Source organism: Bordetella pseudohinzii (genome assembly GCF_000657795.2).
Taxonomy (GTDB): Bacteria; Pseudomonadota; Gammaproteobacteria; order Burkholderiales; family Burkholderiaceae_B; genus Bordetella; species Bordetella pseudohinzii.
Genome location: NZ_JHEP02000021.1, coordinates 1 through 47,240, shown reverse-complemented (window position 1 = coordinate 47,240; position 47,240 = coordinate 1). Strand labels below are relative to the sequence as shown.

Annotated in this window: 42 protein-coding genes; 30 read left to right on the top strand and 12 right to left on the bottom strand. The window is 67.3% G+C overall.

The genetic code is table 11. From position 1 onward, the window contains the following. Nucleotides 1-133 precede the first annotated feature (133 nt). Entirely contained in the window at nucleotides 134-982 is an 849-nt protein-coding gene (locus L540_RS20040; protein ID WP_043209520.1) for a sulfurtransferase, read from the bottom strand. Nucleotides 983-1,013: 31 nt separating this feature from the next. Beyond that, complete coding sequence (locus tag L540_RS20035; protein WP_043209522.1) at nucleotides 1,014-1,868, bottom strand: DMT family transporter; 855 nt, start codon at nucleotides 1,866-1,868, stop codon at nucleotides 1,014-1,016. A 164-nt stretch (nucleotides 1,869-2,032) separates the two neighbouring features. Here L540_RS20035 and htpX point away from each other — a divergent pair, with 164 nt between their 5' ends. Next, the gene (gene htpX, locus L540_RS20030; RefSeq protein ID WP_043209524.1) at nucleotides 2,033-2,914 is read left to right on the top strand and encodes a protease HtpX; all 882 of its coding nucleotides are present in this window, start codon (nucleotides 2,033-2,035) and stop codon (nucleotides 2,912-2,914) included. A gap of 99 nt (nucleotides 2,915-3,013) precedes the next feature. Here the strand turns inward: htpX and L540_RS20025 are convergent, their stop codons facing one another. Further along, nucleotides 3,014-4,003 (bottom strand): quinone oxidoreductase family protein, encoded by a 990-nt coding sequence (locus tag L540_RS20025; RefSeq protein WP_043209526.1) that lies wholly within the window; start codon nucleotides 4,001-4,003, stop codon nucleotides 3,014-3,016. 52 nt (nucleotides 4,004-4,055) lie between these two features. After that, complete coding sequence (locus L540_RS20020) at nucleotides 4,056-5,006, bottom strand: DMT family transporter (protein ID WP_043209528.1); 951 nt, start codon at nucleotides 5,004-5,006, stop codon at nucleotides 4,056-4,058. A 112-nt stretch (nucleotides 5,007-5,118) separates the two neighbouring features. Here L540_RS20020 and L540_RS20015 point away from each other — a divergent pair, with 112 nt between their 5' ends. The 5 genes from L540_RS20015 (at nucleotide 5,119) to L540_RS19995 (ending at nucleotide 10,845) form a co-directional block, all read left to right on the top strand. Then, complete coding sequence (locus tag L540_RS20015) at nucleotides 5,119-5,976, top strand: DMT family transporter (RefSeq protein WP_043209530.1); 858 nt, start codon at nucleotides 5,119-5,121, stop codon at nucleotides 5,974-5,976. 52 nt (nucleotides 5,977-6,028) lie between these two features. Continuing rightward, a complete protein-coding gene (locus L540_RS20010; RefSeq protein WP_043209532.1) occupies nucleotides 6,029-6,526 on the top strand; it encodes a MarR family winged helix-turn-helix transcriptional regulator in 498 nt (165 codons plus the stop codon). A 120-nt stretch (nucleotides 6,527-6,646) separates the two neighbouring features. Then, a complete protein-coding gene (locus L540_RS20005) occupies nucleotides 6,647-8,062 on the top strand; it encodes an efflux transporter outer membrane subunit (protein ID WP_043209533.1) in 1,416 nt (471 codons plus the stop codon). 9 nt (nucleotides 8,063-8,071) lie between these two features. Beyond that, complete coding sequence (locus L540_RS20000) at nucleotides 8,072-9,256, top strand: HlyD family secretion protein (RefSeq protein WP_043209535.1); 1,185 nt, start codon at nucleotides 8,072-8,074, stop codon at nucleotides 9,254-9,256. Continuing rightward, complete coding sequence (locus tag L540_RS19995; protein WP_043209537.1) at nucleotides 9,253-10,845, top strand: DHA2 family efflux MFS transporter permease subunit; 1,593 nt, start codon at nucleotides 9,253-9,255, stop codon at nucleotides 10,843-10,845. Before L540_RS20000 ends, L540_RS19995 begins: the two co-directional genes overlap by 4 nt. A gap of 37 nt (nucleotides 10,846-10,882) precedes the next feature. Here L540_RS19995 and L540_RS19990 read toward each other — a convergent pair whose 3' ends face one another. Together L540_RS19990 and pdxR are read right to left on the bottom strand one after the other, a co-directional pair. Then, complete coding sequence (locus L540_RS19990; RefSeq protein ID WP_043209539.1) at nucleotides 10,883-11,953, bottom strand: tartrate dehydrogenase; 1,071 nt, start codon at nucleotides 11,951-11,953, stop codon at nucleotides 10,883-10,885. 79 nt (nucleotides 11,954-12,032) lie between these two features. Beyond that, entirely contained in the window at nucleotides 12,033-13,577 is a 1,545-nt protein-coding gene (gene pdxR / locus L540_RS19985) for a MocR-like pyridoxine biosynthesis transcription factor PdxR (protein WP_043209540.1), read from the bottom strand. A 383-nt stretch (nucleotides 13,578-13,960) separates the two neighbouring features. Between pdxR and L540_RS19980 the strand changes: the two genes are divergently transcribed. The 10 genes from L540_RS19980 to L540_RS19935 all read left to right on the top strand — a co-directional run bounded on the left by L540_RS19980 (nucleotide 13,961) and on the right by L540_RS19935 (nucleotide 25,471). Next, on the top strand, nucleotides 13,961-15,538 hold the full coding sequence (locus L540_RS19980) for an ABC transporter substrate-binding protein (protein ID WP_043209543.1): 1,578 nt from the start codon (nucleotides 13,961-13,963) through the stop codon (nucleotides 15,536-15,538). Between the two features lie 96 nt (nucleotides 15,539-15,634). After that, nucleotides 15,635-16,651 carry an ABC transporter permease gene (locus L540_RS19975; protein WP_109842579.1) on the top strand — a complete coding sequence of 339 codons (1,017 nt, stop codon included), beginning with the start codon at nucleotides 15,635-15,637 and terminating at the stop codon, nucleotides 16,649-16,651. Continuing rightward, a complete protein-coding gene (locus L540_RS19970; RefSeq protein WP_043209549.1) occupies nucleotides 16,648-17,487 on the top strand; it encodes an ABC transporter permease in 840 nt (279 codons plus the stop codon). The genes L540_RS19975 and L540_RS19970 overlap by 4 nt, the downstream gene beginning before the upstream one ends. Before the next feature lie 10 nt (nucleotides 17,488-17,497). Beyond that, nucleotides 17,498-19,138, top strand: a complete 1,641-nt coding sequence (locus L540_RS19965) for an ABC transporter ATP-binding protein (RefSeq protein WP_043209552.1) — start codon at nucleotides 17,498-17,500, stop codon at nucleotides 19,136-19,138. A gap of 9 nt (nucleotides 19,139-19,147) precedes the next feature. Further along, a complete protein-coding gene (gabT, locus tag L540_RS19960) occupies nucleotides 19,148-20,440 on the top strand; it encodes a 4-aminobutyrate--2-oxoglutarate transaminase (RefSeq protein WP_043209554.1) in 1,293 nt (430 codons plus the stop codon). 19 nt (nucleotides 20,441-20,459) lie between these two features. After that, nucleotides 20,460-20,750 carry a cupin domain-containing protein gene (locus L540_RS19955; RefSeq protein WP_043209556.1) on the top strand — a complete coding sequence of 97 codons (291 nt, stop codon included), beginning with the start codon at nucleotides 20,460-20,462 and terminating at the stop codon, nucleotides 20,748-20,750. Nucleotides 20,751-20,760: 10 nt separating this feature from the next. Next, a complete protein-coding gene (locus L540_RS19950) occupies nucleotides 20,761-21,825 on the top strand; it encodes a histone deacetylase family protein (RefSeq protein ID WP_043209559.1) in 1,065 nt (354 codons plus the stop codon). A 15-nt stretch (nucleotides 21,826-21,840) separates the two neighbouring features. Continuing rightward, nucleotides 21,841-23,103: a Zn-dependent hydrolase gene (locus L540_RS19945; RefSeq protein WP_043209561.1), complete on the top strand. Its 1,263-nt coding sequence runs from the start codon at nucleotides 21,841-21,843 to the stop codon at nucleotides 23,101-23,103. Then, complete coding sequence (locus L540_RS19940) at nucleotides 23,100-23,990, top strand: DMT family transporter (RefSeq protein WP_043209563.1); 891 nt, start codon at nucleotides 23,100-23,102, stop codon at nucleotides 23,988-23,990. Before L540_RS19945 ends, L540_RS19940 begins: the two co-directional genes overlap by 4 nt. Continuing rightward, nucleotides 23,987-25,471 carry an aldehyde dehydrogenase gene (locus L540_RS19935; protein WP_043209567.1) on the top strand — a complete coding sequence of 495 codons (1,485 nt, stop codon included), beginning with the start codon at nucleotides 23,987-23,989 and terminating at the stop codon, nucleotides 25,469-25,471. Before L540_RS19940 ends, L540_RS19935 begins: the two co-directional genes overlap by 4 nt. A 42-nt stretch (nucleotides 25,472-25,513) precedes the next feature. Here the strand turns inward: L540_RS19935 and L540_RS19930 are convergent, their stop codons facing one another. Next, complete coding sequence (locus tag L540_RS19930; protein WP_043209592.1) at nucleotides 25,514-26,446, bottom strand: 2-hydroxyacid dehydrogenase; 933 nt, start codon at nucleotides 26,444-26,446, stop codon at nucleotides 25,514-25,516. 112 nt (nucleotides 26,447-26,558) lie between these two features. On the opposite strand from L540_RS19930, the gene L540_RS19925 reads away from it, so the two are divergent. Continuing rightward, complete coding sequence (locus tag L540_RS19925) at nucleotides 26,559-27,932, top strand: aspartate aminotransferase family protein (protein ID WP_043209568.1); 1,374 nt, start codon at nucleotides 26,559-26,561, stop codon at nucleotides 27,930-27,932. On the opposite strand, the gene L540_RS21860 is transcribed toward L540_RS19925, so the two are convergent. Beyond that, nucleotides 27,923-28,075 carry a hypothetical protein gene (locus tag L540_RS21860; protein ID WP_156185336.1) on the bottom strand — a complete coding sequence of 51 codons (153 nt, stop codon included), beginning with the start codon at nucleotides 28,073-28,075 and terminating at the stop codon, nucleotides 27,923-27,925. The two genes, L540_RS19925 and L540_RS21860, sit on opposite strands and share 10 nt — an antisense overlap. A gap of 155 nt (nucleotides 28,076-28,230) precedes the next feature. Then, the gene (locus L540_RS19920; RefSeq protein ID WP_043209569.1) at nucleotides 28,231-29,754 is read right to left on the bottom strand and encodes a helicase HerA-like domain-containing protein; all 1,524 of its coding nucleotides are present in this window, start codon (nucleotides 29,752-29,754) and stop codon (nucleotides 28,231-28,233) included. 152 nt (nucleotides 29,755-29,906) lie between these two features. Here L540_RS19920 and L540_RS19915 point away from each other — a divergent pair, with 152 nt between their 5' ends. From L540_RS19915 to L540_RS19885, 7 genes are all read left to right on the top strand, one after another. Beyond that, nucleotides 29,907-30,638 carry a YebC/PmpR family DNA-binding transcriptional regulator gene (locus L540_RS19915; RefSeq protein ID WP_043209594.1) on the top strand — a complete coding sequence of 244 codons (732 nt, stop codon included), beginning with the start codon at nucleotides 29,907-29,909 and terminating at the stop codon, nucleotides 30,636-30,638. Between the two features lie 108 nt (nucleotides 30,639-30,746). After that, nucleotides 30,747-32,048: a phosphoribosylamine--glycine ligase gene (gene purD / locus L540_RS19910; protein ID WP_043209570.1), complete on the top strand. Its 1,302-nt coding sequence runs from the start codon at nucleotides 30,747-30,749 to the stop codon at nucleotides 32,046-32,048. A gap of 7 nt (nucleotides 32,049-32,055) precedes the next feature. Next, on the top strand, nucleotides 32,056-32,964 hold the full coding sequence (gene hemF / locus L540_RS19905) for an oxygen-dependent coproporphyrinogen oxidase (RefSeq protein WP_043209572.1): 909 nt from the start codon (nucleotides 32,056-32,058) through the stop codon (nucleotides 32,962-32,964). Continuing rightward, nucleotides 32,961-33,554 carry a nicotinate-nucleotide adenylyltransferase gene (nadD, locus tag L540_RS19900; protein ID WP_043209574.1) on the top strand — a complete coding sequence of 198 codons (594 nt, stop codon included), beginning with the start codon at nucleotides 32,961-32,963 and terminating at the stop codon, nucleotides 33,552-33,554. Before hemF ends, nadD begins: the two co-directional genes overlap by 4 nt. A 42-nt stretch (nucleotides 33,555-33,596) precedes the next feature. Beyond that, nucleotides 33,597-34,004, top strand: a complete 408-nt coding sequence (gene rsfS / locus L540_RS19895) for a ribosome silencing factor (protein ID WP_043209576.1) — start codon at nucleotides 33,597-33,599, stop codon at nucleotides 34,002-34,004. Further along, nucleotides 34,001-34,471, top strand: coding sequence for a 23S rRNA (pseudouridine(1915)-N(3))-methyltransferase RlmH (rlmH, locus tag L540_RS19890; RefSeq protein ID WP_043209579.1), 471 nt, complete (start codon nucleotides 34,001-34,003; stop codon nucleotides 34,469-34,471). Before rsfS ends, rlmH begins: the two co-directional genes overlap by 4 nt. Before the next feature lie 6 nt (nucleotides 34,472-34,477). Then, nucleotides 34,478-35,083 (top strand): Maf family protein, encoded by a 606-nt coding sequence (locus tag L540_RS19885; RefSeq protein WP_043209581.1) that lies wholly within the window; start codon nucleotides 34,478-34,480, stop codon nucleotides 35,081-35,083. 56 nt (nucleotides 35,084-35,139) lie between these two features. Here L540_RS19885 and L540_RS19880 read toward each other — a convergent pair whose 3' ends face one another. Further along, the gene (locus L540_RS19880; RefSeq protein ID WP_043209583.1) at nucleotides 35,140-36,486 is read right to left on the bottom strand and encodes a dicarboxylate/amino acid:cation symporter; all 1,347 of its coding nucleotides are present in this window, start codon (nucleotides 36,484-36,486) and stop codon (nucleotides 35,140-35,142) included. A 364-nt stretch (nucleotides 36,487-36,850) separates the two neighbouring features. Here L540_RS19880 and L540_RS19875 point away from each other — a divergent pair, with 364 nt between their 5' ends. Beyond that, a complete protein-coding gene (locus L540_RS19875) occupies nucleotides 36,851-38,662 on the top strand; it encodes an ATP-binding protein (protein WP_231584906.1) in 1,812 nt (603 codons plus the stop codon). Continuing rightward, nucleotides 38,659-40,047, top strand: a complete 1,389-nt coding sequence (locus L540_RS19870; protein WP_048026702.1) for a sigma-54-dependent transcriptional regulator — start codon at nucleotides 38,659-38,661, stop codon at nucleotides 40,045-40,047. The genes L540_RS19875 and L540_RS19870 overlap by 4 nt, the downstream gene beginning before the upstream one ends. Here L540_RS19870 and L540_RS19865 read toward each other — a convergent pair. Beyond that, a complete protein-coding gene (locus tag L540_RS19865; protein ID WP_043209599.1) occupies nucleotides 40,033-40,995 on the bottom strand; it encodes a threo-3-hydroxy-L-aspartate ammonia-lyase in 963 nt (320 codons plus the stop codon). The two genes, L540_RS19870 and L540_RS19865, sit on opposite strands and share 15 nt — an antisense overlap. A 70-nt stretch (nucleotides 40,996-41,065) precedes the next feature. Beyond that, a complete protein-coding gene (locus L540_RS19860) occupies nucleotides 41,066-41,701 on the bottom strand; it encodes a helix-turn-helix transcriptional regulator (RefSeq protein ID WP_043209586.1) in 636 nt (211 codons plus the stop codon). Between the two features lie 191 nt (nucleotides 41,702-41,892). Between L540_RS19860 and L540_RS19855 the strand changes: the two genes are divergently transcribed. The 4 genes from L540_RS19855 to L540_RS19840 all read left to right on the top strand — a co-directional run bounded on the left by L540_RS19855 (nucleotide 41,893) and on the right by L540_RS19840 (nucleotide 47,079). Next, the gene (locus tag L540_RS19855; RefSeq protein ID WP_048026700.1) at nucleotides 41,893-43,425 is read left to right on the top strand and encodes a class I SAM-dependent methyltransferase; all 1,533 of its coding nucleotides are present in this window, start codon (nucleotides 41,893-41,895) and stop codon (nucleotides 43,423-43,425) included. A 271-nt stretch (nucleotides 43,426-43,696) separates the two neighbouring features. After that, on the top strand, nucleotides 43,697-45,013 hold the full coding sequence (locus L540_RS19850; protein ID WP_043209589.1) for an MFS transporter: 1,317 nt from the start codon (nucleotides 43,697-43,699) through the stop codon (nucleotides 45,011-45,013). 18 nt (nucleotides 45,014-45,031) lie between these two features. Continuing rightward, nucleotides 45,032-46,051 (top strand): histone deacetylase family protein, encoded by a 1,020-nt coding sequence (locus tag L540_RS19845; RefSeq protein ID WP_043209591.1) that lies wholly within the window; start codon nucleotides 45,032-45,034, stop codon nucleotides 46,049-46,051. Between the two features lie 62 nt (nucleotides 46,052-46,113). Next, nucleotides 46,114-47,079: a LysR family transcriptional regulator gene (locus L540_RS19840; RefSeq protein WP_082149713.1), complete on the top strand. Its 966-nt coding sequence runs from the start codon at nucleotides 46,114-46,116 to the stop codon at nucleotides 47,077-47,079. Nucleotides 47,080-47,240 lie beyond the last annotated feature (161 nt).

The following is a 47,240-nucleotide window of genomic DNA, read 5'->3' as shown; positions in this document are numbered from 1 at the left end:
TTCGCCTCCCGATCGCAGCAACACACCGTCACCTTGAACGCCCGCTGGGCCTTCTGACGGCGGGGCAAAAGAAAAACCCCTGGCAAACGCCAGGGGTTTGTCGGCCCGGCCCCTCCGGGCCATGGCGCGGGCGTCAGCCCTTGGCGACGGGCCGCGCGGGATCGGCGCACCACTCGCTCCAGGAGCCCGGATACAGGCGCGAACCGCCCAGGCCGGCAATCTCCATGGACAGCAGATTGTGGCAAGCGGTGATGCCCGAACCACATTGATGCACGATGGCTTGCGGGTCCCGGCCCTCCAGAAGGGCGCTGAATTCGGCGCGCAGCTGCGCGGCATCCTTGAAGCGCCCCTCGGGGCCCAGGTTTTCGACATTGGGCCGGTTCAGGGCGCCGGGAATATGCCCGGCGACCGGGTCCATGGGCTCGACCTCGCCGCGATAGCGGTTGGCCGCGCGCGCGTCGATCACGGTAAAAACCTGCTTGGGGATGTTCTGCAGCACGGCCTGGGCATCCACGACGCCGGCCAGGGGCTCGGCCGCCTTCACGCCGGGCAGGGGCGCCAGGGACGCCGCGGCGCCGCTTTCGGTGGGCTGGCCGGCGGCCGTCCAGGCCTGCCAGCCGCCATCGAGCACGACCACGCGCTCATGGCCTATCCAGCGCAGCATCCACCACAGGTGGGCGGCGTACATGCCGCCGCTGGCGTCATAGGCCACCACCAGCGTGGCGGGCTTGATGCCATGCGCGGCCATCAGGCCGGCGACAAGATCGCGGTCCGGCAGGGGATGGCGGCCATTCTTGCCGGTGCGCGCGGCGGACAGCTCGGTTTCGTGGTTCAGGTAGCGCGCGCCCGGGATATGCGCCTGCTCGTAGGCGCGCGGGCCGACGGCGTGGTCCGTCAGGTCGTGGCGCACATCGAAAATCCGCAAATCGGGCTCGCCCAGCCGGGCGGCCAGGTCGGCGACGGAAATCAAGGTCTTGGTCATGGAGGCTTCCTCTACAACAGGCCGCAGAACATCAGCCCTGCGCCGGATCCCGCATGGTACGCCAAACCGACAGCAGGCCCGCGGCGATGATCAGGCCCATGCCGGCCCAGGCCAGGCTGTCGAGCATGTCGCCCCAGACGCCCACGCCGATGAAGGCGGCGAAAATAATCGTGGTGTATTGCAGCGCCGCGGTCAGCAGGGCCGAACCGTGCCCGAAGGCGCGCGTCATGGCGAGCTGGCCGAACAGGCCGGCGGTGCCCACGCCCACCAGGGCGAAGTATCCCATCAGATCGGCGCTGCCCCAACCTTGCAGGGCCAGTCCGACCACGCTGCTCAGGCATACGGCCAGCGAGAAGAACAGCACCGTGCGCCACTCCGGCTCGCCCACGCGCCCCAGCTGGCGGATCTGCATCATGGCGATGGCCGACAAGGCGCCGGCCAACAGTCCCAGCAGCGCGGCCAGCCATTGGTCGTCATTGATGCTGGGCCGCAGCACGGCGATCACGCCCAGAAAACCCAGCACCACGGCCACAACGCGCACCAGGTCGCGCTGCGCCCCGCCCCAGCCCAGCATCCAGCAGGCGATGAACAGCGGCGCGGTGTAATTCAGGCTGGTGGCCGTGGCCAGCGGCAGGTGGGAGATGGCATAAAAGCCCAGCCACATCGACGTCACGCCCGACAGATTGCGCCAGACATGCAGGCGCCAGGAATTGGGCACGATGGATTGGCGCGCGGCGCGGGCCCAGATCAGCAGCAGGATGATGGACGGCAGCCCGCGAAACAGGACGACCTGGGCCAGGGAGGCGCCGTGTTCGGTCGATAGCTTCACGAACGACCCCATGATGGCGAACATGGCAGATGCCAACAACATCCAGAGTGCCTGCATGGGAGCCTGACGTAAGGAAAAACCAGAAGGAATATTGGGGAAAGCGATACTATACTCCCCATCCCGCGCCGCCGCCGGGCGCCCCTCGGGGAACCGACCAGCACGGGGCTGGTCAAATCGGGGCCTAAAAATCGTTTTCCCGCTCGCAGAGGAAACCCAATCGAATGAAACGTGTCATCCTGTTCCTGATCACCAACCTGGCCGTGATGCTGGTGCTGTCCGCCACTTTGCGCATCCTCGGCCTGGATCGCTACATCACGGCTCAGGGCCTGAATGTCAACGCCCTGCTCGTGTTCTCCGTCGTCGTGGGCTTCACGGGCTCCATTATTTCGCTGCTGATCAGCAAGCCCATGGCCAAGTTCAGCACCGGGGCGCAGGTCATCGACCCGAACGCCCCGCGCAACCAGCGCGAAGCCTGGCTGCTGGACACCGTCTACCAGCTGGCCGACCGCGCCGGCATCGGCCGCCCCGAGGTCGCCATCTATGACGGCGCGCCCAATGCCTTCGCCACGGGCGCCTTCAAGAACGACGCCCTGGTGGCCGTGTCCACCGGCCTGCTCGAAAGCATGAGCGAAGAAGAAGTCGCCGCCGTGCTGGGCCACGAAGTCGCCCACGTCGCCAACGGCGACATGGTCACCCTCACCCTGATCCAGGGCGTGGTCAACACCTTCGTGGTCTTCCTGGCGCGCGTGGTCGGTTATTTCGTCGACCGCACCATCTTCCGCACCGAGCGCGGCACCGGGCCGGGCTTCTACATCACCGTGATCGTCTGTGAGATCGTGTTCGGCGTGCTGGCCTCCATCATCGTGGCCTGGTTCTCGCGCCAGCGCGAATACCGCGCCGACGCCGGCTCGGCCCAGCTGCTGGGCGCGCGCGAGCCCATGATCCATGCCCTGGCCCGCCTGGGCGGCGTGGAGCCCGGCGAGCTGCCCAAGTCCTTCCAGGCCTCGGGCATTGCCGGCGGCGGCGCGATTTCGGCGCTGTTCTCCTCGCACCCGCCCATCCCCGCCCGGATCGCGGCCCTGCAGCAGATGCGCGTGTCCTGAAAACGCGCCTGCCCCAAGCAAAAGAACCCGGCCGCAGGCCGGGTTCTTCTTTTGGCGGCCGGGGCGGCTAGCCCCTGCCCATGGCTCGGGACGAGCCGCTCAATCCAGCGTGAGAATCGTGGCGCCGGTGGTCTTGCGGCCGGCCAGGGCGGCCTGGGCCTCGCCAGCCCGCTCCAGGCTGTAGCGCTGGTCGATACGAACCTTGATTTTCTTCTTCTGCACCAGGCCGAAGAGCTCGTCGGCGGCGGCCTTGAGCTTTTCGGGCGTGTTGACGTGCACGGCCAGCGAGGGGCGGGTCACATACAGGCAGCCCTTCTGGTTCAGGATGCCGAGGTTCACGCCCGTGACGGGACCGGAGGCATTGCCGAAGCTCACCATCAGGCCGCGCGGCTCGATGCAGTCCAGCGAGGTCTCCCAGGTGTCCTTGCCCACGCCGTCATAGACCACGGGCACCTTCTTGCCGCCGGTCAGTTCGAGCAGGCGTTCGGCCACGTTCTCGCGCGAGTAGTCGATGGTTTCCCAGGCGCCGTTGGCGCGGGCCAGTTCGGCCTTCTCGGGGCTGGAGACCGTGCCGATCAGCTTGACGCCCAGGGCCTTGGCCCATTGGCAGGCGATCAGGCCCACGCCGCCGGCGGCCGCGTGGAACAGAATGGTCTCGCCGCCCTGCAGGCGGTAGGTCTGGCGGAACAGGTACTGGACCGTCAGGCCCTTGAGCATCAGGGCGGCGGCTTCTTCGAAGCTCACGCCCTTGGGCAGCTTGACGACTTGCGCAGCCGGCACATTGCGCGCCTGCGCATAAGCGCCCAGCGGGCTTTGGCCATAGGCCACGCGATCGCCCACCTTCAGGTGCCCGACCCCGGCGCCGACCGCCTCGACCACCCCGGCGCCCTCGAACCCCAGGCCGTGCGGCAGGGGATGGGGATACAGGCCGGTGCGGTAATAGATGTCGATGAAGTTCAAGCCGGCGGCATGCTGGCGGATGGTGACTTCATTGGCGGCGGGCGGCGGGACCTCCACCTCCACGACCTTCAGGACCTCGGGGCCGCCGTGCTGTTCAATACGGACCGCCTTGACGAGCTTGCTGGCCATTCTGGCCTCCTTTCTGAATTTGACGATAAAGCAAAACCACTTGCCGGCCGCGCTAGCCCGCCCTGGCGGGGCGCCTGCCGGTCAGCACAAAAACCCCTGCCAGCACCAGCGCCGTGCCGGCCAGCTGCCAGACCGTGATGGGTTCGGACAGCAGCCAGGCTGCCAGGAACAGCACCGAGACCGGTCCCAGCATGCCCAGCAGCGAGGCCGTGGGCGCCCCCACCAGCGCGACCGCCCACATCATCATGAAGACGGGCAGCACCGTGTTGAGGGTGGCGTGGATCAGGGAATAACCGTAGACGCCGGCGGGTTGCAGCAACACCGACGGCGGATGCACCACGAAGAACTGGATCACGCAGGCCACGCAGGACACCAGCATGGCATAGGCCACCAACCGCGTCGCGCCCACCCGCTTGACCAGCTCCCCGGAGCAAATCAGGTAAACAGAATAGCTCAGGGCCGAGGCGAAGACGAACAAAGACCCTTTGACGACATCGGAACCGCCGCCGGTCTCCGAAAGATCATGGGCGAAGACCAGCACGACGCCCGCGTAGGAGAGGATCATGGCCCACAGCTGGCGCCGCGTGATCGGCCGCTTGAGCCACCAGGCCGACAGCAGCACCACCAGCGAGGGCGACAGGAATAGAATCAGGCGCTCCAGGCTGGCGCTCACATAGCGCAGCCCGAGAAAATCGAGAAAACTCGACAGGTAATAACCGATAAGCCCGAGCACGCAGATCTGGATTCTTTCCTTGGCTGTCAGCGTCACGATCTGGCCGCGCGCCGCGCGGCGCGACTCCCACCAGGCGACGGCGGCGAAAAACGGCATGGCGAACAGCATGCGGAAAGCGATCAGCGTCACCGCGTCGATGCCGTATCGATAGGTGAACTTGACCACGACCGCCTTGGCGGAAAACAGGATGGCGCCCAGCCCGGCCAAAAAATAGCCCGCCAGGATCTGCGTCTGGCGGGAGGCGGCAAAATGCTCGGAAATGCGATTCATGCGATGATTTTAGTTTGCCCCCGCGCCTAACGCGCGCCCGCCCCGCGAATTTTGGCGCGCGCCATCGATCCCGGCCAGAAAACCGGCTCAATCGACTCTTCGCCGACACACCATGACCCGCCAGCGAGCCCTTGTCTATATCCATTTTGCCGCCGTGCTCTTCGGCCTGACCGGCGTCTTTGGCGAACTCATCCAGGCCAGCGCGGCCGTCATCACGCTGGGCCGCGCCCTGTTCGCGGTGGCCTCCCTGGCCGTCTTTGCCCGTATCCAGCGCCGTCCGCTGCTGGGCATGCTCACCCCGGCCCAGTTGTTCGTCCTGGTGATCGCGGGCGCCTTGCTGGCCGTGCATTGGGTGACCTTCTTTATTTCGGTCAAGGTCGGCGGCATCGCCATCGCCACGCTGGGTTTCGCCAGTTTCCCGGCCTTCATCACGCTGTTTGAAGGCCTGCTGTTCCGCGAAAAAGTGCGCATGGCCGAATGGCTGGTGCTGGCGCTGGTCACCGCCGGCCTGGTGCTGGTCACGCCGTCCTTCGATTTCGCCGACCAGGGCACGGTGGGTCTGGCCTGGGGACTGCTGTCGGGCCTGTCCTTCGCCCTGCTGGCCCTGACCAACCGCCGCGCCGCTTCCGGCATGGACCCCATGCAGGTGGCTTGCTGGCAAAACGCCATCGTTTCCCTCATCGTGCTGCCCTTCGCGGTCGGCCAGCTGCCGACCCTGGCCGCCCTGGACTGGCTGTGGCTGGGGCTGCTGGGCATTTTCTGCACCGGCCTGTCGCACTACCTCTTCGTCTCCTCGCTGACCCGGCTCAACGCGCGCAGCGCCGGCCTGGTGATCGCGCTGGAACCGGTCTACGCCATCGGCTTCGCCTGGGCGCTGTTCGCCCAGCAGCCCAGCCTGCGCATGCTGGCCGGCGCCGCCCTCATCGTGGCGGCCATCGTCTGGTCGGGCCTGCGCAAGGCCGCCCACTGAGGCCGGATACCCAGTCTTGACAATGATTGCCTAGGCAGTAAAATCCTGCCTCATGAGTTCATCCAAGCCTGACCCCGCCGCCCCCAGCAACGTCCATTACCGCGCCGACAAGATCGCGATGAGCGAGGACAATTGCGGCTTTCTGATCAAGCTGGTGCACCAGTCGCTCAACCGCATGCTGGACCAGGAGATGGCTCCGCTGGACCTGACGGCCATGCAGTGGCGCCCGCTGGCGCTCCTGGAGCGCGGCCGCGCCGATACCTCGGCCGAGCTGGCGCGCATCATCGGCGTGGACGCCGGCGCCATGACCCGCACCCTGGACAGGCTGGAGAGCAAAGGCCTGCTGCGCCGCGCCCGCAGCTGCGAGGACCGCCGCGTGGTCAAGCTGGAGCTGACCGAGACGGGCCTGGCCAAGGCGCGCGAGATCCCCACCTATATCGCCAAGGCGCTCAACACCCATTTGCGCGGTTTCAGTCCCGAAGAGGTGCGCCAGTTGCGCCATCTGCTCATCCGCATGCTGGCCAACGGCTCGCCCCAGGGCAGCGCCTGAGGCCCGCGCGCCGTTAACCCCGCTCGTAATCGGGTTGTTCGCGCAAAACAGGCCTTGCTGCGATTTAATTACTGCCTAGTCAATAACAGACCAATCAATAACTTTCAGCAAATTGTCAGGATGAAACGCCTACTTTCCACCGCATTGGTCCTGGCCCTGGCGGGCTGCGCGCTGATGGAACCGGCCCCCCAGCCAGTGGCCGAGCTGGAGCCGGCCCGCCTGGGCCTGGCCGACGCAAAGACCGCCTGGCCCGCCACCCAGTGGTGGCAGCGCTATGGCGACCCGCAACTGGACCGCCTGGTCGACGCCGCCCTGGCGAACAATCCCTCGCTGACGGCGGCGCAGGCCCGCCTGGCGCAGGCCAATGCGGCCGTGGCCGGCGCGCGCGCGCCGCTCATGCCGCGCGTGGACGCCAATTACACGCTGACCCGCGAGCATATGTCGGGCAATTACGTCTACCCGGCCCCCTTGGGCGGATCGGTGGCCTCCGACAACCGGCTGGCGCTGGACTTCAGCTATGAGCTGGACTTCTGGGGCAAGAACCGTTCGCGCCTGAAGGCCGCGGTCTCCCAGCGCGACGCCGCCGACGCCGATGCCCAGGCCGCGCGCAACCTGCTGGCCCGCTCGGTGGTGCGCAGCTATCTCAATCTGCAGAACGCCTTCGCCCAGCACGAGGTGATCGGGCGCGTCATCGCGCAGCGCGATGATGTGCGCAAGCTGACCCAGGGGCGCCGGCAGGCGGGCCTGGACACCGAGGTCGAGGTCAAGCAGGCCGAATCGGCCGCCGCCGCCGCGCGGGTGGAACTGACCCAGGTCGAGACCACCATCGCCCAGTTGCGCAACCAGCTGGCCGCCCTGACCGCGTCCAGCCCCGCGCAAATGCAGTCGCTGGCGCCGGTGACCCTGAAAGCGCCCGATGGCGTGCTGCCGCAGGCCCTGCCGCTGGAACTGCTGGGCCACCGCCCCGACGTGGTGGCCGCCCGCTGGCGCGCCGAAGCCGCGCGCCACCAGATCGACAGCGCCAAGGCCGAGTTCTACCCCAATGTGAACATCGTGGCCTTCGCCGGCCTGCAGGCCCTGGGCACCAATATGCTGTTCGACAGTTTCAGCCGCACGGCCGGGGTCGGGCCCGCCATCACCTTGCCCATCTTCCATGGCGGCGAGCTGAACGCCAACCTGGCCGGCCGCCGCGCCGATGCCGACCTGGCGGTGTCCGACTACAACCAGACGGTGCTGACCGCCATCCAGCAGGTGGGCGATGCGCTGGAAGCCCTGCGCCTGATCGACCGCGAGAAGACCGAGCGCGCGCAGGCGCACGACGCCATCGAAGCGGCCTACGACCTGGCCGTCAAGCGCTACCGCAACGGCCTGGGCAATTATCTGTCGGTGCTGCTGGCGCAGGACGGCGTGCTGGCCCAGTCCCGGCTGCAGACGGATCTCCAGTACCGCGCCTATCAGCTCGATGCCGACCTGGCCTATGCGCTGGGCGGCGGCTATGTCCCCGCCGCGGACGCCCAACCTTCCCATACTCACTGATCGCTTGCCATGACCTCCCCCACTACCCATCCCGCACGCAAGCGCCTGCTGTTGATCGCAACCGGCGCCTTCATCGTCCTGGCCCTGGGCTACGGCGCCTGGTGGGCGCTTTTCGGCTCGCATTTCGAGAGCACGGATGACGCCTATGTGCACGGCAACCTGGTGCAGATCACGCCCCAGGTGCCCGGCACCGTGGTGGCCATCGAAGCCGACGACACCGAGATGGTCAAGGCCGGCCAGCCCCTGGTGCGCCTGGATCCGGCCGACACCGATGTCGCCCTGCAGCAGGCCGAGGCGCGGCTGGCGCAGACCGTGCGCCAGGTCCGCACGCTCTATGTGCAGAACGACAGCCTGGCCGCCGACGTCGAAGTCCGGCAGGCCGACATCGGCCGCGCCCAGGCCGACCTGAACCGCGCCCAGAGCGATCTCAAGCGCCGCCAGGCGCTGGCCGCCTCCGGCGGCGTGAGCGGCGAAGAAATCCTGCACGCCGAAACCACGCTGAAGACCGCCCAGGCCGGCCTGGCCCAGGCCCGCGCCGCGCTGGCCTCGGCCCAGGCCAAGCGGGCCACCAATCTGGCCCTGACCCAGGGCACGACGGTGGAGAACCACCCCGACGTGCGCCGGGCCGCCGCGGACCTGCGCAACGCCTGGCTGGCCAGCTCGCGCACCGTGCTGCCCGCGCCGGTCGGCGGCATGGTTGCCCGGCGCAGCGTGCAGGTCGGCCAGCGCGTGGCGCCCGGCTCGGTGCTGATGAACGTGGTGCCGCTGGACCAGATCTGGGTGGAGGCCAACTTCAAGGAAGGCCAGCTGCGCCATATGCGCGAGGGCCAGCCGGTGACGATGACGGCCGATATGTATGGCGGCTCGGTCAAGTACCACGGCAAGGTGGTCGGCCTGGACGCCGGCACCGGCAGCGCCTTTGCCCTGCTGCCGGCGCAGAACGCCACCGGCAACTGGATCAAGGTGGTGCAGCGCGTGCCGGTGCGCATCACGCTGGACCCCGAGGACCTCAAGAAGCATCCGCTGCGCATCGGCCTGTCCATGGACGTCGAAGTCGATGTCGGCAAGGACGAGGGCCAGGCGCTGACGGCGGCGCGCGCCGAGCCGGCCTGGTCCACCCGCGCCTTCGAGCCGGCGCATGACGAGGTCGACGCCCTCATCGCCAAGATCATCAAAGACAATCTGCAATCATGAGCGAGCAAGCCCGCAAGGCGCCGACGGGCGGGCCCTACCCGCCCCTGGAAGGCGCGACCCGCATCATCGGCTCGATCGCGCTGTCGACCGCGGTGTTCATGAACGTGCTGGACACCTCCATCGCCAACGTGTCCATCCCGACCATCTCGGGAGACCTCGGCGTGAGCAGCAGCCAGGGCACCTGGGTGATCACTTCGTTCGCGGTCGCCAACGCCATCACGGTGCCCTTGACGGGCTGGTTGACCCAGCGCTTCGGGCAGGTCCGCCTCTTCGTGACCTCCACCCTGCTCTTCGTGCTGGCCTCCTGGCTGTGCGGCTTCTCGCCCACGCTGGAGGCCCTGATCGCTTTCCGCGTGCTGCAGGGCCTGGTGGCCGGCCCCATGATCCCGCTGTCGCAGGCCTTGATGCTGGGCGCCTTTCCGCGCGAAAAAGCCGGGATGGCGCTGGCGGTCTGGTCCATGACCACACTGGTGGCGCCGGTGGCCGGCCCCTTGCTGGGGGGATGGATTTCGGATAACTACACCTGGCCCTGGATTTTCTATATCAATGTGCCGGTGGGCCTGCTGGCGGCCTGGATCAGCTGGCGCATCTTCCGCGACCGCGAATCGCTCACGCGCAAGCTGCCCATCGACAAGATCGGCCTGCTCCTGCTGGTGGTCTGGGTGGGCTCGCTGCAGATCATGCTGGACAAGGGCAAGGAGCTGGACTGGTTCGCCAGCCCGACCATCATCGGCCTGGCCGCCGTGGCTTTCGTCGCCTTTGTCTTCTTCCTGATCTGGGAACTCACCGACGCGCATCCGGTGGTCGATCTCAGGCTGTTCAAGGAACGCAACTTCACGGTCGGCGCGCTGACCCTGGCCACGGCCTACGGCGTCTTCTTCGGCAATGTGGTGCTGCTGCCGCTATGGCTACAGAGCAATATGGGCTATACCGCCACCTACGCCGGCATGGTGACCGCGCCGGTGGGCATACTCGCCATCCTGCTCACGCCGGTGGTCGGCAAGCTGCTGGCCACCCGCGATCCGCGCCAGCTCGTGACCGTGGCCTTCATGATCTTCGCCCTGGTGTGCTTCATGCGGTCGGGCTTCAACACCCAGACCGATGTGCGCACGCTGATGATACCGACCATCATCCAGGGCGCGGCCATGGCCATGTTCTTCGTGCCGCTCACCTCGATCACGCTGTCCGGCCTGGAGCCTGGCCGCATTCCGGCCGCCTCGGGGCTGTCGAACTTCGCGCGCCTGACGGCGGGCGCCTTCGGGACCTCGATCGCCACCACGCTGTGGGACAACCGCGCGACGCTGCACCACGCGCAGCTGACGGAAGTGGCCAAGCCGGGCCAGCAGGCCTTCGACCAGGTGCAAGGCACCCTGCAGGGCAGCCTGGGCCTGAACCCGCAGCAATCGCTTACCGTGATCGACGGGCTGGTCAACACTCAGGCCTACACCATGGCCGCGGTCGATGTCTTCTATGCCTCGGCCATCATCTTCGTGCTGCTCATCGGCACGGTGTGGTTCGCCCGCCCCAAGTCCTCCAGCGGCAAGGGCAAGGACGACGGCGCGGCCGAGGCCGCGGCCGGCGCGCACTGAAGCCGGGCCCGCCCTTTGCGGGGCGGGCCTTGTCGCCTCAGGCCCGGGCGACGATCTCCGCGATCGCGCGGCCCACGTCGGCCGTCTTGGCCTGGCCCTTCATGTCCGGCGTGCGCGGCCCTTCGGCCAACACCGTCTCGATGGCCGAGACCACGGCCTGGGCGGCCTGCGAATACCCCAGGAAATCCAGCATCAGCGCCCCGCTCCAGATCTGCCCGATGGGGTTGGCGATGCCCTTGCCATAGATGTCCGGCGCCGAGCCATGGACGGGCTCGAACAGCGAGGGGAATTTGCGCTCGGGATTGAGGTTGGCCGAAGGCGCGATGCCGATGGTGCCGGTGCAGGCCGGCCCGAGATCGGAAAGAATGTCGCCGAACAGATTCGAGGCCACCACCACATCGAACCAGTCCGGATGCTGCACAAAGTGCGCGCACAGGATGTCGATGTGGTACTTGTCCCAGCGCACGTCCGGATACTGCGTGGCGATATCGGCCACGCGCTCATCCCACCAGGGCATGGAGATCGAAATGCCGTTGGACTTGGTCGCCGCGGTCAGGTGCTTGCCGCGCTTGCGCGCCAGCTCGAAGGCGAACTTGAGCACCCGGTCGGCGCCCACGCGCGTAAAGACGCTCTCCTGGATCACCACCTCGCGCTCGGTGCCCGCGAACAGGCGGCCGCCGCTGTTGGAATACTCGCCCTCGGTATTTTCGCGGACGATATAGAAATCGATCTCGCCAGGCTGGCGGTTGGCCAGCGGCGAGGGCACGCCCGGCATCAGCCGCACCGGACGCAGGTTGATGTATTGGTCGAAATCCCGCCGGAAGCGGAACAGCGAGCCCCACAGCGCCTCATGGTCGGGCACGGCGGCCGGCCAGCCGATGGCGCCGAAGAAAATGGCCTCATGCCCGCCGATCTGCCGCGCCCAGTCGTCCGGCATCATCTTGCCGTGCTTGGCGTAGTAGTCGCAGCTCCAATCAAAATGATCCCACTGGAAGCCGATGCCAAAGCGCGTGGCCGCCGCGTCCAGCACGCGCAGCCCTTCCGGCACGACTTCCTTGCCTATGCCGTCGCCGGGAATCACGGCGATTTTATGTGTCTTTCCTGCCACCCGAAGTCTCCAAGACGGCGCGCCGCCACGGCGCGCCTTCCGCGCATCATATAGGCAGCGCGCCGGCCGCGGCCAGTCTTCAGGCGCCGCTCCAGGCCTGCTCGTTCAGGCGGTCGCTGTGGACCGCCGCGCCCTGCGAGCGCTGCACATGCTCCAGGGCGGGGGTGATGACCTGGGTCAGGCGGTCGAAGGCCGGCCCCAGCTCCTCTTCCGGCACGCAGGCATAGCCCAGCAGCAGACCGGGCCGGGCCCGGCGTTCGTCCGCGTAGTAGCGCGACAAGGGCCGGGCCGTCAGCCCCAGCGTACGCGCGGCGATGGAGATCCCCAGGTCGTCGGTGCCCTCGGGCAGGTGCAAGACCAGGTGCAGGCCCGCCTCGTGGGTGGACACCGGCCAGTCGGCGCCGAAATGCCGCGCGATGGCGCCGCGCAGCACGGCCTGGCGGGCGGCGTAGCGCTGCTTCATGCGGCGGATGTGGCTGGCGTAATGGCCACCCTCGATAAAGTCGGCCAGCACCGCCTGGTCCATGAGCCGGCCCTCGCGATACAACTCCGACAGGCCCGTGGCGAAGTGCGGCGCCAGCCGCCTGGGCAGCACCATATAACCCATGCGGAAACCCGGGAACAGGGTCTTGGAGAACGTGCCCAGGTAGAGCACCCGGTCATGCGCGTCCAGGCCCTGCAGCGAACCGATGGGCCGGCCGTCGAAGCGGAACTCGCTGTCGTAGTCGTCCTCGACGATCCAGGCGCCGCGCTTGTGGGCGTACTCCAGCAGCATGCGGCGCCGCGCCAGGCTCATGACCATGCCCAGCGGATATTGGTGCGAGGGCGTCACGAAGATAAAGCGCGGCGGCTCCCGCATCTGTTCGGCGCTGGGCGCCATGCCCTCTTCATCGACCGGCACGGGCACCGGGGTGATGCCGCAGGCCACCAGGGTGGAGCGCGAGCCCCAATAACCCGGATCTTCCATCCAGGCGGTATTGCCGGTGTCGCCCAGCAGGCGCGCCAGCAGGCTGATGGACTGGTGGATGCCGGTGGTGATGACGATCTGGTCGGGCTCGCAGCGCACGGAGCGCGCCAGGCGCAGATGCTCGGCCAGCGCTTGCCGCAGCGGCATATAGCCCGAGCCGCTGGCGTAGGTCAGCAGTTCCGGCGTCTGCTGGCGCCAGCGCCGGTTCAGGAGCCGGTTCCAGACCGCGCGCGGAAAGGCCGACACATCCGGCACGCCGGAAACAAAGGCCCCCCATTGCCGATCCGAGGCCGAGGCATCCTGCACCAGCTTGCTGCCGCGCCGCGACAGCAGGAAGGGGCTGGCCGGCGCATCGGCCGGCAGGCCCGGCAGGGGCTCTTGTGGCGCCGGCACGGTATCCGAAACAAAGGTACCACTTCCGAAGGCCGAGATCAGATACCCCTCGGCCAGCAGCTGGTCGTAGGCGTGCAATACGGTATTACGGGATAACCCGGTGTCGCTGGCCAGCGCCCGGGTGGCCGGCAGCTTGGTGCCGGCCGGCAGCTCGCCGGCCAGGATCAGCCCGCGCAGCGTGTCGCAGATCTGCCGGGACAGCGCAACGGCGCCGCGCCGCTCCAGGCGCTGCAGCAGACGCTCGGAAAGAATCAGCTCTTTCAAAGTGGCACCAGAAACTCGAATCAATTTGGATCTATTGAGAGTACCAAATATTCGATACGCTGCTGCTTCAAAACGACGTCCACATAAATGCCAAGGGGAAAAACTTGCAGCCGGACAAAATACAGGTCCAGACCGGACCCATGAAGGCGGGGGAATTTCGCCCAGCGCCGGTTTACCGACCGCGCCGACAGCGGCGGCCCTCACGGCCCGCCGCCTGAACTCAACGCCGCCGCGGTGCGCGGCGGGCAGTTCCAGCACCGCAACGCAGCAACCGGCAGGCGCCATCCGCGCCGGCCGGCCAACCAATCCGCCCTGGCACGGAGCCTGCTTGAATCCTCAAGCGCGCCGTGCCCATTCATCTCAAGACAGCCGGGAGGCCTGCAGTGAAACTGAAACACGCCATCAAACTCTCCGCTTGCGCGCTCGCCCTGGCCGCCGCCCTGCCCATGGGCGCGGCCTGGGCACAGACCAAGGGCGGCACGCTCAGCATGATCGTGCAGCCCGAGCCGCCCATCCTGATTCCGGCCCTGAACCAGCAAGGCCCCACGCAGTTCGTCGCCGGCAAGATCTATGAAAGCCTGCTGACCTATTCCTTCGACCTCAAGCCCCAGCCGGGTCTGGCCAAGTCCTGGGAAGCCAGCCCGGACGGCCTGTCGTACACCTTCCATCTGCAGGAAAACGTCAAGTGGCACGATGGCAAGCCCTTCTCGGCCGACGACGTGGTGTTCTCGCTCACCGAGCTGCTGCCCAAGGTGCACGCCCGCGCCCGCGTCATCCTGACCAAGTTCATCGACAAGGTCGAGAAGATCGACGACAAGACGGTCAAGATCTCGCTGAAATCGCCCTTCCCGGCCTTCATGCTGATGTTCGAGCCCGGCTTTGCGCCCATGATGCCCAAGCACATCTATGAGGGCACCGACTACGCCACGAACCCGGCCAACCAGAAACCCGTCGGCACCGGCCCCTTCATGTTCAAGGAATGGAAGCGCGGCGAATACATCAAGCTGGCGCGCAACCCGGAGTACTGGAAGCCGGGCAAGCCCTACCTGGACGAGATCATCTTCAATGTGATCCCCGACGCGGCCTCGCGCGCGGTGGCCTATGAGCGCGGCAGCGTGGATGTGCTGCGCGGCGGCGATGTCGACAACGTGGACGTCAAGCGCCTGCGCGCCCTGCCCAATACGGAGTACACCACCCAGGGCTGGGAGATGTTCTCGCCGCAGGCCTACCTGATCTTCAACATGCGCAAGCCGCCCTTTGACAACCTCAAGGTGCGTCAGGCCGTGATGGCCGCCATGAACCGCAAGCTGGTCGTGGACAACATCTTCTTCGGCCTGGGCAAGGTCTCGACCAGCCCCTTCGTGACGACCGAGATGTTCTACGACAAGAACATGCCGGCCATGCCCTTCGACATGAAGAAGGCGCGCGAGCTGATCAAGGAATCGGGCATCAAGCCGCAGGACTACACCATCCGGCAGCTGTCCTTCCCCTATGGCTCGACCTGGGACCGCCTGGCCGAATACACCAAGCAGTCGCTGGAGCAGTTGGGCTTCAAGGTGCAGATCGAATCCACCGACGCCGGCGGCTGGGCGTCGCGCACCGGCAACTGGGACTTCGACCTGACCACCAACTACACCTACCAGTACGGCGATCCGGCGCTGGGCGTGCAACGCCTGTACGTCAGCTCCAACATCGTGAAGGGCTCGCCCTTTGCCAACGTGCAGGGCTACAGCAATCCCGAGACCGACAAGTGGTGGGCCGAGGCGGCCTCCGAAGTCGATCCGGCCAAGCGCCAGGCGCTCTACACCCAGCTGCAGACCACGCTGGTCAACGAAGTGGCCAACGGCTATCTGGTGGACATGGAGTTCCCCACGCTCTACCGCGCCAAGGTCAAGAACCTCGTGAAGACCGCCATCGGCCTGAACGAGAGCTTTGACGACGTCTATATCGAGCAGAAGTAAGTAGGTTCTGCCGCGGCCCGGGCCGCGGCAGGCCGGGGCCGCCCGCGGGCCGCCCCGGGCTTGATCCCTCAGAACGGCCCGCGCCGTTGCCTGGAGATGCTTCACATGAAATTCCTGTCTTTCTTCGCCTCGCGCTTGAGCAAGGCCCTGGTGGTCGTGCTCGGCGTGGTGATCATCAATTTCTTCCTGATCCGGCTGGCGCCCGGCGATCCGGCGGCCGTGCTGGCCGGCCAGGCCGGCGCGGGCGACGCCGCCTATGTCGAACAGCTGCGCACCCAGTTCGGCCTGGACAAGCCGGTGCTGACCCAGCTGGGCCTCTACCTGAAGGGCGTGGTCCAGCTCGACCTGGGCTTTTCCTACCGCAATCACGTGCCGGTGCTGGACCTCATCGTCGAGCGCCTGCCCGCCACCTTCCTGCTGATGGTCTGCGCCTTCCTGTTCTCCATCATCCTGGGCGTGCTGCTGGGCGTGGTGGCCGCGCGCTCGCGCTATGCCAACAAGCGCCGCTGGATAGACAGCAGCGTCATGACCGGCGCCCTGTTGCTCTATGCCACGCCGCTGTTCTGGCTGTCGCTCATGGGCATCCTGCTGTTCTCGGTCATGCTGGGCTGGCTGCCCGCCTTCGGCATGGAGACGGTCGGCTCCAACCTGACCGGCCTGGCCCGCGCCTGGGACATCACCCAGCACCTGATCCTGCCCACGGTCACGCTGGGCTGCTTCTTCATGGCCGTCTATGTGCGCCTGACGCGCGCCTCCATGCTTGAGGTGATCGGCATGGACTTCGTCAAGACCGCGCGCGCCAAGGGCGTATCGCCCAACCGGGTGATCCGCGCCCACGTGCTGCGCAATGCGCTGCTGCCCGTCATCACCTTTGCCGGCATCCAGCTCGGCCAGATGGCCGGCGGCGCCGTGCTCACCGAAACCGTCTTCGCCTGGCCGGGCATCGGCCGGCTGATGTTCGATGCCCTGCTGCAGCGCGACTACCAGCTGCTGCTGGGCATCTTCCTGGTCACCTCCATCATGGTCGTCGTGTTCAACCTCATCACCGACGTGATCTACCGCTTGATCGATCCCCGCATCGCCGCCGGCGGCAAGCAAGGAGCGGCAGCATGAAAGGCTTTATCAAACGCTATATGCGCAACTACGGCGCGGTCGCCGGCCTGCTTATCGTGGCCGCCGTCGTCCTCGTCGCCCTGGCCGCGCCCCTGCTCTATGAAGACTCGCCCTGGATGATGGTGGCCACGCCCCTGATCCCGCCCTTTTCGGATCCCGCCTATCCCTTCGGCACCGACATGCTGGGGCGCGACATCACCGCCGGCCTGGTATGGGGCGCGCGCGTCTCGCTCATGGTGGGCCTGCTGTCGACCGGCGTGGCCCTGCTGTTCGGCATCCTGGTCGGCGCCGTGGCCGGCTATTGCGGCGGGCGCATCGACGACGCCCTGATGCGCTTCACCGAGTTTTTCCAGACCATCCCGCAGTTGGCCATGGCCGTGGTGCTGGTGGCGGTGCTGGGGCCTTCGGTGTATTCCATCATGGGCGCCATCGCCGTGGTGTCCTGGCCGCCGGCCGCGCGCCTGGTGCGCTCGGAATTCATGACCCTCAAGCAGCGCGAGTTCGTGCAGGCGGCCATCGTCATCGGCCAGACGCCGGGCCGCATCGTCTGCTCGCAGATCCTGCCCAATGCCATGTCGCCCATCATCGTGTCGGCTTCCTTCATGGTGGCCACGGCCATCCTGACGGAATCCTCGCTGTCCTTCCTGGGACTGGGCGACCGCAACATGATGAGCTGGGGCTTCATGATCGGCGCGGCGCGCACCATGATCCGCGAGGCATGGTGGATGAGCGTCTGGCCCGGCGTGGCCATCCTGCTGACCGTGCTGGCCATCAACCTGATCGGCGAAGGGCTCAACGACGCCCTCAACCCCCAACTGCGCAAGCGCGGCGAATAAGGAGACCGGCATGACGACCGAACACAACGCGCCGCTCTTGTCCGTGCGCAACCTGACCATCGCCCTGCCCGCGGGCGGCGACCGGCCCTACGCCGTGCAGGATATCTCCTACGACATCCGCGCCGGCGAGATCCTGTGCATCGTGGGCGAGTCCGGGTCGGGAAAGTCCATGAGCGCCAACGCCATCATGGGCCTGCTGCCCGACTATCTGAAACCGCAAGGCGGGCAGATCCTGTTCAAGGGCAAGGACTTGCTGACGCAGAGCGAGGACGCCCTGCTGTCCATGCGCGGCAAGGACATGGCGATGATCTTCCAGGAGCCGCTGTCGGCCCTGAACCCCTTGATGACCGTCGGCGAACAGATCGGCGAAGTCATGCGGGTGCATAACGCCTATCCGGGCCCGGCGCGCCAGCGCCGCGTGCTGGAGCTGCTGGACTTCGTCGGCCTGCCCGATCCGGCCACGCTCTACCATGTCTACCCCTTCCGCCTGTCGGGCGGCCAGCGACAGCGCGTCATGATCGCCATGGCGCTGGCCCTGGAGCCCGCCTTCCTGATCGCCGACGAACCGACCACCGCGCTGGATGTCACCACCCAGGCGCAGATCCTGGCCCTGATCGCCCGCATCCAGAAAGAAAAAGGCATGGGCGTGATGTTCGTCACCCACGACTTCGGCGTGGTGGCCGAGATCGCCCACCGGGTCGCGGTCATGGAAAAAGGCATCCTGGTCGAGGAAGGCCCGGCCGAACAGGTGCTGAACCGGCCGCGCCATCCCTATACGCGCCGGCTGATCGCCGCCGTGCCGCACCGGCGCGCCCAGGAGCGCGAAACCGCCAGCCGGGACCAGCCCGTGCTCCAGGTGCGCAATCTGAAGAAAACCTATTTCACCGGCCATGGCGGCTGGTTCGGGCGCAAGCGCGTGGTCAACGCCGTGGACGGCGTGAGCTTCGAGGTTCGGCGCGGCGAGACGCTGGGCATCGTGGGCGAATCCGGATCGGGCAAATCGACCATAGGCAAATGCCTGCTCAAGCTCATCGGCATCGACGGCGGCGAACTGATCTTCAACGGCCGCGACATCGCCGGCCTGACCGAAAGCCAGTTCCGCCCGATACGCAAGGACATCCAGATGATCTTCCAGGACCCCTTTGCCTCGCTCAACCCGAGGCAGACGGTGGGCCGCATCATCAGCGACGGACCGGTGGCCAATGGCACGCCGCGCGCCGAGGCCGACACGCGCACGCGCGAACTGCTCACCCTGGTGGGCCTGGACCCCTCGGCCTTTGACCGCTACCCCAATCAGTTCTCCGGCGGCCAGCGCCAGCGCATCGGCATCGCGCGCGCCCTGGCGCTGGAACCCACGGTGCTGGTGGCCGACGAGTCGGTCTCGGCGCTGGACGTGTCCGTGCAGGCCCAGGTGCTGCAGCTGCTGCACGAGCTGCAGCAGAAGCTGCGCATCGCGCTGATCTTCATCACCCACGACCTGCGCGTGGCGGCGCAGATCTGCAACGCCGTGCTGGTCATGCACCGGGGCAAGGTGGTGGAACATGGCAGCCCGGCGCAGATCTTCGACCGGCCGCAGAACCCCTATACCCAGCAGCTGATCGCCGCCGTGCCGGGCCAGCACTGGGACCCGACGCAGGCACAGACCTCATGAGTCCGGACCATGAACGACCAGAGCGATAAGCCCGAGGACTGGAACGCGCGCCGGGCCGCCGCCACGCCCAGGGGCGTGGGCGTCATGTGCAGTTTCTATGCGGACCGCGCCGACAACGGCGAGGTCTGGGACCTGGAGGGCCGGCGCTACATAGATTTCGCCGGCGGCATCGCGGTGCTCAATACCGGGCACCGCCACCCCCGGGTGATGGACGCCGTGCAGGCCCAGATGGCGCGCTTCACGCATACGGCCTACCAGATCGTGCCCTACACCAGCTATGTCGAGCTGGCCGAGCAGATCAATGCCCGCGCGCCCGGGGATTTCCGCAAGAAGACCGCGCTGTTCACCACCGGGGCCGAAGCGGTCGAGAACGCGGTCAAGATCGCGCGCTCGGCCACCCGGCGGCCCGGCATCATCGCCTTCGGCTCCGCCTTCCACGGCCGCACCCTGCTGGGCATGGCGCTGACCGGCAAGGTCGTGCCCTACAAGCTGGGCTTCGGCCCCTTCCCGGCCGACATCTATCACGCCCCCTACCCCAACGCCCTGCACGGCATCACCAGCGAGGACGCGCTGGCCGGCATCCGGGCTCTGTTCAAGACGGTGGTCGATCCGCGCAGCGTGGCGGCCTTCATCATCGAGCCGGTGCAGGGCGAAGGCGGCTTCAATATCTGTCCGCCGGAGTTCATGCGCGCCCTGCGCGCGCTATGCGACGACTACGGCATCCTGCTGATCGCCGACGAAGTCCAGACCGGTTTTGGCCGCAGCGGCCGCATCTTCGCCATGGAGCACTATGGCGTGGCGCCCGACCTCATCGTCATGGCCAAGAGCCTGGCTGGCGGCTTTCCCCTGTCGGCGGTCTGCGGCCGCGCCGAGGTCATGGACGCGCCCGCGCCGGGCGGCCTGGGCGGCACTTACGCCGGCCATCCGCTGGCCGTGGCCGCGGCCCTGGAAGTGCTGCGCGTCATCGACGAAGAAGACCTGCTCGCGCGCGGCCGGCAGCTGGGCGAACGCCTGGCCGGCAAGCTGCGCGAACTGGCTCCCGAGGTGCCCGAACTGGCCGAAGTGCGCGCCCTGGGCGCCATGGTGGCGGCCGAATTCAACCAGCCCGGCTCGCATGCGCCCAGCCCGGGCTTTGCCCGCCGCATCCAGGCCCTGGCGCTGGAGAGCGGCCTGCTGCTGCTGACCTGCGGCGCCGAAGGCAATGTGATCCGTTTTCTCTTTCCGCTCACCATCAGCGACGCGCTGATGGACGAAGCGCTGGACATCCTGGGCCGGGCCCTGCGCGGCCAGCCCGCCCCCTGACAAGACCATGGAGACCCCTATGCAACGTCCTGCGGCCATCCCCACCGTACAGATCGACAACGAACACGTCACCGTGACCGAATGGCGGTTTCCGCCCGGCGGCGAAACCGGCTGGCATCGCCATGGCATGCACTACGTCGTCGTGCCGCAGACCACCGGCAAGCTGCTGCTGGAAACGCCGGACGGCCCGCGCGAGAGCCAGCTGACCACCGGCGTGGCCTATAGCCGGCAGATCGGCGTGGAGCACAACGTCATCAACCCCAACGACACGGAGTTCGTGTTCGTCGAGATCGAAATCAAGAAGGCCTGAGAGGACGACCATGAAGGCTTTTTTTTCCGAAGAACAACTGCAACACCTGCCGCGGCAATTCATGCGGCTGGGCCGCATCAGCGCCCCGACCGATGTGCCGGCGCGCGCCGAGACGCTGCGCGCCTTGCTGCAATCGCGCGGCGTCGGCGTCGAGACGCCGCCCGACTTCGGCCGCGAACCGCTGGCCGGCGTGCACAGCGAAGCCTATCTCGATTATCTGGAACACGCCTATGAGCGCTGGCAGGCGCTGCGCGACCAGGGCCTGGATCCCGGCCCCGAGGTCCTGCCCAATCTGTCGCCCTACTACAGCGGACGCCATGAACTGCCGGCCCGTCCGCCCTGCCCCTCGACCTCCATCGTGGCGCAGACCGGCTACTACCTGAGCGACCTGTCCTGCCCCATCGGCCCGCATACCTGGCGCGCCGCGCTGCGCTCCACGCACAATGCCGTGGCCGCCGCCGACTGGGTGCGCCAGCACGCGGGCACGGCCTACGCCCTGTGCCGCCCCTCCGGCCATCACGCCCACCGCGACCGCGCCGGCGGTTTCTGCTATCTGAACAGCAGCGCGGCGGCCGCCCAGCGCCTGACCCAGACCTGGAAGCGCGTGGCCGTGCTGGACGTGGATGCGCACCACGGCGACGGCACCCAAAACATCTTCTATCAGCGCGCCGACGTGATGACGCTGTCGCTGCACGCCGACCCGACCGGCTACTACCCCTTCTACACCGGCTACGCCCATGAGCGCGGCTATGGCAGCGGCCACGGCTACAACCTCAATTTCCCGCTGCCGCACGGCGCCAACAACGACGTCTTCCTGCAGACCCTGGACAGCGCCCTGGTGGCCCTGCGCGACTATCGCCCCCAGGCCCTGGTGCTGGCCCTGGGCTTTGACACCTACAAGGACGATCCCATCAGCGTGCTCAAGCTCGACCTGGACGCCTATCGCCACATCGGCGAGCGCATCCAGTCGCTGGCGCTGCCCACTGTGGTCGTCCAGGAAGGCGGCTATATGGTGGAGAGCATCGGGCCGGCGCTCGACGCCTTTCTGCAGGGCCTGTCGCCGGCCACCGTTTGAACACAGGAGTAGATCATGAGCACGATTTCCGATATTTCGATCAATGGCCAGCGTCTGTGGCAATCCCTGATGGAGCTGGCGCGCATCGGCGCCACGGAAAAAGGCGGCAACTGCCGTCTGGCCCTGACCGAACTGGACGGCCAGGGACGCGACCTGGTGGTGGGCTGGATGCGGGAAGCCGGCCTGGAAATCACCGTCGACCAGGTGGGCAACATCTTCGGCCGGCGTCCCGGCGCCGATCCGTCCAAGCTGTCGGTGGCGACGGGCAGCCATATCGATACCCAGCCCACGGGCGGCAAATTCGACGGCTGCTTCGGCGTCATGGCCGGGCTGGAAGTCATGCGCACGCTGCAAGAGCGCGGCATCCAGACCGAAGCCCCGCTGGAGCTGGTCATCTGGACCAATGAAGAAGGCACGCGCTTCGTGCCGGTCATGATGGGTTCGGGCGTCTTCTGCAATGTCTTCCCGCTGGAGACCGCCCTGTCGGCCCGCGACCTAGACGGCAAGTCGGTGCGCGACGAGCTCGCCCGCATCGGCTATGCCGGCAGCGAACCCGTCGGCCAGCGCAAACTGGGCAAATACTTCGAGGCGCATATCGAACAGGGCCCCATCCTGGAGGCCGAAGACAAGATGATCGGCGTGGTGACGGGCTCGCTGGGCCTGCGCTGGTACGACATCACCGTGACCGGCATGGAGGCCCACGCCGGCCCCACGCCCATGCCGCTGCGCCGCGACGCCCTGTACGCCGCCACCCATCTCATGCAGGAAGTCATCCGCATCGCGCTGGACTACGCGCCGCAGGGACGCGGCACGGTGGGCGTGGCCAACGTCTACCCCTCCTCGCGCAACGTCATCCCCGGAAAAGTCTCTTTCACGGCCGACCTGCGCCATGAGAACGCCGAAAAGCTGGCCGAGATGGACGCCCGGCTGCGCCAGGCCTGCCAGGCCCTGGCCCGGGGCGAGCTGGCCGGCTATCCGGTGCAAGTGGACCTGCAGGACGTGCAGCACTTCCCGCCCACGCCCTTCGCCCCCGAGCTCATCGAGGCGGTGCGCGAGCAGGCGCGGGCCCGCGGCCTGTCGGAGATGGACATCGTCACCGGCGCCGGCCACGACGCCGTCTACGTCGCCACGGTCACGCCCACGGCCATGATCTTCGTGCCCTGCAAGGACGGCATCAGCCACAACGAGGTCGAGGACGCCAAGCCCGAGCACCTGGAGGCTGGCGCCAACGTGCTCCTGGGCGCCATGCTCAGCCATGCGGGGATCGCCAAGCCATGAACACCGTCAAGGCGGCGCCATCGCGCGCCGCCGGCATTCTCTGCTTCCTGGCCGCGCTCGTCGCCCTGGCGAGCTTCGACGCGGCCTCCAAGCATATGCTGGCCTATTACCCCGCGCCCTTTCTCAACATCATGCGCTATGGCGCGGTGGCCACCATCGCGCTGTTCCTGCTGGCCAGCCGGGGCGGCGCGCCCCGCTGGTCGCGCCAGCCCGCCAAGCGCCTGCTGCTGGCGCGCGGCCTGGCCCTGGGCACGGTGGGCACCTGCTTCATGACGGCGCTCATCTGGATGCCCTTGTCCGAAGCCACGGCCATCTACTTCACCTCGCCGCTCATCGTGGTCGCGCTCTCGCCCTGGCTGCTGGGCGAGAAGGTCGGCCGGGCGCAATGGCTGGCCGTGGCGGCCGGCTTCGCGGGCATGCTGCTTATCGTGCGCCCCGGCGGCAACCTGCCGGCGCTGGGCACGGCGCTGATGGCGATATCGGCGCTTGCCTATGCCGTCTTCCAAGTGCTGACCCGCAAGCTCGCCGGCAAGGTCGCGAGCCATGTGCAGTACGCCTATACGGCCTTTGTCTGCCTGGCGATGACGGCGCTGCCCGCGCCGTTTTTCCTGCCCGACCCCTGGCCGGACGCGGCCGACTGGCTCTTCATCATCGCCATGGGCGTGTGCAACGGGGTGGCCCAGATCCTGCTGATCGCGGCCTTCCAGCGCGTCGAGGCCTCGACGCTGGCGCCCCTGAACTACTGCCACCTGTTGATGGCCATGGCCTTCAGCACCTTTCTGTTCAATCGCCCGCCCGACGGCCTGGCCGTCGCCGGCATGGCGCTCATCGTGGGCGCCGGCGTATTCCTCGTGACCCGGCGCGCCGCGCCCAGGAGACCCTCATGACGACACTCGCGCATTGGCAGGCGCGCGCCCAATCGGTGCGCCTGCAAAACAAGGCTTATATCGACGGACAATGGGTCGAGGGCGGCGAGACGCCCATCGACGCCATCAATCCGGCCACCGGCGAGCGTCTGACGCAAGTGGCCAGCTGCTCGGCGGCCGACATCGACCGCGCCGTGGCCGCCGCCCGCCGCGCCTTCGAGGAGGGCGTGTGGTCGCGCCTGCCGCGCCGCGAGCGCAAGGCCAGACTACTGAAGCTGGCCCAGTTGATCCGCGACAACAGCGAGGAGCTGGCGCTCATCGAAACGCTGGACATGGGCAAGCCCATCTCGGACACCCTGGCTTTCGACATCCCGGAATCGGCCACGACCTATGCCTGGTATGCCGAAGCCATCGACAAGCTGTACGACGAAATCGCCCCCACCGATGGCGATTCGCTGGCCACCATCACCCGCGAGCCGCTGGGCGTGGTCGCCGCCGTCGTGCCCTGGAACTACCCGCTGCTGATGGCCAGCTGGAAAGTCGCGCCCGCGCTGGCCGCCGGCAACAGCGTCATCCTCAAGCCGGCCGAACAATCTTCGCTCACGGCCCTGAAACTGGCCGAACTGGCCGAAGCCGCCGGCATCCCGCCGGGCGTGTTCAACGTCACGCCCGGCACCGGTCCGGTCGCCGGCCGCGCGCTGGGCCTGCACATGGACGTGGACTGCCTGGCCTTCACCGGTTCGACCGCCACCGGCAAGCGCTTCATGGAGTACTCGGGCCAGTCCAACCTCAAGCAGGTCTGGCTGGAGTGCGGCGGCAAATCGCCCCACATCATCTTTGACGACTGCCCGGACCTGGACCGCGCCGCGCTGGCCGCCGCCGTGGGCATTTTCAACAACCAGGGGGAAGTCTGCATCGCCGGCTCGCGGCTGTACGTGCACAAGGCCATCTACGAAGCCTTCATGGAGAAGGTCGAGGCCTGGGCCGCCAAGATGCAGCCGGGCAACCCGCTGGACCCGTCCTCGATGATGGGCGCCATCGTCGACGAACGGCAGCTGGCCCGCGTGATGCAATACGTCGAGGCCGGCAGCCGCGAAGGCGCACGCCTGCGCGTGGGCGGCAAGCGGGTGCGCGGCGAAACGGGCGGCTACTACGTCGAGCCCACCATCTTCGAGTGCGCCACACCCGACCTGACCATCATCAAGGAAGAAATCTTCGGCCCCGTGCTGGCGGTCACGCAATTCGAGACCGAGGAAGAAGTGCTGGCCCTGGCCAACCGCTCTGAATACGGCCTGGGCTCGGGCCTGTGGACCGCCGACTTGTCGCGCGCTCACCGCGTCTCGCGCCAGCTGCGCGCCGGCCTGGTCTGGGTGAACTGCTATTTCGACGGCGATGTCAGCGTGCCCTTCGGCGGCGTCAAGCAATCCGGCTTCGGCCGCGACAAGTCCTTGCACGCGCTGGAGAAATACACCGCGATCAAGTCCACCTGGTTCAAGCTCTGAACGGCCGCCGCGAGGCGGCCGGCGCGGGGGGCCTCCCCCGCGTCAATAACCGCGCTCGCGCGACACCGTGCCCGACAGCGGTTCGCCGCGCAGATAGGCGCGGATCTTGCCCGCGACCTGGGCAATGGTCTCGCGGCGCAGGCTCAGGGCCGCCACGTGGGGGGTGATGGTCACGCGCGGATGCGTCCAGAAGGGATGGCCGGCCGGCAGCGGCTCGGTGCGGAACACGTCCAGCGTGGCGCCGGCCATATGGCCGCTGTCGAGCAGCGCCAGCAGGTCTTCCTCGACCAGATGGGCGCCGCGGCCCATATTGATGAGATAGGCGCCCGGCAGCAGCTTGGACAGCGTCTCGCGGCACAGCAGGTCGCGCGTGTCGTCGGTCAGGGGCAGGGTATTGATGAGCACCCGCGTGCGGCGCAGAAAGGCATCCAGCGCATCGCGTCCGCCGAAGGCCTGTACGCCCTCGGGCGCATTGCCGCTGCGCGACCAGCCGGCCACCGGATAGTCCAGGCCGGCCAGGCTGCTGGCCACGCGCGCGCCCATCACGCCCATGCCCAGCACACCGACCGGCCATAGGCCGCGGTCCAACTCGGGCAGGGGCTGCCAGCGGCCTTCCCGCTGCAGGCTTTCGTATTGATCGAACTGGCGGCTGGCGCGCACCAGCGCATGCGCGGCGTACTCGGCCATCTGCACCGCCATGCCGGCGTCCTCGAGACGGACGATGGGCAGGTCGGCCGGCAGCGTCGGCAAACGGAACAAGGCGTCCACGCCCGCCCCCAGGTTGAAGGCCACCCGCAGCTTGCGCTCGCGCTCGAACAGGCCGGCCGGCGGTCCCCAGACCACAGCGATCTCCGCATCCTGCGCCGGCAGGTCTTCATGCCACATCACGACCTCGGCGCCCGGCACGGCCTCGGCCAGGGGCTGGAGCCATTCGGCGGGTTCGATTTCGTGGCTGGAGGAAAAAATGATCTTCACGGTGGACTCGGCGCGATGCGATGCGCGGGATTGTTGGATAATGTCCCGATCATATAACAGGCCGAAAGCCACGCTACGGGCCGCCGCGCGCGGCCACTTCCGGAAACCTCCCATGTCCAACCTCAGCCAGGCCCAACAGCAAGACGTCCAGTATCAACTGCATTCCTATACCAACGCGGTCAAGCACGCCCAGGTCGGGCCGCGCATCATGACGCGCGGCGAAGGCATCTATGTCTACGACGACAAGGGCAACCGCTATCTGGAGGGGATGTCAGGCCTGTGGAGCGTGGCCGTGGGCTTTGGCGAACCGCGCCTGGTCGATGCCGCCGCGCGCCAGCTGCAAGAGCTGCCCTACTACCATACCTTCACGCACAAATCACATCCCAGCGTGATCGAGCTTTCGCAGCGCCTGATCGACTACACCGAGGGCCGCATGGCGCGGGCCTTCTTCACCAACTCCGGCTCCGAGGCCAACGACACCGTCGTCAAGCTGGTCTGGTACTACAGCAATGCGCTGGGCCGCGAAAACAAGAAGAAAATCATCGCGCGCCAGCGCGGCTACCACGGCGTGACGGTCGCCTCGGCCAGCCTGACCGGCCTGGCGGGCAACCACAAGGGCTTTGACCTGCCCCTGCCCCAGATCCTGCATACCGCCTGCCCTCACTATTACCGCCATGGCCTGCCGGGCGAAAGCGAAGAAGATTTCGCCACCCGCATGGCCGATGAGCTCGAGGCGCTCATCCTGCGCGAAGGCCCCGACACCGTGGCCGCCTTCATCGGCGAGCCGGTCATGGGCGCGGGCGGCGTCATCGTGCCGCCGCGCACCTATTGGCAGAAGATCCAGGCCGTTTGCCGCAAGTACGACATCCTGGTGATCGCCGACGAAGTCATCACCGGCTTCGGCCGGCTGGGCAAGCGCTTCGGCAGCGACGTCTTCGGCATCGAACCCGATCTGATGGTGCTGTCCAAGCAGATCACCTCATCCTATCAGCCGCTGGGCGCGGTGCTGATCAACGCCAAGGTGGCCGACGTCATCGAGGAATACAGCGGCCGCCTGGGCACCTTCGGCCATGGCTACACGGCCAGCGGCCACCCCGTGGCCACGGCCGTGGCGCTCGAGAACCTGCGCATCATCGACGAGCGCGGCCTGATCGCCCATGGCGCCGAAATGGGCGAGATCCTGCGCCAGGAGCTGCATGCGCTGGCCGATCATCCCCTGGTGGGCGAGATCCGCAGCGTGGGCCTGATCGCCGGCGTGGAGCTGGTGGCCGATAAAGCCAGGCGCACGCCCTTCGAGCCCCTGGGCAGCGCCGGCGCCTATGCCTATGAGCGCGCGCACGACCATGGCCTGATCGTGCGCGGCATCCAGGACACGATCGCCTTCTGCCCGCCGCTCATCATCACCGCGGCCCAGGTGCGCGACATGGTGGCGCGCTTTGCGCGCGTGCTGGACGATACCGCGGCGCATCTGGGCCATCAGCGGTAATACGGCGCGGGATAGGCCGGATAGTAGTAATAGGGGTGCCCATGGTAGTGAGGCCTGGGCGCGGGGCTGGCGGGCACCACCACGCATCCGGCCAGGGTGCCCAGCAGCGCCAGGGCGGCCGCGGCGCGCATCATCATATTCATTAACCTGCTCCATCCCGGCAAATGCCGGCCAGGCCATGATGCGCCGCCGCCGCGCGGACCGATACAGGCTTGAAACCCGCCGAAATGCCTGCCCCCGCGCTGTCACACACTGTCAGGGATCTGGTGAGCATCCCTGACAATCGCTACGGCCGGCCTCAGCGCCGGCGCGAACCCAGCAGCGAACCCAGCACGCCGCGCACCAGGTCGCGCGTGACCTGGCGCACCGCCGACTTGGCCGCGGTCTGCACCATGCCGTCGTGCTTGCCGCCGCGCGGGCCGGTCGAGCCGAACAGCACATCATTCAAGCCCTTGAGCAGGCCGCCCGCCAGGCCGCCCTCCTCGCCGCTCTCACCGCCCTTGCCGCCGGCCGGCGCCGCGGTCGGGCCGGGCGCCGCCTCGGCGCCGGCGCGCGCGTTGAGCCGCTCATAAGCCGACTCACGGTCTACGGTCTGTTCATACTTGGCCGCCAGCGGCATGGCGCGGCGCAAGGCCGCGCGCTCGCTGTCGGTCGCCGGGCCGATACGGCTGCCCGGCGCCAGGATCCAGGCGCGCTCGGTGGGCGTGGGGCGGCCCTTGGCGTCCAGCAGCGAGACCAGCGCCTCGCCCACCCCCAGTTCGGTGATCGCGGCCTCGATGTCCAGACCAGGGTTCGGGCGCATGGTCTGGGCGGCGGTCTTGACCGCCTTCTGGTCGCGCGGGGTGAAGGCGCGCAAGGCATGCTGCACCCGGTTGCCCAGCTGGCCCAGCACGCTGTCCGGGATGTCCAGCGGATTCTGGGTCACGAAATAGACGCCCACGCCCTTGGAGCGGACCAGCCGCACCACCTGCTCGATCTTGGTCAGGAGCGCGCCGGGGGCATCGTTGAACAACAGGTGCGCCTCGTCGAAGAAGAACACCAGCTTGGGCTGCTCCGGATCGCCGATCTCGGGCAGTTTTTCGTACAGGTCGGCCAGCAGCCACAGCAGGAAGACGCCGTAGAGCCGGGGCGCCTGCATGAGCTTGTCGGCCGCCAGGATATTGACCACCCCGCGCCCCTGGGCGTCCGTGCGCATCAGGTCGGCGACATCCAGCATGGGTTCGCCGAAGAAACGGTCGGCCCCCTGGGACTCCAGCTGCAACAGCGCCCGCTGGATCGCCCCCACCGAGGCGGCCGAGACATTGCCGTAACGCACCTTGAGCTCGGCCGAGCGGTCCGCCACGTTCTGCAGCATGGCGCGCAGATCCTTCAGGTCAAGCAGCAGCTGCCCCTCGTCATCGGCGACCTTGAACACCAGCGCCAGCACGCCCTCCTGGGTGTCGTTCAGTTCGAGCATGCGCGCCAGCAGCAGCGGGCCCATGTCGGAGACCGTGGCGCGCACCGGCGCCCCCTGCTCGCCGAACACATCCCACAGCGCCACCGGGCTGGCGCCCCAGGCCGGCTCGGGCAGGCCGAGAGTCTTCAGACGCTCTTGCAGCTTGGGCGAGGAAGCCCCCGCCTGCGAAATCCCCGTCAGATCGCCCTTGACGTCGGCCATGAACACCGGAGTACCGATACGGGAGAAGGATTCGGCCAGCACCTGCAGGGTGACGGTCTTACCCGTCCCCGTGGCGCCGGTAATGCAGCCATGGCGGTTGGCCAGGCCAGGCAGCAGGGCAAGCTCGGTCTTGGCATTCTTGGCGATGACGATAGGATCGGGCATGGCGGATCTCCGGAATTCCCTGAAAGAGCGTCAAGTTTAGAGCCTGCGCGGCGGTCGCGGGCGTGGCGTCCGGGACACAGAAGCGTAACGCCCCGGCGGGTCCGTCCCGGGCACGGTAAAATACCGCTTTGCAGATCTTTCATCGGGAAGCCATGGCCGGACATAGTAAATGGGCCAATATCCAGCACCGCAAAGGCCGCCAAGACGCCAAGCGGGGCAAGCTCTGGACCAAAATCATTCGCGAGATCACCGTCGCGGCGCGAGCCGGCGGCGCGGATCCGGATAGCAATCCGCGCCTGCGCCTGGCCTGGGACAAGGCCACGGACGCCAATATGCCCAAGGACAACATCCAGCGCGCCATCCAGCGTGGCGCGGGCGGCGCCGACGGCGACAACTACGAAGAAGTGCGCTACGAAGGCTATGGCGTCGGCGGCGCGGCGGTCATCGTCGATTGCATGACCGACAACCGCACCCGCACGGTGGCCGAAGTGCGCCACGCCTTCACCAAGAACGGCGGCAACCTGGGCCAGGAAGGCTCGGTGGCCTTTATGTTCAAGCATTGCGGCCAGTTCCTGTTCGCCCCCGGCAGCTCCGAAGACAAGGTCATGGAAGTGGCCCTGGAAGCCGGCGCCGAGGATGTCGTGACCGACGACGAAGGCGGCATCGAGGTCATCTGCGCGCCGGCCGATTTCGCCGCGGTGCGCCGGGCTTTCGACGCCGCCGGCCTGAAGGCCGAGGTCGACGGCATCATCATGAAGGCGCTGAACGAAACCGAACTGACCGGCGACGACGCCATCAAGATGCAGAAATTGCTCGACGCCCTCGAAGGCCTGGACGACGTGCAAGAGGTCTACACCAACGTCGTCTTCGACGAAGCGCAGTAACGAGTGGAGCCCGTCCCGGCCTGGCCGGGGCGGGCTTTTTTATCCCGACGGGACCGGCTGGCTCCCGCGCCCTCGCCGGGCGGCAACACCTTCTAGATTCACCGCAACATGAAACTCCTGGTAATCGGCTCGGGCGGCCGCGAACATGCCCTTGCATGGCGTCTGGCCCGCTCGCCGCGCGTGCACAAGGTCTATGTGGCGCCGGGCAACGGCGGCACGCAGACGGGCGACCTGCTCGAAAACGTCCCGCTCACCAATGCCGAGGAACTCGCCGACTTCGTCGAGCGCGAAGGCGTCTCGCTGACCGTGGTCGGCCCCGAGGCGCCCCTGGCCGCCGGCGTGGTGGATGTCTTCCGCGCCCGCGGCCTGAAGATCTTCGGCCCCACCAAGGCCGCCGCCCAGCTGGAGAGCTCCAAGGATTTCGCCAAGGCTTTCATGGTGCGCCACAACATCCCGACGGCGCGCTACCAGACCTTCACCGACCCGGCCCAGGCCCACGCCTATGTCGACCAGGAAGGCGCGCCCATCGTCATCAAGGCCGACGGCCTGGCCGCCGGCAAGGGCGTGGTGGTCGCCGCCACCCTCGATGAGGCCCATGCCGCCATCGACGCCATGCTGGGCGATGGCTCGCTCGGCCACGCCGGCGCGCGCGTGGTGATCGAAGAATGCCTGGTCGGCGAAGAGGCCAGCTTCATCGTCATGGTCGACGGCCGCAACGTGCTGGCGCTGGCCACCAGCCAGGACCACAAACGCCTGCAGGACGGCGACCAGGGCCCCAACACGGGCGGCATGGGCGCGTATTCGCCCGCCCCCATCGTCACGCCCGAGCTGCACCACCGCATCATGCGCGAAATCATCCTGCCCACCGTGCAAGGCATGGCGCGCGACGGCATTCCCTACACCGGCTTTCTCTATGCCGGCCTGATGATCGCCCCGGGCGAAGATCCCGACCGTCCCATCAAGACGCTGGAGTTCAACTGCCGCATGGGCGACCCCGAAACCCAGCCCATCATGATGCGCGTCAAGAGCGATCTGCTCGACGCCCTGGAGCATGCCGTGGACGGCACGCTGGACCAGGCCGACATCACCTGGGACCGCCGCACCGCGCTGGGCGTGGTGCTGGCCGCGTACAACTATCCGGGCACGCCGCGCACGGGCGACGTCATCAACGGCCTGCCCGCCGAGACCGATGACTGCATGGTCTTCCATGCCGCCACCGCGCGCGATGGCGACCAGGTCAAGACCACCGGCGGCCGGGTGCTGTGCGTCACCGCGCTGGGCGACTCGGTGCGCATCGCGCGCGAGCGCGCCTACGAGGCCGTCGGCGCCATCCATTTCGATGGCCGGCAATACCGCAGCGACATCGGCTGGCGCGCGCTCAAGCCCTCCCAGCAAAAGGCCAAGGCCTGATCCGCGCATGAGCGTCGACACTTCCGCCGTCAAGCAATATCTCCTCGGCCTGCAGGACCGCATCGTCACGGCCCTGGAGGCCGCCGGCGGCGAGTCCTTCCGCGGCGACAGCTGGCAGCGCCCCGAGGGCGGCGGCGGCCTGTCGCGCCTGATCGAAGGCGGCCAGCTGCTTGAGCGCGGCGGCGTGCTGTTCAGCCATGTCACCGGTTCGCGCCTGCCGCCCTCGGCCAGCGCGCACCGTCCCGAACTGGCCGGCCGCTCCTGGGAAGCCATGGGCGTGTCCATGGTCCTGCACCCGCGCAACCCCTATGTGCCGACCACGCACATGAACGTGCGCATGTTCGTGGCCCAGGCCCGCCCCGGCCACGACGAACAGGATGTGTTCTGGTTTGGCGGCGGGCTGGATCTCACCCCCTACTACGCTTTCGAGGAAGACGCGCGCCACTTCCACGCCGCCTGCCGCGACGCCCTGGCCCCGCATGGTCCGGACTACTACCCGCACTACAAGCGCTGGTGCGACGAGTACTTCTACCTCAAGCACCGCCAGGAAACCCGCGGCGTGGGCGGCATCTTCTTCGACGACCTGAACGAACCCGGCTTCGAGGCCAGCTTCGCCTTGACGCGCTCGGTGGGCGACAGTTTTCTGGGCGCCTACCTGCCCATCGTCGAACGCCGCCGCGCGCTGCCCTATGGCGAGCGCGAACGCGACTTCCAGGCCTACCGCCGGGGCCGCTATGTCGAGTTCAACCTGGTCTTTGACCGCGGCACGCTCTTCGGCCTGCAATCGGGCGGGCGCACCGAGTCCATTCTGCTGTCCATGCCGCCGGTGGCGCACTGGCGCTATGACTGGCATCCCGAGCCGGGCACGCCCGAAGCCGGACTGGCGGCCTTTCTCACCCCCCGGGACTGGGTGTGAAACAGATCGGCCTCCTGGGGGGCAGTTTCGACCCCATCCATCTGGCGCACCTGGCGCTGGCGCAAAGCGCGCTGGCCCACCTGGGCCTGGACGAGGTGCAATTCGTGCCCGCGGCCAACCCCTGGCAGCGCGCCCCGCTGACCGCCAGCCCCGCAGACCGCCTGGCCATGATACGGACCGCCATCGCCGGCCATGCCGGCCTGACGGTCAATGCCAGCGAAATCGAGCGCGGCGGCGCGACGTACACGGTCGACACCCTGCGCGCCCTGCCGGCCGGCGCCCATTACACCTGGATATTGGGGGCTGACCAGCTGGCCAATTTCTGCACCTGGCGCGAGTGGGAAGACATCGCCCGCCGCGTGGAGCTGGCCGTGGCCACCCGACCCGGCAGCCCGCTGCAGGCGCCCGCCCCGCTGGCGGCCCTGCTGGCGCAAACCGGCGGGCGGCTGCGCGAACTGCCCTTCGCGCCCATGGCGGTATCGGCCTCCGACATCCGCCAGCGCCTGGCCCGCGGCCTGCCCACGGCGGACCTGCTGCCCGCCGGCGTGTCCCGCTATATCGCCGAACACGGCCTTTACCAGGCCGCCTGACCCCGGCCTTTCTTTTCGCCCTCGCGGGTTATTATTTCAGCCATGGATATTCAAAAACTACAACGCGCCGTCATCGACGCCCTGGAAGACGTCAAGGCCCAGGACATCAAGGTGTTCAACACCACCCACCTGACCAGCCTGTTCGACCGCGTCGTCATCGCCAGCGCGACGTCCAACCGCCAGACCCGCGCGCTTGCCTCCAGCGTGGCCGACCGCGGCCGCGCGCTCAACCTGACCGGCATCACCGTCGAAGGCGAGGACACCGGCGAGTGGGTCGTCGTCGACCTCGGCGACATCGTCGTCCACCTCATGCAGCCCGCCATCCGCCAGTACTACAACCTGGAAGAAATCTGGGGCGGCAAGCCGGTGCGCGTCAAGCTGCTGCCGGAGTCCACCCGCGCGGCCAGCGGCGGCTACGATGCCGCCGGCAGCGACGAAGACCTGGCATGAAACTCATCGTCGCCGCGGTCGGGACCCGTATGCCAGACTGGGTCCAGATCGCCTGGGACGACTACGCCAAGCGCCTGCCGGCCGATTGCGCGCTGGAGCTGCGCGAAATCAAGCCCGAACCCCGCAACAGCGGCAAGACGCCCGCCCAGATGATGGCCGCCGAGGCGCGCCGCATCGAAACCGCCCTGCCTCCAGGCGCGCTGCGCATCGCGCTGGATGAGCGCGGCCGCGACCTGAGCACCATGGCGCTGTCGCAGCAGCTCGAAAAATGGCGTGGCGGCGGCCGCGACGTGGCCTTCCTGGTCGGTGGCCCGGACGGCCTGGACGCCGCGCTCAAAGCCTCCTGCGACGGCCTGATCCGCCTGTCTTCCCTGACCCTGCCCCATCCCATGGTGCGCGTGCTGCTGGCCGAGCAGCTCTACCGCGCCTGGGCCATCATGACCAACCACCCCTATCACCGCGCCTGAGCGTCCATGGATCGCCCTGCCCGCCTCTATCTCGCCTCGGCCAGTCCGCGCCGCCGCGAACTGCTCGCCCAGATCGGGCTGGAACACACCGTGCTGCGCGTCCCGGCGCCGGCCGGCGAAGACGAGCCGCAGCTCGCCGGCGAGGCCGCCGCCGATTATGTGCGCCGCACCGCGCGCGAGAAAGCCCAGCGCGGCCTGGCCTGGATGCTCGATCAGGGGTTGCCGGCGCTGCCGCTGCTGGCCGCCGACACCACGGTCATCCTCGATGGCCAGGTGCTGGGCAAGCCGGCGGACCGGGAAGACGCCCTGCGCATACTGGCCCGCCTGTCCGGCTCCACCCATGAAGTCCACACCGCCGTGGTCGTGGCCCAGGGCGCGGACCTGCATGAGGCGGTGTCCATCACCCAGGTCAGCATGCGCGAACTGACGCCGGCCGAACGCGAGCGCTATTGCGACAGCGGCGAACCCTACGGCAAGGCGGGCGCCTATGGCATCCAGGGCCTGGCCGGCAGCTTCATCCGTCATATCAGCGGCAGCTATACCGGCGTGATGGGCCTGCCGCTGTTCGAGACCGCGCAGCTGCTGCGTCTGGCCGGCATCGCGCTGCCCTGAGAAACCCCCAAAAAAACCGGGCCATCATGGCCCGGTTCTTTTTTTGCCTGCGCGGATCAGCCGGCCTGCTTGGCTTCCTGCTCCGGCAAGGCCGGGGCCGCCGGCGCGGGCGCGGGCGCGCCATTAAGCGCCGCATCCAGCGCGTCGTGGTCCAGCTCGCCCTCCCAGCGCGCCACCACGACCGACGCCGTGGCGTTGCCCACCAGATTGGTCAGCGCGCGGCACTCGGACATGAAACGGTCCACCCCGAGGATCAGCGCCATGCCGGCCACCGGCACGGTGGGCACCACGGACAGCGTGGCGGCCAGCGTGATGAAGCCCGCGCCCGTGACACCGGCCGCGCCCTTGGAGCTCAACATCGCCACCAGCAGCAGCAGGATCTGGTCACCCAGCGACAGCGGAATATCGCAGGCCTGCGCGATGAACAGCGCCGCCATCGTCATATAGATATTGGTGCCATCCAGATTGAAGGAATAGCCCGTCGGCACGACCAGGCCAACCACCGACTTGGAGCACCCGGCGCGTTCCATTTTCTGCATCAGCGTAGGCAGCGCGGCTTCCGAAGAGCTCGTGCCCAGCACCAGCAGCAATTCTTCGCGGATATAGCGCACCAGCTTCAGGATGGAAAAGCCGTTGTAGCGCGCCACCAGGCCCAGCACCACCACCACGAACAGCACCGACGTGGCGTAGAACGTGCCCACCAGCATGGCCAGGTTGACGACCGATTTGATGCCGTACTTGCCGATGGTGAAGGCCATCGCGCCGAAAGCGCCGATGGGAGCGGCCTTCATGAGGATGGCGACCAGCTTGAACACCGGCTGGGCCAGCGCCGTGAGGAAATCCGTCACCGGCTTGGCGCGCGGGCCGACCATGGCCAGCGCGATGCCGAACAGCACCGCCACGAACAGCACCTGCAGGATATCGCCGGAGACAAAGGGGCTGAAGATGGTGTTCGGGATGATGTTGAGCAGAAAGCCCGTGATGGTCGAATCATGCGCCTTGGTCACATAGCCGGCGACCGACTTGTGATCCAGCGTGGCGGGATCGATGTGCAGGCCGGCGCCCGGCTGCACGATATGGCTCACCACCATGCCCACGATCAGGGCCAGGGTGGAAAACACCAGGAAGTACAGCATGGACTTGCCCGCCACGCGCCCAACCTTCTTGAGGTCGCTCATGGCGGCGATGCCGGTGGCCACGGTCAGGAAGATCACCGGCGCGATGATCATCTTCACCAGCTTGATGAAGCCATCGCCCAGGGGCTTCATGGCCTCGCCCAGGTCCGGCTTGAAATAGCCCAGCAAGATGCCCACCACGATGGCGAACAGCACCTGCACATACAGGATTTGATAGAACTTAGGCTTGCGCGCGGGCGCGCCGGCGTGTTGATCAACTTCGATCATCGGGATTGTCCCCACCAGTTTCCACGAAATTTATTGCAGTGCAGCATCATTCAACGCGGTTGTTTTTGACATGGTTCGGCCGCGCGCCATGCGCGGCCCTGTCCTTATTACCTGCAAGTTCCATGCCAACCGCGCCCCCGTCCGAGCCCATCACAAGCGCCTGATCTGACATCGTTTTTTTGCGTCCCTTGTTAAAAGCGTATCAACACATGGCGGACGGACGCACAAAGCTGGAGTAAAATGTGTGGATTCCCGCACATCCTGCATCGTGAAAACCGCTCCTCCTTCCGCGCCGCCCTCCGCCGCAAGCCCCAGAAATGCTGCGGCGCAGCGTGTTCCGCGCTGGTCCGGCGCGGCGGCCGGGATGCTGGCCGCCCTGGCGCTCATGGTGCTGGTCCTGCTGCTGGCCACCCAATGGGCGGAAAGCCGCGCACTGCGCGAGGTCGCCGCGCGCGCCGACGCCGCCGCGCAGCTCAATACCGTGGCGCTGCGCAGCAGCCTGGAGAAGTTCCGCGCCGTCCCGGAAGTGCTGGCGCGCGACCCGGAAGTGCGCACGGTGCTGGCCACGCGCGGCCAGGCCGCCATCGAAGCCCTGGACGACAAGCTCGCCGACCTGAGCCGCGGCGTGGGCGCCTCGGCCATCTATCTGCTCGACATCCAGGGCGTGGCCATCGCCGCGAGCAACTGGCGCGAACCCGCCACCTTCGTGGGCGTGGACTATCACTTCCGCCCCTACTTCACGCTCGCCATGAGCCAGGGCCAGGCCGAGTATTTCGCGCTGGGCACGGTCAGCCATGAGGCAGGGCTTTATCTCTCGCGCCGCATCGACGGCGGCGACGGCCGGCCGCTGGGCGTGATCGTCCTCAAGATGGATTTCCAGCAACAGGAGTCCGACTGGCAGGCGCTGCCCGATCCCCTCTTCGTCACCGACGAGCAAGGCGTGGTGCTGATCGGCAATGTGCCGCAATGGCAATTCCGTTCCATCGCGCCCCTGACGCCCGCCCTGGCCCAGCGGCTGCGCGAAAGCCTGCAATTCGGCCAGGCGGCGGTCGCCCAGCTGCCGCTGTCGCCCGGCCTGTCCGATGCCGGGCGCCACGCGCTCACGCGCAATACCGCCGCCACCCCCAAGCTGCCCTCGGGCACCTTGCTCATGCACAGCGCCCTTCCCGTGCCGGCCTCCCCCAGCTGGACGCTGCACATCCTCGTGCCGGTGCAGGCCAGCGTGCGGCGCGCGGTGTCCAATGTCCAGCTGACCGTGCTCCTGGTCATGGCCGCCATCTACGCGGGCGGCGGCTTCATGTATTACCGCCGCCGCCTGCTGCGCGAGCGGGTGCGGGCCCAGGCTCTGGCCAAGACCCGGCTGGAGCGGCAGGTGCGCGTGCGCACGCGCCAGCTACGCCAGAGCAATGAACGCTTGCTGGCCCAGATCGACGAGCGCCAGCGCGCCGAAAACCGCCTGCACCAGATGCAGGATGAACTGGTCCAGGCCAACAAGCTGGCCTTGCTGGGCCAGGTCGCCGCCGGCGTGGCCCACGAGATCAACCAGCCCCTGTCCGCCATCCGCGCCTACGCGGACAACGCCGACGCCTTCCTGCAGCGCGGCGATATGCAGGACACCCGCGACAACCTGCGCGCCATTGCCCGCCTGACCGAAAGAATCGGCGGCATCACGGGCGAGCTGCGGGCCTTCTCGCGCAAGGCCGCCGCCCAGGTCGCCGCCCTGCCGCTGCGCGAGGCCATCGATGGCGCCCTGCTTCTCATGGGCCCGCGCCTGCGCCGCCAGGAGGCCGTGCTCGACTACACGCCCCCGCCGCCCGGCCTGTGCGTCTGGGCCGACCGCATGCGCCTGGAGCAGGTGCTGGTCAATCTGCTGCAAAACGCGCTGGATGCGGCGGCGCGGACCCCGCGCCTGGCCTTGCGCATCCAGGCCGACGAGCAGACCGTCAGCCTCAGCCTGGCCGACAATGGTCCGGGCCTCGCCCCACAGGTGCTCGAGAAACTCTTCACGCCCTTCCAGACCACCAAGACCGAAGGCCTGGGACTGGGCCTGGTGATCTGCCGCGACATCCTGACCGAATGCGGCGGCACCCTGACCGCCAGCAATGGCGAGCACGGCGGCGCGGTCTTCCTGATGCGCCTGCGCCGCGCGCCCGACAACACGGAATCCTCTGCATGAGCACACTGCCCGAATCCGACCCGGCCGCCGGCCCCCCTCCCGAAGTCATCCTCGTCGACGACGATGCCGACGCGCTGCGCGCCGGCCTGCAGACGCTAAGGCTGCGCGGCATGCAGGCGCGCGGCTATGACTCGGCCCAGGCCGCGCTGGCCGACATCGATGCCGGCTTCGGCGGCGTGGTCGTCACCGATGTGCGCATGCCGGGCATGGACGGCATTGCCTTCTTCCAGCGGCTGCGCGGCCTCGATCCAGACATCCCCGTCATTCTCGTCACCGGCCATGGCGACATCCCGATGGCGGTGCAGGCCATGCGCGACGGCGCCTATGACTTCCTGTCCAAACCCTATCCCACCGAGCTGCTGCTGGCCGCCATCGACCGCGCGGCCGAAAAACGCCGCCTGGTGCTGGCCAACCGGCGGCTGCGCGAAGCCGCCGCGCAGGCCATGAACGAAGACATGCCCTTCATCGGCGTGACGCCTGCCATGCAGCGTATCAAGCAAACGCTGCGCCACATTGCCGACGCGGACGTGGACGTGCTGATCGAGGGCGAGACCGGCACGGGCAAGGAAGTCGTGGCCACGGTGCTGCACCGCCTGTCGCGCCGGCGCGACCATCCCCTGGTGGCGATCAACTGCGGCGCCCTGCCCGAAACCGTCATCGAATCCGAACTCTTCGGGCACGAAGCGGGCGCCTTCACCGGCGCCCAGAAAAAACGCATTGGGCGCATCGAATACGCCAGCGGCGGCACCCTGTTCCTGGATGAGATCGAAAGCATGCCGCTGGCCGTCCAGGTCAAGCTGCTGCGGGTATTGGAGACCCGCCAGGTCACGCCGCTGGGCACCAATGAAGTCCGCAAGGTGGATCTGCGCGTGGTCGCGGCCACCAAGGCCGACCTGGGCGACCCGGCCATGCGCGAGCGTTTCCGCGAAGACCTGTTCTATCGCTTGAACGTCGTCACCATCCATCTGCCGCCGCTGCGCGAGCGGCGCGAGGACATCCCCCTGCTGTTCGCCCACTTCATCGGCCAGGCGGCGCGGCGCTTCCATTGCGAGGTGCCGCCCGTGACCGACGCCATCCGCCATCACCTGGCCGAACACAGCTGGCCGGGCAATATCCGCGAGCTGGCGCACTTTGCCGAACGCTTCGTCCTGGGCGTGCTCAATCCGCCGCGGGCGGCGGATCCCGCCGAAGCCGGGCTCAGCCTGCCCCAGCGCATGGAGCGCTACGAAGCCGAGATCATCCGCCAGACCCTCGCCGCGCATCGCGGCGAGGTCAAGGCCACGCTGGCCGCGCTGGGCCTGCCGCGCAAGACCTTCTACGACAAGCTGCAACGGCACGGCATCGACCGCCAGGCCTATGCCGCGCCGGACTCAGGCGCCCAATAGCTCGCAAAAGCGCGCCATGTCCACATTGCCGCCGCTGATGATCACCCCCACGCGCTTGCCCGCCAGTTGTTCGCGGGCCTGGCGCGCGGCCGCCAGCCCCAGGCAGCCCGTGGGCTCGGCCACCAGCTTGAGAAACTGCGCCAGATAGCGCATCTCGGCCACCAGCTGGGCATCGCTGACGGTCACGATATCGGTCACGTCGCGGCGGATGATCTCAAAGGTGTAATGGCCCAGGTGCTGGGTCTGCGCGCCGTCGGCGATCGTCTTGGGCGTATCGATGTGCACGATCTTGCCCGAGCGCAGCGACTGCTGCCCATCGTTGCCAGCCTCGGGCTCCACGCCGTAGACCTTGCAGGCCGGCGACAAGGCCTTGGCCGACAGAAGCGAGCCCGACAGCAGGCCGCCGCCGCCCAGACTCACGAACAGGGCATCGAGCTCGCCCACTTCCTCGAACAGCTCCTTGGCCGCCGTGCCCTGCCCGGCAATGACATCCGGATGGTCATAGGGCGGGATCTGGGTCAGGCCCTGCTCTTCGGAAAACTTGCGGCTGATCGCCTCGCGATCCTCGGTATAGCGGTTGTAGAACACCACATTGCCGCCATAGCCCCGGGTGGCCGCGACTTTGGCGGCCGGCGCGTCCTCGGGCATGATGATGGTGGCCGGAATCCCCAGCAGCGACGCCGACAGCGCCACGGCCTGGGCATGATTGCCGGAAGAAAACGCCACCACCCCAGCGCGGCGCTGCGCGGGGTCCAGACGCGACAGCGCATTGAAGCCGCCCCGGAACTTGAAAGCCCCCATGCGCTGCAGGTTCTCGCACTTGATGAACAGCTCCAGGCCGAGCTCCTGGTTCAGGCGGCGCGACGTGGCCACCGGCGTGCGGTGCGCATGGCCCCGCAGGCGTTCGGCGGCAGCCGCCACATCGGCATAGGTGGGAAGATTTTGCATGATCGAAGTCATCTGAAGTTTGGCAAGCATTAACGGAAAGCCCGCCCCGGCGCGCGCCGGGACGCGGCCATCATTTGGCGTCGCTGTACACCGTCGCGCGCGACACGCCCAGATGCTGCGCCACGATTTCCATGGCGCGGCGCACATCCATATACCCTTCTTCCTTGAGCTCGCGCAGCAATTGGCGGCGCTCTTCCGGCTTTAGCGAGCGCGGCGTGCTGGCCAGCCGCGCGGCGAACTGATCGATACGGCCGCGCAAGGCCTGCGCGCCTGGCGGATCCAGCGACTCCTGCGGGGCTGCGCCGTCATCGATGCCGCTGAATTGGCCCAGCATGCTCTGCATGCTGCGAAACAGCGTCAGGTCCACATTCAGGCACAGGGCGGCGACATAATTGCCGCTGCTGTCTTTCAAGCCGATGGACGTGCTCTTGGCCTGGCGCCCGTCGGCGAACTGATTGGCGTAGTTGGACACCACCTGCGGATAATCCGGGTCCGCGATGCGGGCCAGCCCCAGCTCCGTGGTGGGATCGCCCACCTGCCGTCCGGACAAGTTGTTGTGAATGGCCAGGATGGAATGCTGCGGATCGCGCAAATCATGCAGCACAACCTCGCAAAAAGGCGCGAAAGTCCGGCTTACTCCGAGGGCGATATGCTGGAGCTGGTCGAGCAAAGCCTGCTGCTCGGCGGCATGAGGGATCTTGGACATACAGAATATTTGTCTATTTCTAGACTTTTTGTCAAGTCACGGCCTCGCCCCATTCCTGCGCGAAGCGCTCGCAAAACGCCCGCATCCAGGCTTGACCTCGATGTGGTCCAGGGTCTGTCTGAATTATGGTGCAGAACTCAGACCCCCTTCGACCGCCGCCTCATGATTGGCACTTTTTGCGGTTGTCGAATATGCCTGCATGGAACGGCGGTTACATCACGGAAGTCAACTATACCCACGGCTACTACCGGGAGCTCAACCCCCTCTGGCTGAAGTTCGTCATGGCCTATGCCGGCTACGCTTTTCCCGACACCGGCCATGCCTGCGAACTCGGCTTCGGGCAGGGCCTGTCCATCAACATCCACGCCAGCGCATCGGCCTGGCAGTGGCATGGCACGGACTTCAACCCCGCCCAGGTGGGTTTTGCCCACGATCTGGCCAGGCGGGCCGGCCATACCGCCTCGCTGCACGACGATTCCTTCGAAGAGTTCGCCGCGCGCGGCGACCTGCCCGACTTCGACTTCATTGCGCTGCACGGGATCTGGTCCTGGATCCGTGACGAAAGCCGCCACGCCATTCTCGACCTCATCCGCCGCAAGCTGAAAGTCGGCGGCGTGGTCTACATCAGCTACAACGCCCTGTCCGGATGGGCGCCGATGATGCCGATACGCCAGCTGCTGGCCGGCCACGCCCTGCGCTCGGGCGGCGCCGCGCTCGAGCGCGCCCGGCAAGCCCTGGACTTCTGCCAACGGCTGGTCGACAGCGACCCGCTCTACCTGCGCCTCGCCCCGCAGACCAAGGAGCGCCTGGCCGCCATGCGCGAGCAGCCCATGGAATATCTGCTGCACGAGTACTTCAACCGGCAATGGGAGCCCCAATCCTTCTGCGACTTCGCCGGCTGGATGGCCAAGGCCAAGCTCGACTTCGCCTGCAGCGCCGATGCTTTCGACCAGGTCGAGGCCTTGCACACCACGGCCGAACAGCAGACCGTGCTGGGCGAGCTCGCCGACCCCATCCTGCGCCAGGATGTCCGTGACCTGATGCTGGGCAGGAGCTTTCGCAAGGATTGCTGGATCAAGGGCGCGCGGATGCTATCGGCCGGCGAGCGCGACCGCTTGATCGACAGCCAGCGCGTCATCCTGTGCACGCCGCGCGCCCACATCTCCATGACGGTCACCGGCGCCACGCGCGAAGCCACGATGAAGGACGACGTCAATCGACCCTTGCTCGATCTCCTCGAGCGCCACGAGCCCGTCAGCATCGGCGAGCTCCAATCGCAGCTGCTGCCGCAAGGCATCAGCCAGGCCCAGGTCCGAGAAGCCGTCCTGGTGCTGGCAGGCTCCGGCCACCTGCACCCCGTCCAGGACGGCGCCGAACAGGCAAGGCAGCAAGCGCAGGCGCTCAATCGCCACATCCTGGATCAGGGCGACAATATCCTGCAATACCTGGCCAGCCCCGTCACGGGCGGCGGCATCGCCGTGGATCATGTCAGCCGCCTGATGCTCGCGGCGGCGCAGGCGAGCGACAAACCCGAAGACTGGGTGGACTACGCCTGGCAACGGCTGGCCGCCAGCGGGCAGGTCCTCCTGAAAGACGGCCAGACCTTGCCGGACGAAGCCAGCAACCTGGCCGAACTGCGCAGCCTGGCCGACAGTTTCCAGCGCGAACGGCGGCCGCTGCTACGCGCCCTGGGCATTTCGACCCCCGGGATTTCACTAATATGACCGCCGCGGCGGGCGGCCCGCCCTGAAGCCGCCGCCCGCCGCGGGCGCCCGGCCCTCAGCCGGCCAAGGCAGCACACCCCATTGATTTAACGGGTTTTTTTTCATATCGCCCCGGCACGGCGCCGTGGCGGCGGGCGCGCCTGCCGCCACCCCATAATCCTGACAAATATGAAGAATAAATAAATAGAATTTTTCTTATATACGAGGGTAGACGTATAAAGTCGGCGGCCATGCAGCAATCCCGCCGGCCAGTCTGCTTTCGAGAGAAAAAATGAAGGGGAACCCCCAAACCGCCGGTCACCAGCCGGTGCGCGCATCCACTGCCGCTTTCGTCGGTACCATGATCGAGTGGTACGACTTTTATATCTACGCGACCGCCGCCGCGCTGGTCTTCGGCAAGCTGTTCTTCCCCTCCGTTGACGGCTTCTACGGCACGCTGGCCGCCTTCGGCACCTTTGCCGTGGGCTTCTTCGCCCGCCCCTTGGGCGGCGCAGTCTTCGGCCATATCGGCGACCGCATCGGCCGCAAGAAATCCCTGGTCATCACCCTGCTCATGATGGGCACGGTCACCGTGCTCATCGGCCTGCTGCCCACCTACGCCCAGATCGGCGTCTGGGCGCCCATCCTGCTGGTGCTGCTGCGCTTCATCCAGGGCATCGCCGTAGGCGGCGAATGGGGCGGCGCCGTGCTGATGGCCGGCGAACATTCGCCCGACCAGAGCAAGCGCACCTTCTTCGCCTCCTTTGCCCAGCTGGGCAGCCCGGCCGGCCTCATCCTGTCCATGCTGATGTTCAAGCTCGTCACCGCCATGGATGACGCCGCCTTCATGAGCTGGGGCTGGCGCGTGCCCTTCCTGTTCAGCGCCGCGCTGCTGGTCGTGGGCTTCGCCATCCGCCTGAGCGTGAAAGAATCGCCCGACTTCCTGGCCGAACAAGAAAAGAAGGCCAAGCAAGCCGCCGCCAAGGCCGCCGAAGAGAAAACGCCGCTCATGGAAGTGCTGCGCGGCGCGCCCGGCCTGCTTGCGCTGGCGGTCGGCGCCAATGTGCTGGGCATTGCCGGCTTCTACTTCACCAACACCTTCATGCTGGCCTACACCACGCAATACGTCGGGCTGTCGCGCGCCGTCATCCTCGACTCGCTGCTGCTGGTGTCCATCATGCAGTTCTTCATCACCCCGCTGTCGGCCTATATCGCGAGCAAGATCGGCAACCGCCGCTTCCTGCTGATCACCTCCTTCCTGTCCATTCTCACGCCTTACGTGATGTTCAACCTCGTGGACATGGGCTCGCGCACCTCGCTGACGCTGGGCGTGGGCACCGCCGTGCTGTTCATGGGCGCCTATTACGCCGTGATCGCCGGCTATGTCAGCGACAGCTTCCCGACCCGGATCCGCTACACCGGCATCTCGATGGCCTACCAGCTCTCCGGCGCCATCTTCGGCGGCCTGACGCCCATCCTGGGCACCATCCTGGCCCAGAAGTTCCAGGGCCACTGGTGGCCGCTCGCCCTGCTCTTCTCGGCCATCTCGCTGCTGTCGATGCTGTCGGTGGTCTTCCTTGCCAATCGCCGCCACGGCGGCGCCGTCTAAGCTGTTCTGGAACACGCCATGAAAGCCTTCTATCATCCCGACCAGAAACTGCATCATCCGCAAACCTACTTCTCGCGCGGCATGATGCGCACGCCGCAAGAAGTGCCGTCCCGTCTGGACGCCCTCGTCGAAGGCGTGCGCAAGCTCAAGTTCGACGTCATCGAACCCGCTGACGCCGGCGCCGGCGCCATCAGCGCCGTGCACTCGCTGGACTATCTGCGCTTTCTGCAGGAAGCCCACGCCCGCTGGAAACAACTGCCCGACGACTGGGGCAATGAAGTCGTCTCCAACATCTTCGTGCGCGAGCCCAACGCCCTGCGCGGCGTGCTGGCCCAGGCGGCCCGCTACCTGGCCGACGGCAGCTGCCCCGTCGGGCCCAACACCTGGCGCTCGGCCTACTGGGCCGCGCAATGCGCCATCAGCGGCGCCCAGGCGCTGCTCGACGGCGACCGCCAGGCCTATGCCCTGTGCCGCCCGCCCGGCCACCACGCCCGCCGCGATGCGGCCGGCGGCTTCTGCTACCTGAACAACGCGGCCATCGCGGCCCAGATGCTCACCCGCCAATACAAGCGCGTGGCCATCCTGGACACCGACATGCACCATGGCCAGGGCATCCAGGAAATCTTCTACGAACGCAGCGACGTCCTCTACGTCTCCATCCACGGCAACCCGGAGAACTTCTACCCCGTCGTGGCCGGCTACGAAGACGAACGCGGCGCCGGCGAAGGCCTGGGCTACAACATCAACCTGCCCATGCCGCATGGTTCGCCCGAAGCCGTCTTCTTCGACCGCCTGGACCAGGCGCGCCGCGCCATCGAGCTCTTCCAGCCCGACGCGCTCGTGCTCTCCCTCGGTTTCGACGTCTTCGAAAAAGACCCGCAGGCCATGGTCGCGGTCAGCTCCGACGGCTTTGACCGCCTGGGCCAGACCGTCGGCGCCTTCGGTCTGCCGACCTTGATCGTCCAGGAAGGCGGCTACTATATCGAAGGTCTCGAAAACAACGCCGAGCGCTTCTTCACCGGCCTGGCCCGCGCCTGACACGCGGCCCGGCAAAGAAAAAGGCGGCCTCGGCCGCCTTTTTCTTTGCACATCCCTGCCCTATGTCCACCGCGCGCAAGACAAACACCTCACCGCTGGCTCCCGAACGCATGGACTGGAACCTGCTGCGAACCTTTATGTTTGTCGTGCAGGAGCGCGGCATCAGCCGCGCCGCCACGGCCCTGCACCTGAGCCAGCCCGCCGTCAGCCAGGCCCTCAAACGCCTGGAAACCGCCGTGGGCGGGCTGCTCCTCTACCGGCGCAACGGCGAATTCCGCCTGACCGGGCTGGGCGAAGAAATCTACCAACTGGCGCGCGACATGTATGGCATGGTCGCCCGCATCGACGAGGCCGCTGCCCAGGAACAGGATGAAGTCGCCGGCCCCCTGCGCCTGCTGGTCATGAGCAAGATCCAGAGCGCCGCCTATGACGACTTCCTCTGCCAATTCCATCGGCGCTATCCCAAGGTCGAATTCGACGTCGACGTCATGCAAAGCGCCGCCATCCTCGACACACTCAGCAAACGCCTGCCCGCGCTGGGCCTGTGCCTGTGCCGCAAAGAGATCGACAACCTCGAACGGCGCCTCTTTCTGCGCCATCGCTACGTCCTGGTCTGCGGCCGCAACCATCCCCTCTTCTCGCGCCGCCACGTCCAGCTCGACGAATTGCGCGACCAAAGCTTTGTCTGCTTTGCCAGCGACCAACTCGGCGACACCCTGTCGCCGCTGACTATCTTCCGCGACCAGGAAGGCTTTACCGGCCGCATCGTCGGCACCTCCGCCTACGTCGAAGAAATCCGCCGCATGGTCATCGCGGGCATGGGCCTGAGCTGCCTGCCCGAACACCTCATCGGCCAGGACGTCCTGGCGGGCGACCTCAAACGCCTGCCGCCCGAGCAGGCCATCGCCGAAATCGACGTCTTTCTCGCTTGGCACAAAGAACGCAAACTCAGCGCCGCCGAACAAGCCTTTGTCCTCGCCTTCCAGCGCTTCCTGGATCGCACCCCACTGGAAATGCGCGCCGGCTAGCGGCCGGGCCTTGCCGCGGCCGTCGCCCGAGGTGTCAGACACCGAGTGGCAGGGTGGTTCGGTGCGGGCCGGCGCATCAAGGTGTCTGACACCGCCCGAGCCGGCGCCGCCCGCATTGGCGTATCGCGGCGACTGACGGCGAAGGCGTTGTGGCGGCCGCC

What these genes read in the sequence shown, in the direction of transcription:
- L540_RS20040 (WP_043209520.1), bottom strand. Translation starts at nt 982, where the DNA reads ATGACCAAGACCTTGATTTCCGTCGCCGACCTGGCCGCCCGGCTGGGC.
- L540_RS20035 (WP_043209522.1), bottom strand. Translation starts at nt 1,868, where the DNA reads ATGCAGGCACTCTGGATGTTGTTGGCATCTGCCATGTTCGCCATCATG.
- htpX (WP_043209524.1), top strand. Translation starts at nt 2,033, where the DNA reads ATGAAACGTGTCATCCTGTTCCTGATCACCAACCTGGCCGTGATGCTG.
- L540_RS20025 (WP_043209526.1), bottom strand. Translation starts at nt 4,003, where the DNA reads ATGGCCAGCAAGCTCGTCAAGGCGGTCCGTATTGAACAGCACGGCGGC.
- L540_RS20020 (WP_043209528.1), bottom strand. Translation starts at nt 5,006, where the DNA reads ATGAATCGCATTTCCGAGCATTTTGCCGCCTCCCGCCAGACGCAGATC.
- L540_RS20015 (WP_043209530.1), top strand. Translation starts at nt 5,119, where the DNA reads ATGACCCGCCAGCGAGCCCTTGTCTATATCCATTTTGCCGCCGTGCTC.
- L540_RS20010 (WP_043209532.1), top strand. Translation starts at nt 6,029, where the DNA reads ATGAGTTCATCCAAGCCTGACCCCGCCGCCCCCAGCAACGTCCATTAC.
- L540_RS20005 (WP_043209533.1), top strand. Translation starts at nt 6,647, where the DNA reads ATGAAACGCCTACTTTCCACCGCATTGGTCCTGGCCCTGGCGGGCTGC.
- L540_RS20000 (WP_043209535.1), top strand. Translation starts at nt 8,072, where the DNA reads ATGACCTCCCCCACTACCCATCCCGCACGCAAGCGCCTGCTGTTGATC.
- L540_RS19995 (WP_043209537.1), top strand. Translation starts at nt 9,253, where the DNA reads ATGAGCGAGCAAGCCCGCAAGGCGCCGACGGGCGGGCCCTACCCGCCC.
- L540_RS19975 (WP_109842579.1), top strand. Translation starts at nt 15,635, where the DNA reads ATGCTTCACATGAAATTCCTGTCTTTCTTCGCCTCGCGCTTGAGCAAG.
- L540_RS19970 (WP_043209549.1), top strand. Translation starts at nt 16,648, where the DNA reads ATGAAAGGCTTTATCAAACGCTATATGCGCAACTACGGCGCGGTCGCC.
- L540_RS19965 (WP_043209552.1), top strand. Translation starts at nt 17,498, where the DNA reads ATGACGACCGAACACAACGCGCCGCTCTTGTCCGTGCGCAACCTGACC.
- gabT (WP_043209554.1), top strand. Translation starts at nt 19,148, where the DNA reads ATGAACGACCAGAGCGATAAGCCCGAGGACTGGAACGCGCGCCGGGCC.
- L540_RS19955 (WP_043209556.1), top strand. Translation starts at nt 20,460, where the DNA reads ATGCAACGTCCTGCGGCCATCCCCACCGTACAGATCGACAACGAACAC.
- L540_RS19950 (WP_043209559.1), top strand. Translation starts at nt 20,761, where the DNA reads ATGAAGGCTTTTTTTTCCGAAGAACAACTGCAACACCTGCCGCGGCAA.
- L540_RS19945 (WP_043209561.1), top strand. Translation starts at nt 21,841, where the DNA reads ATGAGCACGATTTCCGATATTTCGATCAATGGCCAGCGTCTGTGGCAA.
- L540_RS19940 (WP_043209563.1), top strand. Translation starts at nt 23,100, where the DNA reads ATGAACACCGTCAAGGCGGCGCCATCGCGCGCCGCCGGCATTCTCTGC.
- L540_RS19935 (WP_043209567.1), top strand. Translation starts at nt 23,987, where the DNA reads ATGACGACACTCGCGCATTGGCAGGCGCGCGCCCAATCGGTGCGCCTG.
- L540_RS19925 (WP_043209568.1), top strand. Translation starts at nt 26,559, where the DNA reads ATGTCCAACCTCAGCCAGGCCCAACAGCAAGACGTCCAGTATCAACTG.
- L540_RS21860 (WP_156185336.1), bottom strand. Translation starts at nt 28,075, where the DNA reads ATGAATATGATGATGCGCGCCGCGGCCGCCCTGGCGCTGCTGGGCACC.
- L540_RS19920 (WP_043209569.1), bottom strand. Translation starts at nt 29,754, where the DNA reads ATGCCCGATCCTATCGTCATCGCCAAGAATGCCAAGACCGAGCTTGCC.
- L540_RS19915 (WP_043209594.1), top strand. Translation starts at nt 29,907, where the DNA reads ATGGCCGGACATAGTAAATGGGCCAATATCCAGCACCGCAAAGGCCGC.
- purD (WP_043209570.1), top strand. Translation starts at nt 30,747, where the DNA reads ATGAAACTCCTGGTAATCGGCTCGGGCGGCCGCGAACATGCCCTTGCA.
- hemF (WP_043209572.1), top strand. Translation starts at nt 32,056, where the DNA reads ATGAGCGTCGACACTTCCGCCGTCAAGCAATATCTCCTCGGCCTGCAG.
- rsfS (WP_043209576.1), top strand. Translation starts at nt 33,597, where the DNA reads ATGGATATTCAAAAACTACAACGCGCCGTCATCGACGCCCTGGAAGAC.
- rlmH (WP_043209579.1), top strand. Translation starts at nt 34,001, where the DNA reads ATGAAACTCATCGTCGCCGCGGTCGGGACCCGTATGCCAGACTGGGTC.
- L540_RS19885 (WP_043209581.1), top strand. Translation starts at nt 34,478, where the DNA reads ATGGATCGCCCTGCCCGCCTCTATCTCGCCTCGGCCAGTCCGCGCCGC.
- L540_RS19880 (WP_043209583.1), bottom strand. Translation starts at nt 36,486, where the DNA reads ATGATCGAAGTTGATCAACACGCCGGCGCGCCCGCGCGCAAGCCTAAG.
- L540_RS19875 (WP_231584906.1), top strand. Translation starts at nt 36,851, where the DNA reads ATGCTGGCCGCCCTGGCGCTCATGGTGCTGGTCCTGCTGCTGGCCACC.
- L540_RS19870 (WP_048026702.1), top strand. Translation starts at nt 38,659, where the DNA reads ATGAGCACACTGCCCGAATCCGACCCGGCCGCCGGCCCCCCTCCCGAA.
- L540_RS19865 (WP_043209599.1), bottom strand. Translation starts at nt 40,995, where the DNA reads ATGCAAAATCTTCCCACCTATGCCGATGTGGCGGCTGCCGCCGAACGC.
- L540_RS19860 (WP_043209586.1), bottom strand. Translation starts at nt 41,701, where the DNA reads ATGTCCAAGATCCCTCATGCCGCCGAGCAGCAGGCTTTGCTCGACCAG.
- L540_RS19855 (WP_048026700.1), top strand. Translation starts at nt 41,893, where the DNA reads ATGCCTGCATGGAACGGCGGTTACATCACGGAAGTCAACTATACCCAC.
- L540_RS19850 (WP_043209589.1), top strand. Translation starts at nt 43,697, where the DNA reads ATGAAGGGGAACCCCCAAACCGCCGGTCACCAGCCGGTGCGCGCATCC.
- L540_RS19845 (WP_043209591.1), top strand. Translation starts at nt 45,032, where the DNA reads ATGAAAGCCTTCTATCATCCCGACCAGAAACTGCATCATCCGCAAACC.
- L540_RS19840 (WP_082149713.1), top strand. Translation starts at nt 46,114, where the DNA reads ATGTCCACCGCGCGCAAGACAAACACCTCACCGCTGGCTCCCGAACGC.